This window comes from Pseudomonas sp. WS 5532 (genome assembly GCF_012985445.1).
Taxonomy (GTDB): Bacteria; Pseudomonadota; Gammaproteobacteria; order Pseudomonadales; family Pseudomonadaceae; genus Aquipseudomonas; species Aquipseudomonas edaphica.
Genome location: NZ_JAAQWK010000018.1, coordinates 57,672 through 113,498 on the forward strand (window position 1 = coordinate 57,672; position 55,827 = coordinate 113,498).

At 60.3% G+C, this 55,827-nt stretch carries 57 protein-coding genes (1 of these 57 cut by a window edge); 34 read left to right on the top strand and 23 right to left on the bottom strand.

Annotation, left to right across the window (positions count from 1 at the left end):
- The 8 genes from murB to HBO23_RS25435 all read right to left on the bottom strand — a co-directional run.
- Positions 1–490: the beginning of a UDP-N-acetylmuramate dehydrogenase gene (gene murB / locus HBO23_RS25400; protein ID WP_017136560.1), read on the bottom strand. Its footprint begins 530 nt before the window's first position; only the first 490 of its 1,020 coding nucleotides appear in the window; its start codon is at positions 488–490; its stop codon lies beyond the left edge, outside the window.
- Positions 487–951, bottom strand: a complete 465-nt coding sequence (locus tag HBO23_RS25405; RefSeq protein WP_017136561.1) for a low molecular weight protein-tyrosine-phosphatase — start codon at positions 949–951, stop codon at positions 487–489. Before HBO23_RS25405 ends, murB begins: the two co-directional genes overlap by 4 nt.
- Complete coding sequence (gene kdsB, locus HBO23_RS25410; RefSeq protein WP_017136562.1) at positions 951–1,715, bottom strand: 3-deoxy-manno-octulosonate cytidylyltransferase; 765 nt, start codon at positions 1,713–1,715, stop codon at positions 951–953. The genes HBO23_RS25405 and kdsB overlap by 1 nt, the downstream gene beginning before the upstream one ends.
- Complete coding sequence (locus tag HBO23_RS25415; protein WP_003174668.1) at positions 1,712–1,897, bottom strand: Trm112 family protein; 186 nt, start codon at positions 1,895–1,897, stop codon at positions 1,712–1,714. Before HBO23_RS25415 ends, kdsB begins: the two co-directional genes overlap by 4 nt.
- 23 nt (positions 1,898–1,920) lie before the next feature.
- Entirely contained in the window at positions 1,921–2,931 is a 1,011-nt protein-coding gene (gene lpxK, locus HBO23_RS25420; protein WP_170040202.1) for a tetraacyldisaccharide 4'-kinase, read from the bottom strand.
- Positions 2,931–3,359: a biopolymer transporter ExbD gene (locus tag HBO23_RS25425; RefSeq protein WP_017136564.1), complete on the bottom strand. Its 429-nt coding sequence runs from the start codon at positions 3,357–3,359 to the stop codon at positions 2,931–2,933. Before HBO23_RS25425 ends, lpxK begins: the two co-directional genes overlap by 1 nt.
- The gene (locus HBO23_RS25430) at positions 3,356–3,991 is read right to left on the bottom strand and encodes a MotA/TolQ/ExbB proton channel family protein (protein WP_016969293.1); all 636 of its coding nucleotides are present in this window, start codon (positions 3,989–3,991) and stop codon (positions 3,356–3,358) included. The genes HBO23_RS25425 and HBO23_RS25430 overlap by 4 nt, the downstream gene beginning before the upstream one ends.
- A 109-nt stretch (positions 3,992–4,100) precedes the next feature.
- On the bottom strand, positions 4,101–6,326 hold the full coding sequence (locus HBO23_RS25435; RefSeq protein WP_170040204.1) for a DNA internalization-related competence protein ComEC/Rec2: 2,226 nt from the start codon (positions 6,324–6,326) through the stop codon (positions 4,101–4,103).
- A 134-nt stretch (positions 6,327–6,460) separates the two neighbouring features.
- Between HBO23_RS25435 and HBO23_RS25440 the strand changes: the two genes are divergently transcribed.
- Complete coding sequence (locus HBO23_RS25440) at positions 6,461–6,976, top strand: DUF2062 domain-containing protein (RefSeq protein WP_017136567.1); 516 nt, start codon at positions 6,461–6,463, stop codon at positions 6,974–6,976.
- A 3-nt stretch (positions 6,977–6,979) separates the two neighbouring features.
- On the opposite strand, the gene HBO23_RS25445 is transcribed toward HBO23_RS25440, so the two are convergent.
- Together HBO23_RS25445 and HBO23_RS25450 are read right to left on the bottom strand one after the other, a co-directional pair.
- The gene (locus HBO23_RS25445; protein WP_170040237.1) at positions 6,980–8,338 is read right to left on the bottom strand and encodes a sensor histidine kinase; all 1,359 of its coding nucleotides are present in this window, start codon (positions 8,336–8,338) and stop codon (positions 6,980–6,982) included.
- On the bottom strand, positions 8,325–9,050 hold the full coding sequence (locus HBO23_RS25450) for a response regulator transcription factor (protein WP_170040206.1): 726 nt from the start codon (positions 9,048–9,050) through the stop codon (positions 8,325–8,327). Before HBO23_RS25450 ends, HBO23_RS25445 begins: the two co-directional genes overlap by 14 nt.
- Positions 9,051–9,281: 231 nt before the next feature.
- On the opposite strand from HBO23_RS25450, the gene HBO23_RS25455 reads away from it, so the two are divergent.
- The 4 genes from HBO23_RS25455 to HBO23_RS25470 all read left to right on the top strand — a co-directional run bounded on the left by HBO23_RS25455 (position 9,282) and on the right by HBO23_RS25470 (position 14,191).
- Positions 9,282–12,035, top strand: coding sequence for a response regulator (locus HBO23_RS25455; RefSeq protein WP_017136570.1), 2,754 nt, complete (start codon positions 9,282–9,284; stop codon positions 12,033–12,035).
- A gap of 256 nt (positions 12,036–12,291) precedes the next feature.
- On the top strand, positions 12,292–13,281 hold the full coding sequence (locus HBO23_RS25460) for a 2-hydroxyacid dehydrogenase (RefSeq protein WP_017136571.1): 990 nt from the start codon (positions 12,292–12,294) through the stop codon (positions 13,279–13,281).
- 71 nt (positions 13,282–13,352) lie between these two features.
- Complete coding sequence (locus tag HBO23_RS25465) at positions 13,353–13,793, top strand: hypothetical protein (RefSeq protein ID WP_017136572.1); 441 nt, start codon at positions 13,353–13,355, stop codon at positions 13,791–13,793.
- A complete protein-coding gene (locus HBO23_RS25470; RefSeq protein ID WP_017136573.1) occupies positions 13,790–14,191 on the top strand; it encodes an META domain-containing protein in 402 nt (133 codons plus the stop codon). Before HBO23_RS25465 ends, HBO23_RS25470 begins: the two co-directional genes overlap by 4 nt.
- Positions 14,192–14,306: 115 nt before the next feature.
- Here HBO23_RS25470 and HBO23_RS25475 read toward each other — a convergent pair whose 3' ends face one another.
- Positions 14,307–14,768 (bottom strand): TlpA disulfide reductase family protein, encoded by a 462-nt coding sequence (locus tag HBO23_RS25475; protein WP_017136574.1) that lies wholly within the window; start codon positions 14,766–14,768, stop codon positions 14,307–14,309.
- 116 nt (positions 14,769–14,884) lie between these two features.
- Between HBO23_RS25475 and arsC the strand changes: the two genes are divergently transcribed.
- Genes arsC through HBO23_RS25490 form a run of 3 tightly spaced genes read left to right on the top strand, consistent with a single transcriptional unit; the run spans position 14,885 to position 16,252 of the window.
- Positions 14,885–15,238, top strand: coding sequence for an arsenate reductase (glutaredoxin) (gene arsC, locus HBO23_RS25480; protein WP_170040208.1), 354 nt, complete (start codon positions 14,885–14,887; stop codon positions 15,236–15,238).
- A complete protein-coding gene (wrbA, locus tag HBO23_RS25485) occupies positions 15,235–15,849 on the top strand; it encodes an NAD(P)H:quinone oxidoreductase (protein ID WP_170040210.1) in 615 nt (204 codons plus the stop codon). Before arsC ends, wrbA begins: the two co-directional genes overlap by 4 nt.
- On the top strand, positions 15,833–16,252 hold the full coding sequence (locus HBO23_RS25490; protein ID WP_138450912.1) for a DUF2069 domain-containing protein: 420 nt from the start codon (positions 15,833–15,835) through the stop codon (positions 16,250–16,252). Before wrbA ends, HBO23_RS25490 begins: the two co-directional genes overlap by 17 nt.
- A 103-nt stretch (positions 16,253–16,355) precedes the next feature.
- Here the strand turns inward: HBO23_RS25490 and HBO23_RS25495 are convergent, their stop codons facing one another.
- Both HBO23_RS25495 and ttcA read right to left on the bottom strand, forming a co-directional pair.
- Positions 16,356–17,027: a DNA-3-methyladenine glycosylase I gene (locus tag HBO23_RS25495; RefSeq protein ID WP_099548017.1), complete on the bottom strand. Its 672-nt coding sequence runs from the start codon at positions 17,025–17,027 to the stop codon at positions 16,356–16,358.
- A gap of 67 nt (positions 17,028–17,094) precedes the next feature.
- The gene (gene ttcA, locus HBO23_RS25500; RefSeq protein WP_017136579.1) at positions 17,095–17,919 is read right to left on the bottom strand and encodes a tRNA 2-thiocytidine(32) synthetase TtcA; all 825 of its coding nucleotides are present in this window, start codon (positions 17,917–17,919) and stop codon (positions 17,095–17,097) included.
- A 388-nt stretch (positions 17,920–18,307) separates the two neighbouring features.
- Between ttcA and HBO23_RS25505 the strand changes: the two genes are divergently transcribed.
- Both HBO23_RS25505 and HBO23_RS25510 read left to right on the top strand, forming a co-directional pair.
- On the top strand, positions 18,308–18,910 hold the full coding sequence (locus HBO23_RS25505; protein ID WP_099548019.1) for a Yip1 family protein: 603 nt from the start codon (positions 18,308–18,310) through the stop codon (positions 18,908–18,910).
- Between the two features lie 127 nt (positions 18,911–19,037).
- Positions 19,038–19,532, top strand: a complete 495-nt coding sequence (locus HBO23_RS25510) for a SprT family zinc-dependent metalloprotease (RefSeq protein WP_138450916.1) — start codon at positions 19,038–19,040, stop codon at positions 19,530–19,532.
- 211 nt (positions 19,533–19,743) lie between these two features.
- On the opposite strand, the gene HBO23_RS25515 is transcribed toward HBO23_RS25510, so the two are convergent.
- Positions 19,744–20,919, bottom strand: coding sequence for a CaiB/BaiF CoA-transferase family protein (locus HBO23_RS25515; protein ID WP_170040212.1), 1,176 nt, complete (start codon positions 20,917–20,919; stop codon positions 19,744–19,746).
- 157 nt (positions 20,920–21,076) lie between these two features.
- On the opposite strand from HBO23_RS25515, the gene tusD reads away from it, so the two are divergent.
- The 6 genes from tusD (at position 21,077) to HBO23_RS25545 (ending at position 24,513) form a co-directional block, all read left to right on the top strand.
- The gene (gene tusD, locus HBO23_RS25520) at positions 21,077–21,469 is read left to right on the top strand and encodes a sulfurtransferase complex subunit TusD (RefSeq protein WP_138453903.1); all 393 of its coding nucleotides are present in this window, start codon (positions 21,077–21,079) and stop codon (positions 21,467–21,469) included.
- A 1-nt stretch (position 21,470) separates the two neighbouring features.
- Positions 21,471–21,821, top strand: a complete 351-nt coding sequence (gene tusC, locus HBO23_RS25525; RefSeq protein ID WP_099548021.1) for a sulfurtransferase complex subunit TusC — start codon at positions 21,471–21,473, stop codon at positions 21,819–21,821.
- Positions 21,821–22,099: a sulfurtransferase complex subunit TusB gene (tusB, locus tag HBO23_RS25530; protein ID WP_065931003.1), complete on the top strand. Its 279-nt coding sequence runs from the start codon at positions 21,821–21,823 to the stop codon at positions 22,097–22,099. The genes tusC and tusB overlap by 1 nt, the downstream gene beginning before the upstream one ends.
- Entirely contained in the window at positions 22,096–22,431 is a 336-nt protein-coding gene (locus HBO23_RS25535) for a TusE/DsrC/DsvC family sulfur relay protein (RefSeq protein WP_170040214.1), read from the top strand. Before tusB ends, HBO23_RS25535 begins: the two co-directional genes overlap by 4 nt.
- The gene (locus HBO23_RS25540; protein ID WP_170040216.1) at positions 22,428–23,429 is read left to right on the top strand and encodes a glycosyl transferase family protein; all 1,002 of its coding nucleotides are present in this window, start codon (positions 22,428–22,430) and stop codon (positions 23,427–23,429) included. Before HBO23_RS25535 ends, HBO23_RS25540 begins: the two co-directional genes overlap by 4 nt.
- Before the next feature lie 88 nt (positions 23,430–23,517).
- Positions 23,518–24,513, top strand: coding sequence for a glutathione S-transferase family protein (locus tag HBO23_RS25545; protein WP_170040218.1), 996 nt, complete (start codon positions 23,518–23,520; stop codon positions 24,511–24,513).
- 167 nt (positions 24,514–24,680) lie between these two features.
- On the opposite strand, the gene cysG is transcribed toward HBO23_RS25545, so the two are convergent.
- Genes cysG through HBO23_RS25575 form a run of 6 tightly spaced genes read right to left on the bottom strand, consistent with a single transcriptional unit; the run spans position 24,681 to position 32,180 of the window.
- Positions 24,681–26,075 (bottom strand): siroheme synthase CysG, encoded by a 1,395-nt coding sequence (cysG, locus tag HBO23_RS25550; RefSeq protein WP_017137497.1) that lies wholly within the window; start codon positions 26,073–26,075, stop codon positions 24,681–24,683.
- Positions 26,076–27,356: a serine--tRNA ligase gene (serS, locus tag HBO23_RS25555; protein ID WP_017137498.1), complete on the bottom strand. Its 1,281-nt coding sequence runs from the start codon at positions 27,354–27,356 to the stop codon at positions 26,076–26,078.
- Between the two features lie 16 nt (positions 27,357–27,372).
- A complete protein-coding gene (gene crcB / locus HBO23_RS25560) occupies positions 27,373–27,747 on the bottom strand; it encodes a fluoride efflux transporter CrcB (RefSeq protein ID WP_017137499.1) in 375 nt (124 codons plus the stop codon).
- Positions 27,747–29,069, bottom strand: a complete 1,323-nt coding sequence (locus HBO23_RS25565) for a replication-associated recombination protein A (protein ID WP_017137500.1) — start codon at positions 29,067–29,069, stop codon at positions 27,747–27,749. Before HBO23_RS25565 ends, crcB begins: the two co-directional genes overlap by 1 nt.
- Before the next feature lie 27 nt (positions 29,070–29,096).
- Entirely contained in the window at positions 29,097–29,720 is a 624-nt protein-coding gene (gene lolA / locus HBO23_RS25570; RefSeq protein WP_017137501.1) for an outer membrane lipoprotein chaperone LolA, read from the bottom strand.
- 54 nt (positions 29,721–29,774) lie between these two features.
- Entirely contained in the window at positions 29,775–32,180 is a 2,406-nt protein-coding gene (locus tag HBO23_RS25575) for a DNA translocase FtsK (protein WP_069788233.1), read from the bottom strand.
- 494 nt (positions 32,181–32,674) lie between these two features.
- On the opposite strand from HBO23_RS25575, the gene aat reads away from it, so the two are divergent.
- The 3 genes from aat (at position 32,675) to infA (ending at position 34,438) form a co-directional block, all read left to right on the top strand.
- Positions 32,675–33,355, top strand: a complete 681-nt coding sequence (gene aat, locus HBO23_RS25580; protein WP_017137503.1) for a leucyl/phenylalanyl-tRNA--protein transferase — start codon at positions 32,675–32,677, stop codon at positions 33,353–33,355.
- 56 nt (positions 33,356–33,411) lie between these two features.
- On the top strand, positions 33,412–34,119 hold the full coding sequence (locus HBO23_RS25585) for an arginyltransferase (protein WP_017137504.1): 708 nt from the start codon (positions 33,412–33,414) through the stop codon (positions 34,117–34,119).
- A gap of 100 nt (positions 34,120–34,219) precedes the next feature.
- Positions 34,220–34,438 (top strand): translation initiation factor IF-1, encoded by a 219-nt coding sequence (gene infA, locus HBO23_RS25590; RefSeq protein WP_002553999.1) that lies wholly within the window; start codon positions 34,220–34,222, stop codon positions 34,436–34,438.
- Between the two features lie 236 nt (positions 34,439–34,674).
- Here infA and clpA read toward each other — a convergent pair whose 3' ends face one another.
- Entirely contained in the window at positions 34,675–36,945 is a 2,271-nt protein-coding gene (clpA, locus tag HBO23_RS25595) for an ATP-dependent Clp protease ATP-binding subunit ClpA (RefSeq protein ID WP_053256828.1), read from the bottom strand.
- A gap of 29 nt (positions 36,946–36,974) precedes the next feature.
- Complete coding sequence (gene clpS / locus HBO23_RS25600) at positions 36,975–37,343, bottom strand: ATP-dependent Clp protease adapter ClpS (protein WP_005789091.1); 369 nt, start codon at positions 37,341–37,343, stop codon at positions 36,975–36,977.
- A gap of 225 nt (positions 37,344–37,568) precedes the next feature.
- On the opposite strand from clpS, the gene HBO23_RS25605 reads away from it, so the two are divergent.
- The gene (locus HBO23_RS25605) at positions 37,569–37,880 is read left to right on the top strand and encodes a cold shock domain-containing protein (RefSeq protein ID WP_099548040.1); all 312 of its coding nucleotides are present in this window, start codon (positions 37,569–37,571) and stop codon (positions 37,878–37,880) included.
- 78 nt (positions 37,881–37,958) lie between these two features.
- Here HBO23_RS25605 and icd read toward each other — a convergent pair whose 3' ends face one another.
- On the bottom strand, positions 37,959–39,215 hold the full coding sequence (gene icd, locus HBO23_RS25610; protein ID WP_017137506.1) for an NADP-dependent isocitrate dehydrogenase: 1,257 nt from the start codon (positions 39,213–39,215) through the stop codon (positions 37,959–37,961).
- 493 nt (positions 39,216–39,708) lie between these two features.
- Here icd and HBO23_RS25615 point away from each other — a divergent pair, with 493 nt between their 5' ends.
- The 14 genes from HBO23_RS25615 (at position 39,709) to nuoF (ending at position 55,777) form a co-directional block, all read left to right on the top strand.
- Complete coding sequence (locus HBO23_RS25615) at positions 39,709–41,934, top strand: NADP-dependent isocitrate dehydrogenase (RefSeq protein ID WP_170040220.1); 2,226 nt, start codon at positions 39,709–39,711, stop codon at positions 41,932–41,934.
- A 211-nt stretch (positions 41,935–42,145) separates the two neighbouring features.
- Positions 42,146–42,592, top strand: a complete 447-nt coding sequence (locus HBO23_RS25620) for an NUDIX hydrolase (RefSeq protein ID WP_169988258.1) — start codon at positions 42,146–42,148, stop codon at positions 42,590–42,592.
- A 59-nt stretch (positions 42,593–42,651) separates the two neighbouring features.
- Positions 42,652–43,776: a tRNA 2-thiouridine(34) synthase MnmA gene (gene mnmA, locus HBO23_RS25625; protein WP_017137509.1), complete on the top strand. Its 1,125-nt coding sequence runs from the start codon at positions 42,652–42,654 to the stop codon at positions 43,774–43,776.
- A complete protein-coding gene (hflD, locus tag HBO23_RS25630; protein ID WP_017137510.1) occupies positions 43,773–44,396 on the top strand; it encodes a high frequency lysogenization protein HflD in 624 nt (207 codons plus the stop codon). Before mnmA ends, hflD begins: the two co-directional genes overlap by 4 nt.
- A 123-nt stretch (positions 44,397–44,519) precedes the next feature.
- The gene (gene purB, locus HBO23_RS25635; protein WP_170040222.1) at positions 44,520–45,890 is read left to right on the top strand and encodes an adenylosuccinate lyase; all 1,371 of its coding nucleotides are present in this window, start codon (positions 44,520–44,522) and stop codon (positions 45,888–45,890) included.
- 85 nt (positions 45,891–45,975) lie between these two features.
- The gene (locus HBO23_RS25640) at positions 45,976–47,142 is read left to right on the top strand and encodes a cupin domain-containing protein (RefSeq protein WP_017137512.1); all 1,167 of its coding nucleotides are present in this window, start codon (positions 45,976–45,978) and stop codon (positions 47,140–47,142) included.
- Entirely contained in the window at positions 47,135–47,557 is a 423-nt protein-coding gene (locus HBO23_RS25645) for a GNAT family N-acetyltransferase (protein WP_017137513.1), read from the top strand. The genes HBO23_RS25640 and HBO23_RS25645 overlap by 8 nt, the downstream gene beginning before the upstream one ends.
- A 212-nt stretch (positions 47,558–47,769) precedes the next feature.
- Complete coding sequence (locus HBO23_RS25650) at positions 47,770–48,507, top strand: secretin N-terminal domain-containing protein (protein WP_138453639.1); 738 nt, start codon at positions 47,770–47,772, stop codon at positions 48,505–48,507.
- Between the two features lie 495 nt (positions 48,508–49,002).
- Entirely contained in the window at positions 49,003–50,328 is a 1,326-nt protein-coding gene (aceA, locus tag HBO23_RS25655; RefSeq protein ID WP_003219577.1) for an isocitrate lyase, read from the top strand.
- Positions 50,329–50,969: 641 nt separating this feature from the next.
- The gene (locus tag HBO23_RS25660) at positions 50,970–51,383 is read left to right on the top strand and encodes an NADH-quinone oxidoreductase subunit A (protein ID WP_003219575.1); all 414 of its coding nucleotides are present in this window, start codon (positions 50,970–50,972) and stop codon (positions 51,381–51,383) included.
- 10 nt (positions 51,384–51,393) lie between these two features.
- Complete coding sequence (locus HBO23_RS25665; protein WP_012724951.1) at positions 51,394–52,068, top strand: NADH-quinone oxidoreductase subunit B; 675 nt, start codon at positions 51,394–51,396, stop codon at positions 52,066–52,068.
- Positions 52,069–52,140: 72 nt separating this feature from the next.
- Positions 52,141–53,925 carry an NADH-quinone oxidoreductase subunit C/D gene (gene nuoC, locus HBO23_RS25670; RefSeq protein WP_017137515.1) on the top strand — a complete coding sequence of 595 codons (1,785 nt, stop codon included), beginning with the start codon at positions 52,141–52,143 and terminating at the stop codon, positions 53,923–53,925.
- 2 nt (positions 53,926–53,927) lie between these two features.
- Entirely contained in the window at positions 53,928–54,425 is a 498-nt protein-coding gene (nuoE, locus tag HBO23_RS25675) for an NADH-quinone oxidoreductase subunit NuoE (protein ID WP_003174721.1), read from the top strand.
- Complete coding sequence (gene nuoF, locus HBO23_RS25680; protein WP_017137516.1) at positions 54,422–55,777, top strand: NADH-quinone oxidoreductase subunit NuoF; 1,356 nt, start codon at positions 54,422–54,424, stop codon at positions 55,775–55,777. Before nuoE ends, nuoF begins: the two co-directional genes overlap by 4 nt.
- The last annotated feature ends 50 nt before the right edge of the window (positions 55,778–55,827 follow it).

A 55,827-nucleotide genomic window follows, 5' to 3' on the forward strand; every position in this document is an offset into this window, starting at 1 on the left:
CGAAGTTGCATTCTTGCAGGCTGAAGTCGCGCAGTTCGCCGGTGTGGCGATCCAGTGCGGTGAGGCCGGCAAACACGTCCTTGATCTCCACACCGTAGGCGCCGATGTTCTGCATCGGCGCAGCACCGACGGTGCCTGGGATGAGGCTGAGGTTCTCGAGGCCGCAGAAGCCGTGTTCCAAGGTCCACACTACAAACGGGTGCCAGGCTTCGCCCGCTTCGGCTTCGACCACCACGTTTACACCGTCGTCCTGCAGCACCCGAACGCCCTGGGTGGCCATGCGCAACACTAACGCCTGGATATCCTGGGTCAACAGCAGGTTGCTGCCACCGCCGATCACCAACAGTGGTAATGACTGCGCCGTTGCATAGGCCAGGGCTTCACGCACATCGGCGTCGCTGCGGGCCTCGGCAAACCACTGGGCGCGCACGTCGATGCCAAAGCTGTTGAATGGCTTGAGCGATACCTGCGCAAGCACTTGCAAGGTCATAACCGCCCCTTCAATTCGATCACCAATAAATCACAGGCCCGCTCGATCAGGTCCAGTACCCGTTCGAAGCCTTGCTCGCCTTCGTAGTAAGGGTCTGGCACCTCGTCCACCTCGGCGTCATAGCGGCGCAGGAACAAGTCCAGCTCGGCTTTACCTTGGCCTGGGTGCAACGCCTTGAGGTTGCGCAGATTGCTGTGATCCATGGCCAGGATCAAGTCATATCGAGCAAAGTCTGCACGGGAAACCTGCTGGGCACGCTGGGCCGACAAGTCGTAACCGCGTACCAGCGCCGCGCGCTGGCTGCGCTGGTCCGGCGGGTTGCCGATGTGCCATTCACCCGTGCCGGCAGACGCCACTTCAACCTGGCCGGCCAACCCCGCTTCGCGCAATTTATGGCGCAGCACACCTTCGGCGGTGGGCGAGCGGCAGATATTACCCAGGCAGACGAACAGAACCTCCATCAGGCCCCCAGCAGGCGACGGACGCGCTCAAGGTCTTCCTGGGTGTCGACACCGGCGGGCGGCGCTTCCAGCGCGTCGCCAACGTGGATGCGCACGCCGTGCCACAGGGCACGCAACTGCTCCAGGGACTCGGTGTTTTCCAGCCAGCACGGCCCCCAGCTGACGAAGTCATGCAGGAAACCGGCGCGGTAGGCATAGATGCCGATATGACGACGGTACGGCACGCCCTGGGGCAATACGTCGGGCTGTTTGGCGAACGCATCCCGCGCCCAAGGCAGGGTCGAGCGGCTGAAGGTCAGCGCAAGGCCATTGATATCGCTGACCACTTTGACCACGTTCGGGTTGAACAGGGTGTCGATGTCTTCGATCGGTTCGGCCAGGGTCGCCATACGCGCCTCGCCGTGGGCGGCCAGGTTGGCGGCGACCTGATCGATCACGCACGGCGGGATCAAGGGTTCGTCACCCTGCACATTGACTACGATCGCGTCGGGCGCCAACCCCAACTGCGTGGCGACTTCGGCCAGGCGGTCGGTGCCGGAATTGTGGTCTTCACGGGTCAGCACCGCTTCAGCACCGAAACCTTTGCAGGCTTCGATAATACGCGGGTCATCGGTGGCAACCACCACGCGTTCGGCGCTGCTTTTGCAGGCCTGTTCCCACACCAGCTGGATCATCGGCTTGTTGCCGATCAATTGCAGCGGCTTGCCCGGCAGGCGCGTGGAGGCGTAGCGCGAAGGAATGACAACGGTAAAGGCGGTGGTCATTTATCCAGGCGCTCATCGGTGGTCAGGGTACGGGCTTCGCTTTCCAGCATTACCGGAATGCCATCACGGATCGGATAAGCCAGGCCGGCGCCCTTGCTGATCAACTCGGTTTTATCGGCGCTGAGCTTGAGCGGGCCTTTGCAGATCGGGCAAGCGAGGATGTCGAGCAGTTTGGTGTCCATGAGTATTTCCTGGAAAAAGCGGTTTAAGGCAAAAGTCGGGCGGGCAGCAGGCGCATCAATTGCGTGTCGAACCAGGCCACAAACGCCGGTGACGGCAGTGCATCCACTGCAAGGTACCACCAGTCGGGCTGGGCAAAGGAGCGGCACTTCACCGCGTCTTTTTCGGTCATCACCAACGGCAATGACGGTGTGAAATTCAACACCTCTGCGCTGTACGGCGCATGGTCGGCAAATGCATGGGGAATCGGCTGCCAGTGTAGCGTTTCGAGGGTATTGAAGAAACGTTGCGGGTTACCGATACCCGCGACGGCATGGACCCGCTGGCCGGCGGCAAAGTGCTCCACCGATTGGCGCTCACCGGTTTTCAAGTTGATCAGCGCCGTGGGTTGCAGGCGAAAGGCAAACCCATCCTCGCGATCGGCTCCGGCGCCGTTGTACAACAGCGCATCCACGCTATGCAGGCGCTCCACCGGTTCGCGCAAAGGCCCGGCCGGCAGGCAACGGCGGTTGCCCAGACCACGGGCGGCGTCGATCAGCACCAGTTCCAGGTCGCGGGCCAGGCGGTAATGCTGCAGGCCATCGTCGGAGAGGATCAGGTCAAGGGGTTCACTGGCCAGCAAGGCTTTGACGGCGCGGCTGCGGTCTGGATCGATCATCAGGGGTACGCCGCAGCGCTGAACGATCAGCAACGGCTCATCGCCCGCTACTTCGGCGCTATGGCTGGCCTCGACCCGCCACGGCAACTGCGGCGGCTTGGCACCATAGCCGCGGCTGACCACGCCGACCCGCAGGCCGCTGCGCCGGCAGTGTTCGATCAGCCACAGGATCAACGGCGTCTTGCCGGTGCCGCCGACGGTGATATTGCCCACCACCACCACAGGCACCGGCGGTTGGTAAATCTCACCCTCGCCCGCCAGGAAGCGCGCGCGTTTGCGCTGTACAACGTGACGGTAAATAGATTCCAGCGGCCGCAGCAGTACGAGTGCCGGATGGCCCTCGTACCACGCCTTGAGCAAACGATCGGACATAGCCATCAGGGCGGGCTCGCCGCCTCGACGGTGGTCATGCGCAGGTGGCTGAAGCCCAGCTTGCCGGCGGCGTCCATGGCGGTGATCACGGCTTGGTGCTGGGTTTTGCCGTCAGCGCTGATGGAAAGCGGCATATTGGTATCGCCGCCGGACTCTTTCTGCAGGGCATCCATCAGGCTGGCAAGGTCATTTTTTTCGAGCAATTGGTTATTTACCGAAAACACCCCGTCGGCGCTGATGGCAATGTCCAGCTGCTTAATTTCCTGGTCTTCGGCCGGTGAGCCACTCACTGCTTCGGGTAAATCAACGCGCAGTTGGGTTTCGCGGGTGAAGGTGGTAGTCACGACAAAAAACAGCAGCAGGATAAAGACCACGTCGATCAGCGACGCCAGGTTGATATCAACATTCTCCCGTTGCTTGCGGCGAAATTTCACGCTCGACCCTCAACGAAATCGACATCACGATCGCCCTGCACCACTTCCACCAGCTTGATGGCTTCCTGCTCCATGCCGACCACCAGTTCATCGATGCGACGCTGCAGGAAGCGGTGGAAAAACACCGACGGAATACCGACCATCAGGCCGGCTGCCGTGGTGATCAAGGCCTTGGAAATACCACCGGCCAAGACGGCAGCGTTGGTGGTCATGCCTGAACCCATGAACGAGCTGAAAATGTCGATCATGCCCAGCACCGTGCCCAGCAAACCAAGCAACGGCGCCATGGCTGCGATGGTGCCGAGCGCATTGATATAGCGCTCCATTTCGTGGATGACGCGGGCAGCGGCCTCTTCGATGCATTCTTTCATGATCTCGCGACCATGTTTGGAATTGGCGAGGCCCGCTGCGAGGATTTCACCCAACGGCGAGTTGGCGCGTAACTCCTTGAGTTTTTCTTTATCCAGCTGTTTGTTCTTGATCCAGCCCCACACCTGCCCCAGCAGATGCTCGGGGGTTATGCGACTGGCGCGCAGGGTCCACAAACGTTCGGCAACGATGCCGAGTGCGGCGATGGAGCTCAAGATAATCGGCAACATCATCCAGCCGCCGGATTTGACCAATTCCCACACAGTGAATGTCCCCTAGAAAAAGTGCGCCACTTTACCATATAGGTTCACCGGCGTGGTTCGCAGGCGCCAGGCCCGCCTGTCGCAGGCCCAGGTGTTTGGTAAGCCTGTATTACGGTAACGCTTCGCGCCAGAATCGCCGTTGACTGCGCGCAACAACCGGTGCTCTAAAACTGCCCAGTTGCACACGCACGGCACCTTGCTCGGCGCTGTCGTAGACCCGGCTGCCCAGCGCCTGGTAACGCGCCATCACCTGCGGATGGGGATGCCCGAATGCGTTGCCACGGCCGCGGGAAATCAGCACCGACTTGGGCGCAAGCCGCTGTAAAAACGCCCAGGACGAGGAACTGCGACTGCCATGGTGCGGCGCTTGCAGCCAATCGGTCGGCACCGCCAAGGGCGAAGCGAGAAAGGCTGTTTCAGCCGCCTCATCAATATCACCCGTCAGTAGCAACCGCTCGCCACGGGCCTGTACCTGCAAGACGCAGGATTTCGGATTGCTGCTGGTGGCGCCAGGCCATCGCCACAACTCGAATGACACGCCATCCCACTCCCAGCGCTCGCCATTGTTACAGGGCTGGGCGGCGAGAAAAGCCGGCAGCCCTTCGGTCTCTCCGCCGATAACCCTTCCGACGGGCAGCACACGGGCAACCGCTGCGGCACCGCCGGCATGGTCAGCGTGAGCGTGGCTGATCACCATCGCGTCCAACGCCGCCACCCCACCCTTTTGCAGGGATGGCAGCACCACGCGCGCGCCCAGGTCAACCACCCCCGAGCGCGGGCCTGCGTCGTAGAGCATGGCGTGATGGCGCGTGCGCAGGATCACCGCCTGCCCCTGGCCGACATCCAATTGCACCACCTCCACCTGCCCGTACGGCACCAATGGTTTAGGGGCAAAGACGGCCAACAGCAGCATCGGCCAGCCCAGCAGCCGCAATGGCACGCCTTTGGGCAAGAGCAAGAGCACCGCGCCCGTGACGCTGATCAACCAATAACCCAACTGCACGTCGGCGGGCACCCACGCTGCGCGCAGCCCGGCCAGCAGCGCCAAGCCTGTGAACAGGCCATCCAACGCGCCACCGGCCAGCCACAACAAGCCCTCTCCCACCCACGGTACCGCCAACAGTACAGTGCCCAGCAGTGCCAACGGCAGCACCACCAGGCTGATCCACGGCACGGCAAACAGATTGGCCACCGGCGCACTGAGGCTGATGGGCAACCCCAGCACCAGCAGCACCGGAAACAAACCAATGGCGATCAGCCATTGGGGCCGGGTCCACGCCTGCCAGACGCTCCACGCGCCCAAACGCCCGCTGAATGCCAGCACCAGCACGGCCACGGCGGCAAACGACAACCAGAACCCTGGCTGCAAGCTGGCCAGCGGCTCCAGCACCAGCACCGCATTGAACGCTAGTAATAACGGCCACCACACACCCAAGTGGCGAAACCGCAAACGCCACAGCAGCACCAACCCGACCATCACGCAGGCCCGCTGCACGGGCACACCGAACCCCGCCAGCAGGCCATACCCCAGCGCGGCAGTAAATGCCAGGCCGCAGGCCCACGGCAGCCAGGGCAAGGCGCGGGGCCAGCAACCGTAGCGCGCCAGCCCGGCCACCAGCGCGTAGATCAAACCGGCCAGCAAGCCAATGTGCTGGCCGGAAATCACCAGCAGGTGCACCGTGCCGGTGTCCTGCAACACCCGCCAATCCTCGGTTGCCAACCCCGAGCCGTCGCCCAGCACCAAGGCTGCCAGCCCCGCCTCGCGGCCCTGAGCATCCACCGCCAGCAGGCGCTGGCGGACGCTGTCACGCCAGGCGTGGCGAGCCGGCGCCAGGCGTTGGCCATCTTTCACCGAGCCGGTGGCACCGATGCGCTGGGCCAGCAGCCAGGCCTCGTAGTCAAACCCCTGGAAATTGAGCAGGCCTGCCGGCCGCTTGAGCGTGACCGCCAGCCGCCAGCGCTCGCCGCTGTTAACCTGCGGGCCGTTATGCCAGGACAGGCGGATACGCTTGGGCAGCCGGCCCTTGCGTGACCGGCTGTCGGTCAGTTCGAAGCGCACGCCGGTGCTGGTGTTTTGCGGCAACCCGATGACGCGCCCCTCAATCCAACGGGTCTGACCGTCCAGAGCCGGCCTTAATCGGTCGTCCAACGCCCATTGCGCGCTCATGCACGCCCAGCTCACGCCCAACAGCAAAAACGCCAGCGGATAGGTACGAAACGGCAGCAACATCAAGGCCACTACCAACATGGCCAGCAGCCACGCGGTGGCGGGCAATGCGGGTAAAAATCGCAGCGACAACAAGCCCATTCCGAACGCGAACATCCCTGTTCTCATGAATCATCCTTTTCAAGTGATCCACTAGTCTTAGTCGGATACCCCGCGCGGCCTCTGATGTTTTGTCACAAAGTCTGAATTTTCTGTTTATAGAATGCGGGCATACTTACCCCTCGAACTGACCTGGACCCCTTATGCCCCGGCGCTTATTCAAACGGTACATGCCCGACCCCACGAGTATCCGGGAACACAAGTCCTTACGATTTCTCGGCACGTTGTTGCATGACCCCAACCTCTGGCACCTGAACCGCCATTCCGTCGCCCGCGCCATGGCAGTGGGCCTGTTCGCGGCGTTTATCCCGATTCCGTTGCAGATGTTATTGGCGGCGGTGCTAGCGATCGCTGTGCGCGGGAATATGCCGATTGCCGTGAGCCTGGTGTGGCTGACCAACCCGATCACCATGCCGGTGGTGTTCTTCTGCACCTACCTGACCGGCGCCTGGCTGATGAACACGCCGCCGCGCAGCCTGCCCGACAACCTGACCTGGGAGTGGATCAGCAGCCAACTGGGCACACTGTGGCAGCCGTTCCTGTTGGGTTCCGTGGTGTGCGGGCTGGTGCTGGCCGCGCTGGCCTACTGCCTGACGATGGGTTACTGGCGCTGGTGGGTCGCGCACCAGTGGAAGAAGCGCAAACAACGACGCACCTGACAGCTAGCGCGCTGGCAGCCGCAGGTGCACGCACAAACCTTGCGCGCTGTTCTGCGCCCACAACGTCCCACCCTGGCGCTGTACCGCATTGCGGGCGATGCTCAAGCCCAGACCAAAACCGCCATCACCCGGCCGTGAGCCTTCGAGGCGGGTGAACGGCGCAAAGATACGTTCCAAGTCCTGCTCATCAATACCGCCGCCCTGGTCTTGCAGCCAAATATGCCAATCATCGCCCTCGCGACAGCCGTCCAGCGTCACCTGCCCCTGAGCGGGGGAATGTCGGATGGCATTGCGCAGGATATTTTCCAGGGCCTGGGCCAGCGCATTCAGGTTGCCGCGCACCCAGCAGTCGACGGGCAACAGACACGGCAAACGCGCTGCTGGCCAGTCACTTTCATAACAAGCGTTTTCCCGCAGCATGTCCCACAAGGCCGGAAGCTGGATGGCTTCCTCGGGTAACCGCGTTCGCTCGCTGTCCAGCCAGGCCAGTTGCAGGCTGTCTTCCACCAGGCGCTGCATGGCGTCAATCTCCCGGCCCAGGCGCTCGCGCAACTGCGCCAGATCCTGCTCACTGTCACAGGCTACGCGCAAACGGCTCAACGGCGTGCGCAGCTCATGGGACATGTCCCGCAATAACTGTTGCTGCAACTCCACCGTGCCCTGCAAACGCTCGGACATGTGGTCAAAGGCGCGGCCCAACTCACCCAATTCATCCTGGCGGCTGGTGGCCTCGCGGGACATGCGCGTATTCAATTGATCGGCGCGCCAGGCGTTGGCCTGCTCGCGCAACTGGTTCAGCGGCATGATCAGCAGCCGATAAAGCCCCACGCACAGCAGCAAGGTAAACAGGCCGGGAATCACGCCGTTGGTCACCACGCGCCAGAACACCTGATAGCGCCCCGGCATAAAGCGCTTGGGTAATTCGATCACCAGCGAGCCGGCGCCAGGGTTGACCGGGAATGGGATTTTCACCCAGGGCAGGCCTTTGACGTGTCGGCTGACCGGCCACTCCAGCCCGCGCAGAAAAGTCAGGCGCTGGCTTTCCTTGTCGCTCAGCGGCAGGCTGCTCAGCGACTGCAAGTCGTGGCCGATCACCCCGATCCAGGTCGATTCGCGCGTGGCCATCAGCTGCAACCAGGTGTCCACGCCAGCACTGCCCTGGGTACTCCAGGCCAATTCCGCGCCCGCGGCATAGCCGCGCAAAATCTCGCGGGACTCCTCGGCCACATAGGCGTTCTGCTCTTCCATATAGCGGCCCCAGGACCAACTGAGCCAGATCATCAGCAAACAGAAGGCGATCAGCAGGCAGGCGAGCTTCCAGAATAACGAGTGCCGGCCGGGCAGCCGCTCAAAGCCCTTCATCATGGCCGCTCAGTACATAACCCTTGCCCCACACCGTGCGCACTTCGCGCTCGCTGTAGCCGATGGCCTTGAGCTTGCGGCGAATCTGGCTGATATGCATGTCCAGGCTGCGATCGTGAGGCGCGTAACCGCGCTGCAACACATGCTGGTAAAGGAAGGCTTTGCTGAGCACTTCATCGGCGCTACGGTGCAAGGTCTCGAGCAAGCGATACTCGCTGCGCGTCAGCCCGGCCCAGTGTTCTTGAAAGAACACGTCGTACAGTTCATCGTCAAAACGCAGGCTGCGTGCATCGTCATACGCTGGTAAACGCAGCGGCAACGGCCGCCGGTCCAGGGCCACGCGGCGCAGGATGGCTTCGATGCGTACGCGCAGTTCAACCATGCTGAACGGCTTGGGCAGGTAGTCGTCCGCACCCAGGCGAAAACCGCTGATGCGATCGGCCTCGGCGCCCAGCGCAGACATGAGGATCACCGGCGTCGCATGGTGCTGGCGCAAATGGGTAAGAATCGACAAACCGTCCATGCCCGGCAGCAGGATGTCCATCAACACCACGTCGAACGCCTGGTCACGTGCCATCTGCAGGCCCTGTTGGCCGTTCTGGCACCAGGTGACCTGGAAGCCACAGCGGCCCAGTTGCTCATGCACATAGGCGCCCAATACAGGGTCGTCTTCGATTGCCAGGATACTGGGTAGGCCAACTGCGGGATTCATTAGCGTCTGCAAGTCATTCTCAATCACTGATTATTCAAGATTAAACGGTGACAGGCAATCGCCACCAGGCTGCCGATGGCTCGAAGATTGCGCTCGGCGATTGATGTCGGAGATTGACGTCGATCATTAATTTGCGAGGTTCCACACTGCGCAAATGGCTACACTGCGCAGGTGGCGTGGGCCGGATGCCCGCGCAGATAAACGAAAACAGTGTGGTAGCAGGAGAGTGGCGTGCTTAGAAGAATGGGGATAAAAGGCCGCGTACTGTTGCTGACCTTATTACCGACCAGCCTGATGGCCCTGTTGTTGGGGGGCTATTTCACCTGGATGCAGCTGTCGGAGTTGCAGACCCAATTGCTGCAACGCGGCGAAATGATCGCCGAGCAATTGGCGCCGCTGGTGGCCCCGGCGTTGAGCAGCAAGAACACCGACCTGCTTGAACGCATCGCCACTCAGTCGCTGGAGCAACCGGACGTGCGCGCGGTGTCGTTCCTGGCACCGGACCGCTCGTCCCTGGCCCACGCCGGCCCGACCATGCTCAACCTTGCGCCGGTCGGCAACAGTTCGCACCTGCTGCAGCGCAGTGGCAATGACGCCACGCGCTACCTGCTGCCGGTGTTCGGTCGCCATCGCAACCTCGCGGGCGAATTGATCCCCGATGAAGCCGATCGCCTGCTGGGTTGGGTCGAAGTGGAGCTGTCGCACAATGGCATGTTGCTGCGCGGTTATCGCAGCCTGTTTGCCAGCCTGCTGCTGATCGCCATCGGCCTGATCTGCACGGCCGCCCTGGCGTTGCGCATCAGCCGCACGATCAACTCGCCCATCGGCCAGATCAAGCAAGCTGTGGCCCAACTCAAGGACGGCAACCTCGAAACCCGCCTGCCACCGTTGGGCAGCCAGGAGTTGGACCAATTGGCCTCGGGCATCAACCGCATGGCCGAAACCCTGCAAAATGCCCAGGAAGAACTGCAACACAGTATCGATCAGGCCACCGAAGATGTGCGTCAGAACCTGGAAACCATCGAGATCCAGAACATCGAGCTGGACCTGGCGCGCAAGGAGGCCCTGGAGGCCAGCCGGATCAAGTCGGAGTTCCTCGCCAACATGAGCCATGAAATCCGCACGCCGCTCAACGGCATCCTGGGTTTCACTCATCTGCTGCAAAAAAGCGAGCTGTCGCCGCGTCAGCTGGATTACCTGGGCACCATCGAAAAATCCGCCGACAACCTGCTGGGTATCATCAACGAGATCCTCGACTTCTCGAAAATCGAAGCCGGCAAGCTGGTGCTCGACAGTGTGCCCTTCAACCTGCGCGACTTGCTGCAAGACACCCTCACCATCCTTGCCCCCGCCGCCCATGCCAAACAGCTTGAGCTGGTCAGCCTGGTGTACCGCGACACGCCGCTGGCGCTGGTGGGCGACCCGTTGCGCCTCAAGCAGATCCTCACCAACCTGATCAGCAACGCGATCAAGTTCACCCGCGAAGGCACTATCGTTGCCCGCGCGATGGTCGAAGACGAACAGGAAGACAGCGTGCAACTGCGCATCAGTGTGCAAGACACCGGCATCGGCCTGTCGAACCAGGACGTGCGTGCGTTGTTCCAGGCCTTCAGCCAGGCCGACAACTCGCTGTCGCGCCAACCCGGCGGCACCGGCCTGGGCCTGGTGATTTCCAAGCGGCTGATCGAGCAAATGGGCGGTGAGATCGGCGTCGACAGCACACCGGGCGAAGGCTCGGAGTTCTGGATCAGCCTGAGCCTGCCCAAAACCCGCGACGACGCCGAAGACCTGCCCTCCCCGCCGCTGCTCGGCCGTCGTGTGGCCGTGCTGGAAAACCACGAGCTCGCGCGCCAGGCGTTGCAGCACCAACTGGAAGATTGCGGCCTGCAAGTCACACCGTTCAATACCCTGGAAAGCCTGACCAACGGCATCACCAGCGCACACCAGACTGAACAGGCAATCGACCTGGCAGTGCTCGGTGTCACCGCCAATGACATTCCGCCCGAACGCCTCAACCAGCATCTATGGGACCTGGAACACCTGGGCTGCAAGGTGCTGGTGCTGTGCCCGACCACCGAACAGATGTTGTTCAACCAGTCAGTGCCCAACCCCAACAGCCAGTTGCAGGCCAAACCTGCGTGTACGCGCAAACTGCGCCGTGCACTGGCCGATTTGATCAGCCCGCGCCCATTGCGCAGCGAACCCGGCGAACCGCTCTCCAGCCGAGCGCCGCGCGTACTCTGCGTGGACGACAACCCGGCCAACCTGTTGCTGGTGCAAACGTTGCTCGAAGACATGGGCGCCAAGGTGCACGCGGTCGAAAGCGGTTATGCGGCCATTGACGCGGTGAAGCAGGAAACCTTCGACCTGGTGCTGATGGACGTACAAATGCCCGGCATGGACGGGCGCCAAAGCACCGAGGCGATCCGCCAATGGGAAAGCGAACGCCACGGTACGCCGCTGCCGGTGGTCGCCCTCACCGCCCACGCCATGGCCAACGAAAAACGCGCGCTGCTGCAAAGCGGTATGGACGATTACCTGACCAAACCCATCAGCGAGCGGCAGTTGGCCCAAGTAGTGTTGAAGTGGACCGGCCTGGCCCTGCGCAATCAAGGGCCGGAGCGCGCGACTGACGGCTTGGCACCCGGCGTGCAACTGCTGGTACTGGATCATGAGGAAGGCCTGCGCCTGGCGGCCAACAAGGCCGACCTGGCCGCCGACATGCTCGCCATGCTGCTGGCCTCGCTGGAAGCCGATCGCCTGGCGATCACCGCCGCCCGTGAAGCCAAAGACAACAATGCGCTGATCGAACGCGTGCATCGCCTGCATGGCGCCACCCGCTACTGCGGCGTGCCTCAATTGCGCGCCGCCTGCCAGCGCGCGGAAACCTTGCTCAAGCAAGACGACGCCAAGGCCATCGCCGCGCTGGATGAACTGGACATGGCGATTGCGCGGTTGGCCAGTGAGGCACGGGTCAGCGCCTGAGGCTTCTCCAGGCCTGTGTTGAGCCAGCTTGTGTGGGAGCTGGCTTGTGTGGGAGCTGGCTTGTGTGGGAGCTGGCTTGTGTGGGAGCTGGCTTGTGTGGGAGCTGGCTTGTGTGGGAGCTGGCTTGCCTGCGATAGCATCAACGCGGTGAACAGCCAGACCCAGTTGCCCGCATCGCAGGCAAGCCAGCTCCCACAAAAAGCCCGGTGCCCACATCGGCCTACCTAAAACTCAGTGATTGCAGGGAGCATTTTTAATGCGCGTCATTCTTTTCAGCAGCCAGACCTACGACCGCGACAGCTTTCTCGGCGAGCCGCTGCCGGCAGGTGTAGAGCTGCAATTCCAACCGGCCCGCCTGAACCTCGACACCGTGGCCCTGGCCGAACACCACGAAGTGGTCTGCGCCTTTATCAACGATGACCTCAGCGCACCGGTGCTGGAACACCTGGCCGCCGGCGGCACGCGCCTGATTGCCCTGCGCTCGGCCGGTTACAACCATGTCGACCTGGCCGCCGCCCAGCGCCTGGGCCTGAGTATCGTGCGCGTACCGGCCTACTCGCCCCACGCGGTGGCAGAGCATGCGGTTGCGCTGATCCTGGCCCTCAACCGCCGCTTGCACCGCGCCTATAACCGCACCCGCGATGGCGATTTCAGCCTGCACGGGCTCACCGGGTTCGATTTGGTCGGCAAAACCGTCGGCGTGGTCGGCACCGGGCAGATCGGCGCCACCTTTGCCAAGATCATGGCCGGGTTCGGCTGCCAGTTACTCGCCTACGACCCATTCCCCAATCCGCAGGTCCAGGCCCTTGGCGCCCGCTATGTAAACCTGCCAGAGCTATTGGCCCAGGCACAGATCATCAGCCTGCACTGCCCACTGACCGCCGACAGCAAACACCTGATCAACGCACGTTCCCTGGCACAGATGCAGCCTGGCGCCATGCTGATCAACACCGGACGCGGTGGCCTGGTGGACACGCCAGCCTTGATCGAGGCCCTCAAGAACGGCCAACTCGGCTACCTGGGCCTGGATGTGTATGAGGAAGAGGCCCAGTTGTTTTTCGAGGATCGCTCCGACCTGCCGCTGCAGGACGACGTACTCGCACGCCTGCTGACCTTTCCCAACGTGATCATCACTGCCCACCAGGCATTCCTGACCCGTGAAGCCCTGGCGGCAATCGCAGCCACCACGCTGGCCAACATTGCCGCGTGGGCCGATGGCCAGCCGCAGAACCTTGTGCAAGGTTGATCAGCGGTCATATACCAGGCTCATGATAGGCCGGCACCCGTGATAGGATGCCGCGCCTATTTGGAGGATCCATGGCCGAACACGATTTCCGCTTCAGCTTGCTGAGCCCGCAACACACCCTGATCGAATGCCGCGCCCTGGTGCCGGGCCGTTACCAGGTCACCGGCAACGGTGGTTCGATCAAGCATGGCGACGTCTTGATCGTCACCCTGCGCGGCAGTAAAACCCTGTCGATGCGCCTGACCGTCGAAGGTGACGCGCGCTATTCCATTCGCCCGGCGGGCCAGTGGGTCGCCATGGCCCAGGGGCCGAAATTCGGCGAGCTGGAAATTCACACCTGGAAGGTCAACTGCGACAGCTGCGACAGCCTGCTGGAGTTTGAATTCGCCGTGGAAACCAAGCTGGCCAAAGAGCCGCTGCAACCGGCCGCCAATGCGCGCATCAAGGAACTGGGCTGGGCCAGCGAAGGCGACAAGCACCGCTGCCCGAAATGCCAGCAGGCTGCGCAATGAAAGGCGTGCTGCTCGCCGCCCTCGGTGTGGCCCTGACGGGCTGTGCCGGTGACGCGGTAAAGCTGCAGCAAGACCACAGCTACGTGGTGGAGTGGATTGGCGAACGGCCGTTGATGGATTACGCGCACCTGACCGTCACCCTCGGCGCCGATGGCCGCGCCTACGGCAATGGCGGCTGCAACCACTGGTTTGCGCCGTACACCGTCGAAGGCCGGACGCTCAGTTTCGGCAAGATCGGCAGCACCCGCAAACTCTGCGCCGAAGCCTTGATGGAGCAGGAGCACCGCTTCTTCCAGGCCCTGCAAGGTGTGCAGCGCTGGGATATCTCACCGATCGAGCAAACCCGGTTCTGGCCGGCTGAAGGCAAGCCGATTCGACTGTGGCTGGAAGAAGGCTGATCGACTTCCTTGTGATCTGGCTTTCTGTGGGAGCTGGCTTGCCTGCGATAGCATCACCGCGGTGTACCTGATACACCGCGCCAACCGCATCGCAGGCAAGCCAGCTCCCACAGATTTAACCACGCAGGGCTTTGAGCTTGGCCAACACGCCTTCTGCCGTCTGCTCACCCATCAGCTGTTCACGCACCTTGCCTTTGTCATCAATGATGTAAGTCACCGGCAGCGCCTCGCTGCGTGGAATATCGAAAATCTCTTCCGGGTTCTGCGCCAGCACCGTGAACTTGATCCCCAGCTTCTCGCTGGCGGCCTTGAGTTCTTCACCCTGTACGTTGTCGAAATTGACCCCGAACACGCCCACGTTCTGGCCTTTCAACTGTTCGGCCAAGGTATTCAGTTCCGGAATTTCCGTGCGGCACGGGCCACACCATTCGGCCCAGTAATTGACCACCACCCATTGTTTGTCCAGGCGTTCGGCCGCCACTTTCTTGCCATATTGGTCAACGCCGTAATCGTTACCGCAGCCGCTGAGCAGCAGGGTTGTGATGATCGCCAATGCACCGATCAGTCGCCTAGTCATGGGGAAATCCTTCGCAAAAAATGAACGTTGGCTGCGACCTATCGCCTCTTACGGTTTAAGGACGGGTCGCCGCGCAGGTAGAATACCCGCCACCTTACGCAAGATGCGACCCGCACATGACCGATCTGACGCTTTATCACAACCCGCGCTGCTCGAAATCGCGCGGTGCGCTTGAACTGCTCGAAGCCCGCGGCCTGACCCCGACCGTTGTGCGCTACCTCGAAACGCCGCTGGACGCCGCGCAACTCAAGGCCTTGCTCAGCAAACTGGGGATCAGCGCACGCCAACTGCTGCGCACCGGCGAAGACGAATACAAAACCCTCAACCTGGCCGACGCCAGCCTCAGCGAGGCGCAGTTGATTGCCGCGATTGCCGAGCACCCGAAGCTGATGGAACGCCCGATCCTGGCAACCGCCGAAAAAGCCATCATCGGCCGCCCACCGGAAAACGTGCTGGAGTTGCTGCCGTGACCGCGCCCTATGTACTGGTGCTGTATTACAGCCGCAATGGCTCGGTCAGCGAAATGGCTCGGCAGGTTGCCCGCGGCATCGAGCAAGGCGGCCTCGAAGCCCGCCTGCGTACCGTACCGGCGATTTCCACCGAGTGCGAAGCCGTGGCGCCGAGCATCCCGGACGAAGGCGCGTTGTATGCAAGCCTGGATGACCTGAAGAATTGCTCGGGCCTGGCCCTGGGCAGCCCGACGCGCTTTGGCAACATGGCCGCGCCGCTCAAGTACTTCCTCGATGGCACCAGCAACCTGTGGCTCACCGGCGCACTCGTCGGCAAGCCAGCCGGCGTGTTCACCTCCACCGCCAGCCTGCACGGCGGCCAGGAAACCACACTGATGTCGATGCTGCTGCCGCTGCTGCACCACGGCATGCTGATCACCGGCCTGCCCTACAGCGAACAAGCCTTGCTCGACACCCAGGGCGGCGGCACGCCATATGGCGCCAGCCACCATTCCGGGCCGGACGGCAAACGCATGCTCGATCAGCACGAAATCACCCTGTGCCGGGCACTCGGCCTGCGTCTTGCCACCACCGCCACGCTGCTGGAGAACGGCCGTGGCCAGAAAGCCTAAGGTCCTGCCGCCCCAGGCGTGGCTGGAACCACGGGTCAAGGTGGCACGCGTACTGAGCCTGGTGGCTTTTTTAGGGCTGGTGGGCTTGCTGTGCGTGTATTACCTGTTCATCGCCGACCTGCACGGTGCGCGCCCATGGGTGATCCTGCTGATCGAGCTGGTGCCGCTGCTGGTGCTGGCGCCGGGGATGCTGCTGGGCAGCGCGCGCGGGCATTCGTGGATGTGTTTTGTGGTGAACCTGTATTTCATCAAGGGCGCACTGGCGGCATATGACCCGAACCGGCAGTGGTTCGGGGTGCTGGAGATGCTGGCGAGTCTGGCGGTGTTTTGTTCCGCGCTGTTGTATGTGCGGTGGCGGCATCAGTTGAATCGGCGGTTGGCGGCAGATTTGCAGCCTGCCTGAAGACCGCTATCGCAGCGATGCGGCGACCCGACAAGCCAGCTCCCACACTTGGAATGCATTCCCCTGTGGGAGCTGGCTTGCCTGCGATCGGATCAACTCAGTCTCAATGATTCACCGTGTAAGCCAGCATCATCGACAGCTGGCACATCGGCCGCCCACTCTCGGCGTGCCATTGGTTAAACGCACCCTGCACCGTCGCCAAATCCCGCAGGCTGGTCGGCGCCTTGTCGACGATCTTCTGTGCATTCAAGGCCGCGACCACGTCATCACTCGGCACAAACGTGTCCTTGCCGACCATGCGCAAAAAGCGCGGCGCCGACAGCCCGCCCAACTGGTGGCCGTGCTTGCTCAGGTACTTCCACAAGCTGACGATATCAGTCACCGGCCAGTCGGCGATAAACGCGCCAAAGCTGCCTTTTTCCTGCTCAATGTCCAGCATCATCTGCGCATTGCGCGGCACACTCTTGAGCTTGCCCAGGTGGCGGATGATGCGCGTGTCCTGCATCAAGCGTTCCAGGTGCTCGGCGCCCATCAGCACGACTTTTTCCGGGTCAAAACCGAAGAATACCTGCTCGAACGCCGGCCATTTTGCATCCACCACGCTGTGCTTCAAGCCCGCGCGAAATACCCGCAGCGCCAGGGTCGACAGGTAGCGATCATCACTGATCTTGCGCAATTGCGCCGGGGTCTTGGGTACAGGCAGGTGGGCTTCCAGCTCGGCCGCTGAACCAAAGCGGTTCAGACAATATTCGTGCAGCCACTTGTAATCGCGCATGCCCTCTCCTGGCAGTTGAATTGAAAACGGCGCCCGTGAGCGCCGTCTTTCAGAGCATTGAAACGTCTTAGAGGTTCACCACATTGACGAAGCGCGAAGCGGCGGTCTCGTCAATTTTAAGGCTGGTGAAATCGAACAGGTTGCGGTCGGCCAGTTGCGACGGCTGCACATTCTGCAAGCTGCGGAAGATGCTTTCGGTGCGGCCTGGGGTTTTGCGCTCCCAGTCCACCAGCATCTCCTTGACCACCTGGCGCTGCAGGTTTTCCTGAGAGCCGCACAGGTTGCACGGGATGATCGGGAATTGCTTGAAGTCGGAGTAGGCCTGGATGTCTTTCTCGTTGCAATACGCCAGCGGGCGGATCACCACGTTGCGCCCGTCATCGGCACGCAGCTTGGGCGGCATGGCCTTGAGCGAGCCGTTGAAGAACATATTGAGGAAGAAGGTCTCAACGATGTCATCACGGTGATGCCCCAGGGCCATCTTGGTCGCGCCGATCTCATCGGCAAAGGTGTAGAGCGTGCCACGGCGCAGGCGTGAGCACAGCGAGCAGGTAGTTTTGCCCTCTGGGATCAGCTCCTTGACCACCGAGTAGGTGTCTTTTTCGACAATGTGGTACTCGACGCCCAGGTCTTTCAAGTAGGCCGGCAGCACGTGTTCGGGGAAGCCCGGTTGTTTCTGGTCCATGTTGACGGCGACGATCTCGAACTGGATCGGCGCGACCTTTTGCAGGTGCAGCAGCACGTCGAGCAGGGTGTAGCTGTCTTTGCCGCCGGAGAGGCAGACCATGACCTTGTCGCCGTCCTCGATCATGTTGAAATCGGCGACCGCTTCCCCGGCCAGGCGACGCAGGCGTTTTTGCAGTTTGTTCTGGTTGACCGTAAGAGTGCCCATGGCGCTTGGATCCGCTAGAGGTGTGTGACGAAAAGCGCAGCATTTTACGCAAAAATACTTCAATGGGCGACGCCGATCCAATGTGGGAGCTGGCTTGCCTGCGATGGCGGTGTGTCAGCAACTAATACATCACTGATCCACCGCTATCGCAGCGATGCGGCGACCCGACAAGCCAGCTCCCACAGTAGAACCCGTTATCCCTGACAGACCTCACCGCGATTAGCGCCCATGTTTACAGCGCAATTTGCTCTAAAGCCCTACAGTTTTTCCGGTCATCACTTCCTATACTGCGACGTAAGGTCGCACAACTATCCAGGACCTTATGTGGCCATTTGGCCCGTGGGCGCTCCGATGGGGGGCGATGGTAATAACGACAGGAGTGACTGGCATGATCCATCACGTCGTGGGGCTGTTTACCCATCCCGACCAGGAATGGCGGGAAATTCGTGGCGATAAGGAAGAAAGTATCGGCCACATGTACCTCACTCACACTTTGATTCTCGCGGCGATCCCCGCCGTATCGGCCTTTATCGGCACCACCCGGGTCGGCTGGGTGATCGGCAGCCGCGCCCCGGTCATGTTGACCCAGGAAAGTGCGTTGTGGATGACCCTCATGTCCTACGCGGCGATGCTCGGCGGCGTGGCGGTGATGGGCGCATTCATCCATTGGATGGCCCGCACCTACGACGCCAGCCCCAGCATGGCGCGCTGCGTAGCGTTTGCCACCTACACCGCGACCCCGCTGTTTATCGGCGGGCTGGCGGCGCTCTATCCGCATATGTGGCTGGGCATGGTCGTGGGCACGGCGGCTATCTGTTACACGGTGTACTTGCTGTATGTGGGGCTGCCGACGTTTATGAACATCGACCCGGACGAGGGCTTTCTGTTTTCCAGCTCGGTTTTGGCCGTGGGCCTGGTGGTACTGGTGGCAATCATGGCGTTTACCGTGATCGTCTGGGGGCTGGGCGTAGGCCCGATCTACACCAACTAAGCGGATCAACCGCAGGCAAAGCCACCGCAAGGTGGCTTTGTGCGTCATGCATGACCATTCGGCGCCTGACAGATTCGGAAACACCTGCTTTTGCGGCATACTGGACGTCTCTGGAGATATGGTCAGCATGCCCGAGCAACTCAATACCCGCGTCGAAGATTGTTTCCTACAAGCCGAATCCTTTTTTAAACGAAGCTTCAAACGCCCCCAGGTCAGCCTCAAGCTGCGGGGCCAGAAGGCCGGTGTCGCGCATTTGCACGAGAACCTGCTGCGCTTCAACCCACAGTTGTACCGCGAAAACAGCCAGCACTTCCTCAAACAGACCGTGGCCCATGAGGTGGCGCATCTGATCGCCCACCAATTGTTTGGCGAGCGCATCCAGCCCCATGGCGAGGAATGGCAACTGATCATGCGCGGGGTTTACGAACTGCCGCCGGATCGTTGCCACACTTATGCGATCAAGCGCCGCCAAGTGACCCGGTATATCTACCGTTGCCCGTGTGCCGACAGCGATTTCCCGTTTTCGGCCCAGCGGCATGGGCTGGTGAATCAGGGGCGGCGGTATTTGTGCAGGCGGTGTCGGCACACCTTGGTATTCACCGGGGAAACTCGGGTGGAGTAAGGGCCTCATCGCAGGCAAGCCAGCTCCCACTTTTGATTCGTGAACACAGTCAAATGTGGGAGCTGGCTTGCCTGCGATGAGCATAGGTATCTACACAACTTTTAAAGGCATCCAATTTCTCCTGTGGCGAGCAGGCTTGCCACAACAGCCCACTTGCGACAGACTTCTAATTGGTTGTGTAGATACCTATACTGCGATGAGGCCCGATCAGTCACCCAACAACCTTGGCCCGCCGCAACTCGTCTATCCGCTGAGCACTAAACCCCAACCCAGCCAGCACTTCATCACTGTGCGCCCCCACCGCCACGCCAATATGCCGAGGCTGCGGCAACCCCTCGGAAAACTTCAACGGGCAAGCCAGTTGCGCCTGGGTCGAGCCATCACCCCGTGGCACTTGGCTGACCAACTCCCGCGTCTGCAACTGGGGATGTGCCAGCGCTTCACTCAGGCTCAGCACCGGTTCGACACACGCATCCACCCCGGCGAACAACTCACACAGCTCGTCAAAGCTGCGCTTCTCAAACTCGACCTGTAACGCCAGCTTCAGGGCTTTTTGCTGCTCGGGTTTCAAGCTTTGCATGGCCAGCTCCGGCCTTCCCAACGTTTCGCACAATCGCCGCATAAACGCCGGCTCCAGGCTACCCACCGACATCCAGCGCCCATCACGCGTGCGGTAGTAATCGTAGAAGCTGCCGCCGTTGAGCACATGGCTCTCCCAATCCGGCTCGACCCCACAGGCCAGGTAGCCCGCACCGGCCATGGCATTCAGGCTGAACGAGCAGTCGGTCATGCTCACATCCAGGTATTGGCCGACGCCACTGTGCTGGCGGGCAATAACGGCGGCGAGCAACCCCACCACAGCGTGCAACGAACCACCGCCGACATCCGCCAATTGCACGCCCAGCGGCAACGGCCCGCTGTCCTGGCGGCCGGTGTAACTGGCCACGCCAGCCAACGCGAGGTAGTTGATATCGTGCCCGGCGCGGTCTTTATAAGGCCCGGTTTGACCGTAGCCGGTGATCGACACATAAATCAGCCGGGGGTTGAGCGCCTTCAGCGCCTCATAACCCAGGCCCAGACGCTCCATTACCCCAGGCCGGAATTGCTCAAGGACAATGTCATAGTCCTTGACCAGCTCACGCACGATCTGCAGCGCCTCGGCCTGCTTGAGGTCCAGTGCCAGGCTGCGCTTGTTGCGATTGAGGTATGCGTGGCTCGCCGAGGTGCCCTGGTCATGGGGCGGCAGCACGCGTAACAGGTCCATACGCGTGGGCGATTCAATACGCAGCACCTCGGCACCCATGTCCGCCAGCAACAAGGACGCGAACGGGCCAGGCAGCAAGGTGGAAAAATCCAGCACTTTGAGGGACGCCAAGGGACCTGACATAAAGACTCCATTTGGGTAGCGACTGCCCACAGCCTAGGCAGCCTTGCGCCTGGCGGCAATCGTCAGAACGATCAGCGACAGTGACCGTTTTGATCACGGCGGGCTTTTTCGCGGCGGCGGCTTTATCATTGGCTCAGGTTTGCTTGCAGAGTGTTCCATGAAGTTTGCGATTGCAGTATTTTCCGCCGCCCATGCGCCCTCCTCGCGCCGCGCCTTGCTGTTCGCCCAGGCAGCGCTTGCCGGTGGGCATGAGATTGTGCGGCTGTTTTTTTATCAGGACGGCGTGTACAGCGCTGCCAATAACATCGTTGCGCCCCAGGATGAGCAGGACATTGCCCGCAAGTGGCGTGAGTTTGTCAGCCTGCATCAGCTCGACGGCGTGGTGTGCATCGCCGCCGCCTTGCGCCGTGGCGTACTCAATACTGAGGAAGCCACGCGTTATCAACGCAGCGCGGTGAACCTCGACGCGCCGTGGGCGTTGTCGGGCCTGGGGCAGTTGCATGACGCCATCCAGGCTGCCGACCGCCTGATCTGTTTTGGAGGGCCGTGAGATGGCCAAGTCTTTATTGGTGATCAGCCGCCAGGCACCGTGGTCCGGGCCAAGTGCGCGCGAGGCGCTGGATATCGTATTGGCCGGTGGCGCTTTTGACCTGCCGATCGGCCTGCTGTTTATGGACGATGGCGTGTTCCAGCTGGCAACCCATCAGGATGCCAAGGCCGTGCAGCAAAAAGACCTCAGCGCCAACCTGCAGGCGTTGGGCCTGTTCGGCATTGATGAGGTGTTTGCTTGCAGCCACAGCCTTGCCGAACGCAGCCTCGCAACACCTGCCAGCGCGCAGGCGCTGGACAGCGCCGCGATCGCCGAATTGATTGACCGTTATGACCAGGTGATGACCCTCTGATGTCGACTTTGCATGTGGTATCTCACTCCCCGTTTACCGATAGCCGCCTGGCCAGTTGCCTGCGCGTGTGCGGCGCCGAGGACGCCATCCTGCTGTGTGGCGATGGCGCTTACGGCCTGCACAACGCAGCCCTGCAAACCCGGGGCGTGAAGGTCTTTGTCCTGGCCGAAGACATGCAGGCACGCAACCTGCCCCTGCCGGACTGGGCCGACAGCGTCGACTACCCAGGTTTTGTGCAGCTGTCGATCGACTACGACAAGGTCAACACCTGGTTATGAACACCCTGACCGTAGGCGAACGCACGCTGGAACTGGACAAGGACGGCTACCTCGTCAACCTGGATGACTGGTCCATCGACGTGGCCAATGCCCTGGCCGCCGCTGAACCCCTGGAATTGACCGCCGAACATTGGGAAATCTTCGAACTGCTGCGCGGGTTTTACGCAGAATTTCAGCTGTCCCCGGCCACACGCCCGCTGATCAAGTACACCGCTTTAAAGCTCGGCACGGACAAGGGCAACAGCCTGCACCTCAACAAACTCTTCAATGGCACCCCCGCCAAACTTGCCGCCAAGCTGGCGGGCCTGCCCAGGCCGACGAATTGCTTATGACCGACTTTGCCCCGCTGACCCTTGAAACCCCCGCCGAGCACCCGTTTGCGCAGTTCGTGCGCATCCTGGGCAAAGGCAAGCGCGGCGCGCGCAACCTCACCCGTGAGGAAGCCCGCGAAGCCATGGGCATGTTGCTCGACGAAAAAGTCGAAGACGCCCAGCTCGGCGCCTTCCTGATGCTGCTGCGCCATAAGGAAGAAAGCCCGGAAGAGCTCGCCGGTTTCACCGAAGCCGTGCGCGAGCGCCTGAAGGCGCCGGCGCTGAATGTGGATGTCGATTGGCCGACCTACGCCGGTAAAAAACGTCATCTGCCGTGGTATCTGTTGGCGGCCAAGTGCCTGGCGCAAAACGGGGTGCGCATTCTGATGCACGGCGGTGGTGCCCATACGGCGGGCCGCTTGTACACCGAGCAATTGTTGCAAGGCCTGCAAATCCCGCTGTGTCGCAATTGGCAACAGGTCGAGACGGCGTTCGAGCAAGGCAACCTGGCGTTTATCCCGCTGGGTGACTGGGCGCCACAACTGCAACGCATGATCGATTTGCGTAACACCTTGGGCCTGCGCTCACCGATTCATTCCCTGGCGCGCCTGCTCAACCCGCTGAATGCACGTTGCGGCCTGCAAAGTATTTTCCACCCCGGTTACCAGGGCGTACACCGCGATGCCAGCGGCCTGCTGGGCGATAATGTGATTGTGGTGAAGGGAGATGGCGGCGAAGTCGAGATCAACCCGGACACCCTCAGCCATTTGTATGGCACCACCGGTGGCCAGAGCTGGGACGAAGAGTGGCCCGCCCTCTCCGCCCAGCGGCACGTCAAACCGGCCAGCCTGGAACCCGAGCATTTAAAAGCCTTGTGGCGCGGTGATGTCGAGGACAGTTACCCGCAACTCGCGCTGATCGCAACCATGGCCCTGGCCCTGCGCGGCCTCGGCCACGCTCGGGAACAGGCGTTCGAATTGGCCCAGCAATACTGGGATGCGCGGGACAAATCGATTTAATCGATGATTCCCGCCCGGTCTTTGCGCTTTTAGTTCGAACTCATCCCTTTAGACTGGGCTCCAACGCTTATTAGCCAAGGAGCCAGTCATGGGTTTGCTGATCGAAGGACACTGGAAAGACCAGTGGTACGAAAGTAGCGCAGACGGCGCGTTCCAGCGCGAGCAAGCGCAACGGCGCAATTGGGTGACAGCCGATGGCGAGCCCGGCCCCAGCGGCGACGGTGGTTTCAAAGCCGAGGCTGATCGCTATCACCTGTATGTTTCACTGGCCTGCCCGTGGGCCCATCGCACGCTGATCCTGCGCCAACTCAAGGGTTTGGAAAGCTTGATCGACGTGTCTGTGGTCAGTTGGCTGATGCTGGAAAATGGCTGGACCTTCGACAAGGCTCACGGCTCGACGGGCGATAAGCTCGACGGCTTCGACTTCATGCACCAGCGCTACACCGCAGACACCGCCGATTACACCGGGCGTGTCACCGTGCCAGTGCTGTGGGACAAGAAGCTCAAGCGCATCGTCAGCAATGAATCAGCGGAGATCATCCGCATGTTCAACAGCGCGTTTAACGGACTGACCGGCAATACTCTGGATTTCTACCCCGAAGCCCTGCGTTCGACGATCGATACGTTGAACGAGCGCATCTACCCCGCGGTGAACAATGGCGTATACCGCGCAGGGTTTGCCACCTCGCAGCAGGCGTATGAAAGCGCATTTGATGATGTGTTTACCGAGCTGGACTGCCTGGAACAGCACTTGGCTGAGCAGCGCTACCTGGCCGGTGAATACCTGACCGAAGCCGATGTGCGGCTGTTCACCACGCTGATTCGCTTTGATGCGGTGTATTACAGCCACTTCAAATGCAACCTGCGGCGGATTGCCGATTATCCGAACTTGTCGAACTGGCTAAGGGAGCTGTATCAATGGCCAGGCGTGGCCGAGACGGTGGATTTTGCGCATATCAAGGGGCATTACTATGCGAGCCATCGGACCATCAACCCGACCGGGATTGTGCCGAAGGGGCCGTTGCAGAGGTTTGATGCCGAGCATGATCGGGTGCGGTTGAGCGGTAAAGGTGTCTGGAACTGAAAACACCTTGTGGCGAGGGAGCTTGCTCCCGTTGGGCTGCGAAGCGGCCCCAATAAAAACACCGCGTTCTGCCAGGCAAAACGCGGTGTTTGGTTTTAGGGCCGCTTCGCAGCCCAACGGGAGCAAGCTCCCTCGCCACATTAAGATCACTCACCACAGCGGCGATGTCAGACCTGGGATTGCGCGCCTTCAAACCACTTGAGTTTCTCGCGCAACACCACCACCTCACCGACAATCACCAGTGTCGGCGCATGCACTTCATGCTCCGCCACCATGCGCGGCAAATCCGCCAATGTGCCAGTAAAGACACGCTGGTTGGACGTGGTGCCCTGCTGGATCAACGCCGCCGGGGTATCCGCCGCGCGCCCGTGCTTGATCAGTTGCTCGCAGATGATCGGCAAGCCGATCAGGCCCATGTAGAACACCAACGTTTGCGACGGCCCTACCAGGTCATGCCAGGGCAGGTCCGAGGTCCCGTTTTTTAAATGCCCGGTGATAAAGCGCACCGACTGCGCATAGTCACGGTGCGTCAGCGGAATCCCCGCATACGCCGCGCAACCGCTGGCTGCCGTGATCCCCGGCACCACCTGGAACGGGATGCCATGGGCCGCCAGTTCTTCGATCTCTTCGCCGCCACGGCCGAAGATGAACGGATCGCCACCTTTGAGTCGCAGCACACGCTTGCCCTGCTTGGCCAGGTCCACCAGTTGCTGGTTGATCTGGTCCTGCGGCACGGCATGGTCGGCGCGACGCTTGCCGACGTAGATACGCTCGGCGTCACGGCGGCACAGCTCAAGAATCGCCGGCGCTACCAGGCGGTCATACAGCACCACGTCGGCTTGCTGCATCAGGCGCAAGGCGCGGAAGGTCAGCAGGTCCGGATCACCTGGGCCTGCACCGACCAAATAGACTTCGCCCGGCGCGTACGGCGGCGCGCCGTTGACCTTTTCGATCAACAGACGCTCAGCTTCATCGCCCTGCCCGGCCAATTGACGGTCGGCGATCGGGCCTTGGAAAACCTCTTCCCAAAAGGCCCGACGCTGCTGCACATCCGGGTATAGACCTTTGACCTGGGCGCGAAAACGCGCCGCCAAACCGGCCAACTGGCCATAGGTCGACGGAATCCAGGTTTCCAGCTTGGCGCGGATCAAGCGCGCCAGCACTGGCGCATCGCCGCCGCTGGACACCGCAATCACCAACGGTGAACGGTCGACAATTGCCGGGAAGATCACGCTGCACAGGGCTGGCGCGTCCACCACATTGACCGGTACGCACCGGCGCTTGGCATCGCTGGACACTTGCGCGTTCAGCGGCTCGTCGTCCGTGGCCGCGATAATCAGAACGCAGCCGTCAAGGTCTGCCTCCTGATAACCGCGCAGAATCAGGTCCCCGCCACTGCCCAGCACCAGTTCTCGCAACTGGTCTTCGATCTGGGGAGCAACCACCCGCAGCAACGCACCGGCGTCGGCCAGCAGCCGGGATTTGCGCAAGGCAATCTCCCCGCCACCGACGACCAACACACGACTGCCGCGCAGGTTATGAAACAGCGGCAGAAATTCCATTTAGCCGATGACCTCAACGCCGCCCATGTACGGCTTGAGCACTTCCGGCACGCGGATGGAACCGTCGGCCTGCTGGTAGTTTTCCAGCACGGCCACCAGGGTACGGCCTACGGCCAGGCCCGAACCGTTGAGGGTGTGTACCAGTTCCGGCTTGCCGGTTTCCGGGTTGCGGAAACGCGCCTGCATGCGACGGGCCTGGAAATCACCGCAGTTGGAGCACGACGAAATTTCGCGGTACTTGTCCTGGCTCGGCACCCACACTTCGAGGTCGTAGGTTTTTACAGCGCTGAAACCCATGTCGCCGGTGCACAGCGCCAGTACGCGGTAAGGCAGCTCCAGCAGTTGCAGGACGCGCTCGGCGTTGGCGGTCAGGCCTTCCAGGGCTTCCATGGAGGTCGACGGTTCAACAACCTGCACCATTTCAACTTTGTCGAACTGGTGCTGGCGGATCATGCCGCGCGTGTCACGCCCCGAAGCGCCGGCTTCACTACGGAAACACGGGCTGTGGGCCACGAACTTGATCGGCAGCTGCTTGGCGTCGAGAATTTCGCCGGCGACGATGTTGGTCAGCGACACTTCGGCGGTCGGGATCAGGTACAGGTCGGCTTCGCCGTCGCGGCTGATCTTGAACAGATCCTCCTCGAACTTAGGCAATTGGCTGGTGCCCATCAGCGCCGGCGCCTGCACCAGATACGGCGTGTAGGCTTCTTCGTAGCCGTGTTCAGCGGTGTGCAGGTTGATCATGAACTGCGCCAGGGCACGGTGCATGCGCGCGATCGGGCCGCGCAGCAGAGCAAAGCGTGCGCCGGACATTTTGGCGGCCGTTTCGAAATCCAGGCCGCCGGTCAGTTCGCCCAACGCAACGTGATCCTTGATCTCGAAATCAAAGGCTTTTGGCGTGCCCCAACGGCGCACTTCGACGTTGCCGTCTTCGTCTTCACCAATGGGCACGGATTCGTGCGGAATATTCGGGATGCCCAGCAGGATCGAATCCAGCTCGGTCTGAATGCCTTCCAGCTCGACTTTGCCGTCGGACAGCTCGGTGCCCATGCGCTCGACGTCCGCCATCAACGGCGCGATGTCTTCGCCACGCTGCTTGGCCTGACCGATGGATTTGGAACGCGCATTACGCTCAGCCTGCAGTGCTTCGGTGCGGGTCTGGACGGTCTTGCGCTGTTCTTCCAGCGCTTCGATGCGCGCAACATCCAAGGCAAAGCCACGGGATGCCAGGCGGTCCGCTACGTCCTGAAGGTTGCTACGTAACAGTTTGGAATCGAGCATGTCGGTCTCTCGTTTATCAAAGTTTGGTCAAGGACAGGCCAGCCCAGGTGGCGAGCAGCCCGCCGAACACGCTGATGCCCAGGTAACCGAAAGCTACCAAAGCTTGCCCGCTTTCCAGCAGGCGCACCGTATCCAGTGAAAAGGATGAAAAGGTCGTAAGACCGCCTACAAAACCGACAATCAAGCCGGCGCGAACCTCAATCGGCACTTCGGGGCGCAACAGGAACCAGCCGTACAACAGGCCGATAATCAGGCAACCCACCAGGTTGACAGCCAGAGTGGCCGCATAAAAATGCTTCGGCCAATTGGCGCTGACCCAAGTGCCAGTGGCGAAACGCAATAATGTACCAGCGATGCCCGCGGCGGACACGGCAAGAATGGTCTTGAGCACTACTTTCTCCGCTGTTTTGGGCTGAGACGGTCGAGTTGGGCCAGGTGATTGAGCTTTTCACCGATTTTCAGCTCCAGGCCACGCGGCACCGGCTGATACAGCGGCAAGGGCTCAAGCTCATCGGGGAAGTAGTCTTCGCCGGCCGCGTAGGCGTCCGGCTCATCGTGGGCATAGCGGTATTCGTCGCCATAACCCAACTGTTTCATAAGCTTGGTCGGCGCATTGCGCAGGTGCATCGGCACCTCAAGAGAGCCGTATTCGGCAGCGGCGCGCAGGGCGGATTTGAAGCCCATGTACACCGCGTTGCTTTTTGGCGCGCAGGCCAGATAGGTGATGGCCTGGGCCACGGCCAACTCGCCTTCCGGGCTACCCAGGCGCTCCTGCACATCCCAGGCGGCCAGGCACAGGCTCAAGGCGCGCGGGTCGGCGTTGCCGATGTCTTCGCTGGCCATGCGTACCACGCGGCGCGCCAGGTACAGCGGGTCGCAGCCGCCGTCGATCATGCGTGCAAACCAGTACAACGCGCCGTCGGGGTTGGAGCCGCGCACAGACTTGTGCAGTGCCGAGATCTGATCGTAAAAGGCTTCGCCGCCCTTGTCGAAACGGCGGCGCGTGTCGCCGAGCAGGCTTTGCAACAGGTCGACGCCAATCTCGTGGCCGTCTTCGGCCAAATCCGAGGCATTCTCCAGCAGGTTCAGAAAGCGGCGACCATCACCATCGGCGGCGGCCAGCAGAATTTTGAAGCCTTCTTCGCTGACGCTCAGCTGGCGCTTGCCCAAGCCCTTGTCTTCGCTCAGAGCCCGATGCAGCAGCTTTTGCATCGCCGCTTCGTCCAGGCTCTTGAGCACATAGACACGCGCTCGCGAGAGCAAGGCATTGTTGAGTTCAAACGAAGGGTTTTCGGTGGTAGCGCCAATAAAGATTAACGTACCGTCTTCGACATACGGCAAAAACGCGTCTTGCTGCGACTTGTTGAAACGATGCACTTCGTCGACAAACAGGATGGTGCGCTTGCCGTATTGCCCAGCCTGTTGCTTGGCAACTTCTACCGCCTGGCGAATCTCTTTGACCCCGGCCAGTACCGCCGAAACCGTTTCGAAATGTGCATCCGAGACTTTCGCCAGCAGCCGCGCCAGGGTGGTTTTACCCACGCCCGGCGGCCCCCAGAAAATCATCGAGTGCAGCGCACCCTGCTCCAGGGCTTCACGCAAAGGCTTGCCGCGAGCGAGCAGGTGTTCCTGCCCGACGTACTCATCCAGGTTGGTCGAGCGCAAACGCGCCGCCAAAGGCTGAGCAATCGGGTCACTTCGAAACAAATCCATGGGCAGCGTTTGAAACCTCTAGACAGGTTATTCCTGGATCACGTCGGCACCCTTGGGGATGACGAACTTGAACTTGGATGCGTCCACTGGCTGGTTAGCCTTGACGCCGGAGAACAGGATATCGGTCCGCTGGCCCACGCTGTCGATCAGGCGCATGTTGTTGATCACGCCATTGCCGAACGACAGGTTCAGGCTGTCAAACAGCGTGTCCTTGGATTTAGGCTTGAGGGTGAACTCGATCACGTTGCTGGTTTGCTTGGAGGTGATATCGAAGCTGTCGTTGATCTTTGATACATCGCCCGACAGCAGCAGCGCCGGCGTCTGGTTCAAACGAGGGTCGAGCTTCTTGATGGTCGCCTGCTCCAGGTCCGGGTCCCACAGGGTGACCTTCTGGCCATCGGAAACAATCGTCTGCTCGGCCTTGCCTTCGGTGTGCCAGTAGAACAGACCAGGACGCTGTACGGCCATTTCGCCTTCGGTTTGCTGCAACTGGGTGCCGCCGGCATCCAGGGTCAACTGGGAGAAGCGTGCGGTCAGGGTCTTGGACTTGTCCAGCAGGTTAGTCAGGCTGGCCACCGAGGCCGGATCAGCGTGGGCCGAAACAGCAGTCAGGGCCAGTGCCGGCAACAACAGCATGCGGATAAAGCGCATGGGAATCCTCATTGAGTCGTCAAGGCGCGCTGCGTGTTGTCACGCAGCACGGAATCAGTCGCGCATCTGCCCGGGAGCGATGACTTCACGCGAACCGTTGGTGTTCATGGCGGTTACGACGCCAGCGTTTTCCATGGATTCGATCATGCGGGCGGCGCGGTTGTAACCGATTTTGAGCTTGCGCTGCACCGCAGAGATCGAAGCGCGACGGCTTTCGAGTACGAATGCCACGGCTTCGTCGTAGAGCGCGTCGGTTTCGGCATCGTCATCACCGCTGCTACCGCCGTCGAAGCCGCTGCCGGCCTCTTCGACGCCTGCGAGGATGTCGTCGTTGTATTCCGGCGCGCCGCGCAGCTTCCAGGCTTCCACCACGCGGTGAACTTCATCATCGGAGACGAAGGCGCCGTGAACCCGGATTGGCAGGCTGGTGCCCGGAGGCATATAGAGCATGTCACCGTGACCCAGCAGTTGTTCGGCGCCGCCCTGGTCGATGATAGTGCGCGAGTCGATCTTGCTGGAAACCTGGAACGCCATCCGCGTTGGAATGTTGGCCTTGATCAAGCCGGTGATCACATCCACCGACGGCCGCTGGGTGGCGAGGATCAAGTGAATACCGGCCGCACGGGCCTTTTGGGCGATACGCGCGATCAGTTCTTCCACCTTCTTGCCGACGATCATCATCATGTCGGCAAATTCATCGACCACCACCACGATGGTCGGCAGCTTGGTCAGCAGCGGCGCTTCGTCGTGAATGCTTTCGCGCTTGTACAGTGGGTCGGTCAGCGGTGTACCGGCGTCCTGGGCTTCCTTGACCTTGGCATTGAAGCCCGACAGGTTACGCACGCCCATCTTCGCCATCAGCTTGTAGCGACGCTCCATCTCGGCGACGCTCCAGCGCAAGGCGTTGGCGGCGTCCTTCATATCGGTCACCACCGGGCACAGCAGGTGCGGGATGCCTTCGTAGATCGACAATTCGAGCATCTTCGGGTCGATCATGATCAGCTTGGCGTCATCCGGGCCGGACTTGAACAGGATCGACAGAATCATCGCGTTCACGCCCACCGACTTACCGGAACCGGTGGTACCGGCCACCAGCAAGTGCGGCATTTTTGCCAGGTCGGTGATCACCGGCTTGCCGCCGATGTCGTGGCCGAGGGCCAGGGTGACCGGCGATTTGAAGTTGTCGTATTCCGGGGTCGAGAGCACTTCGGAGAAGCGCACGATCTGACGATCTTCGTTGGGAATCTCGATGCCGACGGTGGTCTTGCCGGGTATCACTTCCACCACACGCACACTGGTCACGGCCAGGGAACGGGCCAGGTCTTTGGCCAGGTTGGAGATACGGCTGACCTTGACGCCGGCTGCCGGCTGGATTTCGTAACGGGTAATCACCGGGCCTGGGTGGATCGAATCCACCGAGACTTCGACGCCGAATTCCTTGAGCTTGATTTCCAGCAGGTGGCCGACGGCCGCCAGGGATTCCGGAGAATAATTGAGTTGTTTCTTTTCGGCCGGGTCGAGAATCGAGATCGGCGGCAAGGTGCCCTCTACGGCGCTATCGACGAACAACGGCGCCTGCTTCTCTTTCTGCACACGATGGCTCGGCTCCGGCGCTTTGGGCGGTGCCGGGGCAATCACCGGCGGCACCTGCTTCTCGCGGTCCGACATGTGCTTGCTCAGGGCTTGCTCGCGCTCGATAAGGCGTTCCTTGACCTTGGCTTGCTCGCGGCGGTCCGGCGTACTCGGGGCCACCACTTCGTTAACGCGGGTGTCCACCTCACGCAGTTGCGCGACCATGCGTTTGCGATCGACCCGGGCCGACCACCAGCGGTTGGCGGCGCCCTGGAACAATTCGAGCAGGTCCAGGGTGATCTTGCCGGTCACGTCCATCACCTTGAACCACGACAGGTCGGTGAACACAGTGAGGCCGAACAGGAACAGCGCGATAAACATCAAGGTGCTGCCCTGGATATTCAGGGTCTTGCGCGCCAGGTCGCCGAGGCTTTCGCCCAACGCCCCGCCCGCGCCCGCCGGCAAGCCGGTAGGTGCATGAAAATGAATGTGCGCCAGCGCCGCGCCGGACAACACCAGGAACACCAGGCCGATCAGGCGCCAGGAGAACAGCCAGCCGCTCCACTGCCACGGTTCGTGACGCTGGCGGAAGATCTGCCAGGTCTTGATCGCCAGCAATAACGGGAAGATATACGCGAAGTAGCCCAGCACCATAAACAGGATATCGGCGCTGTAGGAACCGGCGGGGCCGCCGAAGTTCTGCACGTCTTCGATCTTGCTGTTGTGGCTCCAGCCCGGATCGTCCTTGCCATAGGTAAGCAAGGCCATCATCAGGAACAGGCACAGGGCGCCGATAGCGATCAGCGCGCCTTCCTTGAGTCGATAATGCAGGTGCTGGCGCCAGGCCGGCACGACTGCTGCTTTAGGTGTTGCGGCGGATTTCTTCAAAACGGGTCTATTCCTGCGCCTTTAGCGCGTCCATCTGTTGAATGACTGCACACTGCTCAATCCGAGCAGCTGAAAAATGAACGAATGTCGCTGAAACTACTTTTAACATTGGGTGATGAACAGGTGAAAGGGCGAAAACGCCACAATGCCCGCATTGTACGGGTTTGCGTCGACGATGCCACGTACTTGCCCTCACCCGGTGGCCTGCACAGATGATGTGTCATAGCCTGTTCAATTTGAGCACGCATTGTCTTTGCTGACAAAGGCTTATGCGCTGTTTTTATCAAAGCAGGCAAGCTTGGCAATTGGCCTGCATGGCCCAGACCCGATTACGACCGCGCCCAAAGGGTAGAGTTGCAGAAACACCTATTAACGCTATTGCGCGCGGATGCCCGATTCGGGCTGGCCCCACAGCGCCATGTCGACAATAATCATCCCACATGCGGCAGGCGTCATACCTGCCACTCCCCTCCCCTACCGAAAGCCTGGATACCATGCTGACCTGGTTGCAACGCGATTCCCTGACTTTCCCGCCGCTGGCCAAAGCCATGCGCGAACCCAATGGCTTGCTGGCCGCCGGTGGCGACCTGTCGGCCGAGCGACTGATCCAGGCCTACCGCCATGGCTGTTTCCCGTGGTTCTCCGACGGCCAGCCGATCCTCTGGTGGTCTCCAGACCCGCGCACGGTGATATTCCCCGACGAGCTGCACGTGTCACGCAGCCTCGGCAAACTGTTGCGTCAGCAGCGCTACAGCGTGACCTTTGATCAGGACTTCGCCGCCGTCATCCAGGCCTGCGCCGCGCCCCGCGCTTATGCAGACGGCACCTGGATCACCGAAGGTATCCAAAGCGCCTACCTGGAGCTGCACCGGCGCGGCTACGCGCATTCCGTCGAAGTATGGGATGAAGGCAAGCTGGTCGGCGGCCTGTATGGCCTGGCAATGGGCCAGTTATTTTTTGGCGAATCGATGTTCAGCCGCGCCGACAATGCCTCCAAGTTCGGCTTTGCCACGCTGACCCGCCAGTTGCAGGCCTGGGGTTTTGTACTGATCGACTGCCAGATGCCCAATGATCACCTGCACAGCCTCGGCGCCCGCGCCATACCGCGCAGTGAATTTGCCGGCTTCCTGCGTAACCATTTAGACCAGCCCAGCTCTGGCCCGTGGGTTTCCTAGGCGACTTCCTCGTACCTGGCTTACACTTATTTCAAAGCTTATCCCGAGGGTTGATCATGACCGAGCTGGCACGCTTGAAGTTCTATGCCACTCAAGCTCACTCTTGCAGCTATCTGCCTGACGAGCAGGCCACCACACTGTTCCTCGACCCCAGCCAGCCGATGGACGTGCATGTGTATGCCGACCTCTCAGAGATGGGTTTTCGGCGCAGCGGCGATCATCTGTACCGGCCCCATTGCCAGAACTGCAATGCGTGCGTGCCTGCACGCATCCCGGTTGCGCAGTTTTTGCCGGACCGCAACCAGAAACGCATCCTCAAACGTAACGCCGACCTGACGGTCACGGCCACCAAGCCGCAGTACAGCGAAGAATATTTCGATCTTTACCAACGCTACATCGAACAACGCCATGCGGACGGCGATATGTTCCCGCCCAGCCGCGATCAGTTTTCGACCTTCCTGGTGCGCGACCTGCCCTTCTCGCGCTTCTATGAGTTCCGCCTGGACGGCCGCCTGTTGGCGGTGGCCGTGACCGACCTGCTGCCCAACGGCCTGTCGGCGGTCTACACCTTCTACGAGCCGGCCGAAGAACGCCGCAGCCTTGGGCGCTTTGCGATTTTGTGGCAAATCGGTGAAGCCGCGCGCCTGGAACTGGAGGCGGTGTACCTCGGATACTGGATCAAGAACTGCAAAAAGATGAACTACAAGACCCAATATCGGCCTATTGAGCTACTGATTAATCAAAGATGGGTAACGCTTAACTAGAACCCCTTGGCTTAAACACCCTTTTTCGGGCACAATGCACGCCGCTTTTGCCTGGCGCAGTTGCACCGGGCCATTCACTGGATACCGAGGGCTTTACTGCATGTCGAAAGAAGACAGCTTCGAAATGGAAGGCACTGTCGTCGACACCCTGCCCAACACCATGTTTCGTGTGGAGTTGGAAAATGGGCACGTCGTAACCGCGCATATCTCCGGCAAGATGCGCAAGAACTACATTCGTATTCTTACCGGTGACAAAGTGCGCGTCGAGCTGACGCCCTATGACTTGAGCAAAGGGCGCATCACTTACCGCGCTCGTTAAGCAAGTCAATACAAAACGCCCGGTTATACCGGGCGTTTTTGTGTGTGCGCAATTTTGTTCAACACCACAAATCCCTGTGGGAGCTGGCTTGCCTGCGATGGCGGTCTATCAGGAAAATATTCTTCAGCTGACCCACCGCTATCGCAGGCAAGCCAGCCCCCACAGTAGATCTCCAGCGTATTCAAGACAGCAAAAAGGCGCCCTTGGGCGCCTTTTTACTGTGTTGCGATCAGCTATCAGGCCATTTCGGCGGTGGTTTCGAACTCGAAGGTCAGCTCGCCATCCTTCAGGTCGATGTGCACCACGCCACCATGGTCGGAAAGCTCGCCAAACAGGATCTCTTCGGCCAGTGGCCGCTTGATCTTGTCCTGGATCAGACGCGCCATTGGACGAGCGCCCATTGCCGAGTCGTAGCCACCCTGGGCCAGCCAGTTGCGCGCCGCGTCCGTTACGTCAAGCTGCACGCGCTTGTCTTCCAACTGCGCTTGAAGCTCGGTAAGGAACTTGTCCACCACGCTTTTGATGACCTCATGGCTGAGGCGACCAAACTGGATAATGGTGTCCAGACGGTTGCGGAACTCCGGCGTGAAGCTCTTCTTGATCACTTCCATCGCATCGGACGAGTGATCCTGATGCGTAAAGCCAATAGAGGCTCGCGCAGCAGTCTCGGCACCGGCGTTGGTGGTCATGATCACGATGACGTTGCGGAAGTCCGCCTTGCGCCCGTTGTTGTCGGTCAGGGTACCGTGGTCCATGACCTGCAGCAGCAGGTTGAAGACTTCCGGGTGAGCCTTCTCGATTTCATCGAGTAACAACACGCAGTGTGGCTGCTTGGTGATGGCTTCGGTCAGCAGGCCGCCCTGGTCGAACCCGACATAGCCCGGAGGCGCGCCGATCAGGCGCGACACGGTGTGGCGCTCCATGTATTCGGACATGTCGAAACGCACCAGCTCAATACCCATGGCCTTGGCCAATTGCCGCGCTGCTTCGGTCTTGCCGACGCCGGTCGGGCCTGCGAACAGGAACGATCCGACCGGTTTGTCCGGCGACTTGAGGCCTGCACGCGAGAGCTTGATTGCGGTGGACAGCGCGTCGATAGCGGCATCCTGGCCGAACACCGTGAGCTTGAGGTCGCGCTCCAGGTTACGCAGCAGTTCCTTGTCGGAACTGTTGACGTGCTTGGGTGGAATACGTGCGATCTTGGCCACGATGTCCTCGACTTGAGGCACGTCGATGCGCTTCACACGCTTCTCGACCGGCTGCAGGCGCTGGTAGGCACCCGCCTCGTCGATCACATCGATGGCCTTGTCCGGCATATGCCGGTCATTGATGTAGCGCGACGCCAGCTCAGCAGCAGCGCGCAGGGCTTCATCGGTGTACTCGATGCCGTGATGCGCCTCGAAGCGTCCCTTGAGGCCGCGCAGGATGCCGATGGTGTCTTCAACCGAAGGCTCGGAGACGTCGACCTTCTGGAAACGACGCGCCAGGGCACGGTCTTTTTCGAAAATCCCGCGAAATTCCTGGAACGTGGTCGAGCCAATGCAGCGGATATCACCCGACGACAACAACGGCTTGAGCAGGTTGGAGGCGTCCATCACCCCACCGGACGCCGCGCCGGCGCCAATGATGGTGTGGATTTCATCGATAAACAGAATCGCCTGCGGGCGTTTTTTCAGCTCGCCGAGCAGCGCCTTGAAGCGCTTCTCGAAATCGCCACGGTACTTGGTCCCGGCGAGCAATGCGCCAAGATCAAGGGAGTAGACGACGCTGTTGGCCAGCAGATCAGGCACCTGGTTATCAACGATGCGCTTGGCCAGGCCTTCGGCAATTGCGGTTTTACCCACGCCGGCCTCACCCACCAGCAACGGATTGTTCTTGCGACGACGCGCGAGGATCTGCGCTACACGCTCAACCTCAAGCTCACGCCCCACCAGCGGATCAATCCGCCCCTGGCGCGCCAGTTCGTTAAGGTTGCTGGCATAGGCATCCAGTGGATTGCCCGAAGAAGAAGACTCACCGCCCTCGTCGTCCTGCATATCCTGCTCACCCTCGGAATGATCGCCGTGCCCTGGCACTTTGGAGATACCGTGGGCGATGTAGTTGACGACATCAATACGGGCAACGCTCTGCTGCTTGAGCAGGAACACTGCCTGGCTTTCCTGTTCGCTGAAAATCGCCACAAGCACATTGGCGCCCGTGACCTCACGCTTACCGGAGCTCTGTACGTGGAAGACAGCACGCTGCAATACCCGCTGGAAGCCCAGGGTTGGCTGGGTCTCACGGTCCTCGTCATGCACGGGGATCAGTGGCGTGGTGGAGTCGATGAACTCCTGCAGGTCATGCTTGAGTTTGTCGAGGTTGGCGCCGCACGCACGCAGAACGGTGGCGGCAGCTTCGTTATCCAAAAGTGCCAGCAGCAGGTGCTCGACGGTCATGAACTCATGACGCTTCGAACGAGCCTCCTTGAAGGCAAGATTGAGGGTGACTTCGAGCTCGCGGTTTAACATAGCTTCACCTCATACCCAAGTGGTCGGCGTTAACCGTCCTTCTCGATTTCACAGAGTAGCGGATGCTGGCTTTCCCTGGCGTACTGGTTGACCTGCATGGCCTTTGTCTCGGCGATGTCACGGGTAAACACTCCACATACTGCCCGTCCTTCTGTGTGAACGGCCAGCATTACCTTGGTCGCCAGCTCGCGGTTCAGGTTAAAAAACACCTCGAGCACTTCGACGACGAAATCCATCGGTGTGTAGTCATCATTAAACAAAACCACCTTGTACATCGGCGGCGCCTGAAGAGCAGGCTTCGCCTCCTGGACAGCAATGCCTGCAGAACCGTCGTCATCGTGTTCCTGATCCGGGCGATCCTGATTGAATGTTAGTCGAATCTGGCTGTTTGCATGCATGGAAAGAAAGGTTCGTCAGTGGTTCAAATACAGTGGTGGGGGCGACCTGTCAGATTTTCAACTACTGACCGGTTGGTCGCCTTGACTATCGGCGAAACGGTGTTACAACCAATAGAACCCACAGTGGGTAAAAAAGGTCCGCGCAGTCAACCTTATTTATTCGGGTTAGGACGGATAAACTGGATGATACTCCAGTGATGGAGTCTGGTGCAGAGGGATATGGTTATGTCTGGCGTCAAGGTCAGTGGCAAGGTCAAATGGTTTAACAACGCCAAGGGATATGGGTTCATCAACGCAGATGGAAAATCCGGAGAAGACCTCTTCGCGCATTATTCAGCGATTACCATGGATGGGTACAAGACCCTAAAAGCGGGCCAGCCTGTGGAGTTTTTAATCATTCAAGGGCCGAAAGGGCTGCACGCCGTCGAAATTTGTGCAGCCTGCGCAGTTACATCGGGAACAATCCACGACGAAACGCACGAAACAAAGCCCAGGACAAGTCAGGCCACCCCATCAAAAAAGAAACAAACGGCCTGATAACGCCTTAAGCAATACGACACAAAAAAGCCGGCCATTCTGAGTCATCAGAATGGCCGGCTTTTTTACAGCAGCGCTTTACATATGCGCAATCAACGCATCACCAAACCCTGACGACGACACCAGCTTCGCGCCATCCATCAAACGCTCAAAGTCATAGGTCACGGTCTTCGCCGAAATCGCGCCATTGGTGCCTTTGATGATCAAATCCGCCGCCTCAGTCCAGCCCATGTGCCGCAGCATCATTTCCGCCGACAAGATCAGCGAACCCGGGTTGACCTGATCCTTGCCGGCATATTTAGGCGCAGTACCGTGGGTGGCCTCGAACATTGCCACGGTGTCGGAGAGATTGGCCCCCGGCGCAATACCAATACCACCCACTTCCGCCGCCAGCGCGTCAGACAGGTAGTCACCGTTGAGGTTAAGCGTGGCGATCACATCATATTCCGCCGGGCGCAGTAGAATCTGCTGGAGCATGGCATCGGCAATCGCGTCCTTGACCACCACATTCTTGCCGGTCTTCGGGTTTTTGAACTGCATCCACGGGCCGCCGTCGAGCAGGGTCGCGCCAAATTCTTTTTCGGCAATACCGTAGGCCCACTCTTTGAAGGCACCCTCGGTGAACTTCATGATGTTGCCTTTGTGCACAATGGTCAGCGAATCACGATCATTATCCACTACATATTGCAGGGCTTTGCGCGCCAGGCGCTCGGTGCCTTCCTTGGAAACCGGCTTGATGCCAATGCCGCAGTCCTGGTCGAAACGGATCTTGGTAACGCCCATTTCTTCCTTGAGGAACTTGATCACCTTGATGGCTTCCGGCGAACCAGCCTTCCACTCGATACCGGCGTAAATGTCTTCGGAGTTTTCACGGAAGATGGTCATATCGACGTCGCCAGGCTTCTTGACCGGGCTGGGCACGCCTTCAAACCAGCGCACCGGGCGCAGGCACACATATAAATCGAGCTGCTGACGCAGGGCCACGTTCAGCGAACGGATGCCGCCGCCAACCGGCGTGGTCAGCGGGCCTTTGATGGAAACCACGTAATCCTTGACCGCATCCAGGGTTTCCTGGGGCAGCCAGGTGTCCTGGTCGTAGACTTGAGTCGCCTTCTCGCCGGCATACACCTCCATCCAGGAGATTTTGCGTTTTCCGCCGTAGGCCTTTTCAACAGCTGCGTCGACCACCTTGATCATCACCGGGCTGATGTCGACGCCAATACCGTCGCCTTCTATATAAGGGATGATCGGTTGGTCAGGAACATTGAGAGAATGGTCTGCATTGACGGTGATTTTGTCGCCGACTGCCGGAACCTGAATCTTCTTGTATCCCATGCTGAACTCCATCTATGGATTGAACATCTGGCTGCGTTCGAGCCTACTCCAGATAAATGGCGACTGAAACCTCACGCCATGCTCATTTGCATCGAAAACAGCATAATTTGTCGCCTACAAGCCTGAAAGCAAAGACAAAATCGCCAATCTTGAGCACATCGTGCGACTTTGGTCGCAGTCTGGGCCCTGCGACCTTTAGACCAATGGACGACACACCTTTTGTATGAAGGCTCGGCGTAAGCATAGCGACCTATGTATAATGCCGCCGCTGACCAAAGAGTCACGACGGCGGACCGCTCTAGAACAAAGCCTTACGCTACAAAGCAGGACTAATACAATAGTCCACCCGCTTGACGCTCGACTGATGCAACCCAACATCACCGCGAAGAAACCTCGACATTTCGCTCATGGATGACTTTGAACGAACGCGCTCCACCCGGCGCATCTCGAGTTTCTGCGCACGCTTTCAGCAAAGAAGAGAGTTAATCCGAATATGCCCACCCGCTCGAAGATCATCTACACCTTCACCGACGAAGCCCCAGCCCTCGCCACCTATTCACTGCTGCCTATCGTAGAGGCCTTCACCGCTTCCGCTGATATTGCCGTGGAAACCCGCGACATTTCCCTGGCCGCGCGCATCCTCGCAAGCTTCCCCGAGCAACTGGGCACCAAGGCTATCCCGGACCACCTCGCCGAACTGGGCGACCTGGCCGTTACGCCTGAAGCCAACATCATCAAGCTGCCTAACATCAGTGCTTCGACCCCGCAGCTGCAAGCGGCGATCAAGGAACTGCAGGCCCAGGGCTACGCCCTGCCGGACTACCCGGAAACCGTAACCACCGACGCGGAAAAAGAAACCCGCGCACGTTACGACAAGGTCAAGGGCAGCGCCGTGAACCCGGTACTGCGCGAAGGCAACTCCGACCGCCGCGCACCGCCGTCGGTCAAGAACTACGCGCGCAAGCACCCGCATAAAATGGGCGCCTGGGCTGCGGACTCCAAGTCCCACGTGGCCCACATGAGCAACGGCGACTTCTACGGCAGCGAGAAAGCCGTACAGATCGAAGCGGCTGACGCCGTCAAGATCGAACTGATCGCCAAGGACGGTACCGCTACCGTCCTGAAAGAAAAAACCAGCTTGCAGGCTGGCGAGATCATCGACACCGCCGTGCTGAGCAAGAATGCCCTGCGCAGCTTCATCGCCGCTGAAATCGAAGACGCCAAGAAACAAGGCGTACTGCTGTCGGTCCACTTGAAAGCCACCATGATGAAGGTCTCCGACCCGATCATGTTCGGCCAGATCGTTGCCGAGTTCTATAAAGACGCACTGGCCAAGCACGCTGTCGTGCTGGAGCAGATCGGCTTTAACCTGAACAACGGCATCGGCGACCTGTACGCCCGCATCAAGGCCCTGCCGGCCGATCAGCAAGCGCAGATCGAAGCCGACATCCAGGCGGTGTACGCCGCTCGTCCGTCCCTGGCCATGGTCAACTCGGACAAAGGCATTACCAACCTGCACGTGCCGAGCGACGTTATCGTCGACGCCTCGATGCCTGCCATGATCCGTGACTCAGGCAAAATGTGGGGCACCGACGGCCAACTGCACGACACCAAGGCCGTGATCCCGGATCGCTGCTACGCCACCATCTACCAGGCAGTGATCGAAGACTGCAAGGCCAATGGCGCCTTCGACCCAACCACCATGGGCAGCGTGCCGAACGTTGGCCTGATGGCGAAAAAAGCCGAAGAGTACGGTTCCCACGACAAGACCTTCCAGATCAAGGCTGACGGCGTGGTCCGCGTCACCGACAGCAAGGGCAACCTGCTGATGGAACAGGCTGTCGAAGCCGGCGACATCTTCCGCATGTGCCAGACCAAAGACGCGCCGATCCAGGACTGGGTCAAACTGGCCGTCAACCGTGCTCGCGCCAGCAACACCCCGGCCATTTTCTGGCTGGACCCTAAGCGTGCCCACGATGGCGTGGTGGTCGAGAAAGTTCAGGCTTACCTGAAAGACCACAACACCGAAGGCCTGGACATCCGCATCATGTCGCCGGTCGACGCGATGAAGTTCACCCTGGAGCGCACCCGCAAGGGCCTGGACACCATCTCGGTGACCGGTAACGTTCTGCGTGACTACCTGACCGACCTGTTCCCGATCATGGAACTGGGCACCAGTGCCAAGATGCTGTCGATCGTGCCGCTGATGAACGGCGGCGGCCTGTTCGAAACCGGCGCCGGCGGTTCGGCTCCAAAGCACGTGCAGCAACTGGTTGAAGAGAACTTCCTGCGCTGGGATTCCCTGGGCGAGTTCCTGGCCCTGGCCGCGTCCCTTGAGCATTTGGGTGTCACCTACAACAACCCGAAAGCCCTGGTGCTGTCCAAGACCCTGGACCAGGCCACTGGCCAGTTCCTGGACAACAACAAGTCGCCATCGCGCAAAGTCGGCAACATCGACAACCGCGGCAGCCACTTCTACCTGGCGCTGTACTGGGCTCAAGCCCTGGCCGCACAGACTGAAGATGCTGCACTGCAAGCGCAGTTTGGCGAACTGGCCAAAACCCTGGCCGACAACGAGGCAACCATCGTTGCCGAGCTGAACGCCGTACAGGGCAAGCCAGTGGACATCGGCGGCTACTACGCGCCGAACCCGGAGCTGACCAGCAAAGCCATGCGCCCAAGCAACACCCTCAACGCGGCCATTGCCAAGTTGAAGTAAGGTTGTAAGGATGCAAAGAAGCCCCGGCCCCGTGCCGGGGTTTCTGTTTGTGCCCCCGATTTCATTGAACAACCCCGATCAAATGTGGGAGCTGGCTTGCCTGCGATAGCGGTGGTTCAGCTGCATCTGGGTCAACTGACAGACTGCTATCGCAGGCAAGCCAGCTCCCACACTGAACGAGTTTCTTCAGTCACTACACATTGAGGCACCTATGACCTGGCAACCCCACATCACCGTCGCCACCCTCGTCGAAGACAACGGCCGCTTCCTGATGGTCGAGGAACTCAAGGGCGGCCGCGCCGTGCTCAACCAGCCGGCCGGCCATCTGGACCCGCATGAAACCCTCACCGAAGCTGCCGTGCGTGAAACCCTCGAAGAAACCGGCTGGGACGTCGAGGCCACCGGCATTGTCGGCATCTACCTGTACACCGCTCCCAGCAATGGCGTGACTTATCAGCGCGTGTGTTTTACCGCCAAGGCCTTGAAACATCACCCCGACTACCAGCTCGATGAAGGCATCGTCCGCGCCCGCTGGCTGACCCGTGAGGAGCTGATGGCCCTGCGCGACGACTGGCGCAGTGAGCTGATCATCCGCTGTATCGATGATTATCTGGCCGGCCAGCGCCATAGCCTCGAATTGATCCGCCCTTCTCTTTAGCCTTGCGGGCGTGAGCCTGTTAGAATCGCGTCCTTTTTCAAGACACCCGTTGAAACCCTATGCGTGATCCAGCCCCTTCTGACACACAAAAGAAGCGCGTCATCGTCGGCATGTCCGGCGGCGTGGATTCTTCCGTTTCCGCCGTTCTGCTCATGGAGCAGGGTTATGAGGTGGAAGGCCTGTTCATGAAGAACTGGGAAGAAGACGATGGAACGGAATATTGCACCGCCATGGACGACCTGGCCGACGCCCAGGCCGTGTGCGACAAGATCGGCATCAAGCTGCACACCGCCAATTTCGCCGCCGAGTACTGGGACAATGTGTTCGAGCACTTCCTGGCCGAATACAAGGCCGGCCGTACGCCGAACCCGGACATCCTGTGTAACCGCGAAATCAAGTTCAAGGCGTTCCTCGACTACGCCATGATCCTCGGCGCCGACCTGATTGCCACTGGCCATTACGTGCGCCGTCGCGATATCGATGGCCGTACCGAACTGCTCAAAGGCCTGGACCCGAACAAGGACCAGAGCTACTTCCTGCACGCCGTGGGCGGTGAACAGATCGCCAAGACCCTGTTCCCGGTCGGCGAGCTGGAAAAACCCGAAGTGCGCAAGATCGCCGAAAAACACGGCCTGGCTACCGCCAAGAAGAAGGATTCCACCGGGATCTGCTTTATCGGCGAGCGCCGCTTCAGCGACTTCCTCAAGCAATACCTGCCGGCACAACCTGGCGAGATCAAAACCACCGACGGTGAAGTGATCGGCCGTCACCATGGCTTGATGTACCACACCATTGGCCAGCGTCAGGGGCTGGGCATCGGCGGCCTTAAAGACGCCGGTGAAGAACCCTGGTACGTGCTGGTCAAGGACCTGGAAAACAACGTGCTGGTCGTCGGCCAGGGCAACGAGCACCCGCTACTGTTCTCGGGCGCGCTGCTGGCCTCGGAAATCTATTGGGTCAACCCGATCGACCTGAGCACGCCACGCCGCCTGACCGCCAAAGTGCGCTATCGCCAAAGCGACCAGCCCTGCACCCTGGAAAAAACCGCCAGCGGCTACCGCGCCACGTTCGATGACCCGCAACGCGCGGTCACGCCCGGCCAATCGGTGGTGTTCTATGACGGTGAAATCTGCCTGGGTGGCGGCGTGATTGAAGTCGCCGAAGCCTGGAGCAACCCGGCATGAGCCCGACCCAGGAGCAATTGACGGCGCTCGGCGGAGTTTTCCTCGCCGCGGTGCTGGTCGACAAGATTGCCAAGACCGGCCAGGTGACCGAGGCAGGCCTGACCTGCATGCTCGGCAGCCTGCTGATTCGCGACCCCAAGGACACACTGGAAGTCTACGGCGGTGATGATCTGGCGCTACGCGAAGGCTACCGCGCGCTGATCGGCGCCCTGGAGCGCGACCCAAGCACCTTGCAACGTGAGCCGTTGCGCTATGCGCTGTCGATGCTCGGACTTGAACGGCAACTGGCCAAGCGTGACGACCTGCTCGAAACCATCGGCAAACGCCTGCCGCAGATTCAGTCCCAGGTGGAGCACTTCGGCCCGGCCCACGAAAACGTGATTGCCGCCTGTGGCGCGCTGTACCAGGACACGTTGAGCACCTTGCGCCAACGCATCCAGGTGCACGGCGACATGCGCAACCTGCAACAACCGAACAACGCCTCGAAAATCCGCGCCCTGCTCCTGGCCGGCATTCGTTCGGCGCGGTTGTGGCGCCAGTTGGGCGGTCATCGCTGGCAGTTGGTGATCAGCCGACGCAAATTGCTCAAAGAGCTTTACCCGTTGATGCGCAACGAATAAGTCGCAGCGACCCGTTTTTTATAGCCTCACGCGTAATACGCCGGTCAGTTGGCGACGGACCGGCGGATTTTTTCATGTATGATACGCGCCCCATTTCGTTGCCCGACTGTCCGAGAACACCCCATGCAGCTCTCTTCGCTCACTGCGGTTTCCCCTGTTGACGGCCGCTACGCCGGCAAAACCCAGGCCCTGCGCCCTATTTTCAGCGAATACGGTCTGATCCGTGCTCGTGTTCTGGTTGAAGTGCGCTGGCTCCAGCGCCTGGCCGCTCACCCTGCCATCAGCGAAGTGCCGGCGTTTTCCGCCGAAGCCAACGCTGTATTGAACACCCTGGCGGAAAACTTCTCCCTGGAGCACGCCGAGCGTGTGAAAGAGATCGAGCGCACCACCAACCACGACGTTAAAGCCATCGAATACCTGCTCAAAGAGCAAGCGGCCAAGCTGCCGGAACTGGCCAAGGTCAGCGAGTTCATCCACTTTGCCTGCACCAGCGAGGACATCAACAACCTGTCCCACGCCCTGATGCTGCGCGAAGGCCGTGATGACGTGATGCTGCCGCTGATGCGCCAGACCGCTGACGCCATCCGCGAACTGGCCATCCGTTTCGCCGACGTGCCGATGCTGTCGCGCACCCACGGCCAACCAGCTTCGCCGACCACTTTGGGCAAAGAACTGGCCAACGTGGTGTATCGCCTGGAGCGCCAGATCGCTCAAGTCGCCGCCGTGCCGCTGCTGGGCAAGATCAACGGCGCCGTGGGCAACTACAACGCCCACCTGTCGGCCTACCCGGAAATCGACTGGGAAGAAAATGCCCGCGCCTTCATCGAAGACGAGCTGGGCCTGGGCTTCAACCCCTACACCACGCAGATCGAACCGCACGACTACATCGCCGAACTGTTCGACGCCATTGCGCGCTTCAACACCATCCTGATCGACTTCGATCGCGATATCTGGGGCTACATCTCCCTGGGCTACTTCAAGCAGCGCACCATCGCCGGCGAGATCGGTTCGTCGACCATGCCGCACAAGGTCAACCCGATCGACTTCGAAAACTCCGAAGGCAACCTCGGCATCGCCAACGCCCTGTTCCAGCACTTGGCCAGCAAGTTGCCGATCTCGCGCTGGCAGCGCGACCTGACCGACTCCACCGTACTGCGTAACCTCGGCGTGGGCTTTGCCCACAGCGTGATCGCCTACGAAGCCAGCCTCAAAGGCATCAGCAAGCTTGAGCTCAACGCGCAGAAGATCGCCGCTGACCTGGATGCGTGCTGGGAAGTGCTGGCCGAGCCGATCCAGACCGTAATGCGCCGCTACAACATCGAAAACCCGTACGAGAAGCTGAAAGAGTTGACGCGCGGCAAGGGCATCAGCCCTGAGGCGCTGCAAACTTTCATCGACGGCCTGGACATGCCAGCCGCCGCCAAGGCCGAGCTGAAATTGCTCACCCCGGCCAACTACATCGGCAATGCGGTGGCCCAAGCCAAGCGCATCTGATTTAGCGCAAGCCCTCTTGAGACGCCCGGCCGCGCCGGGCGTTTTTATTCCTGTCTTAAAAGCGCTTTTTTTCAATAGGTTACACATGAATCCTGATATTCCTCTTCAACTTCTGGGCGGCATCACGGCACGCGAATTCCTGCGCGACTACTGGCAGAAAAAACCGCTGCTGATCCGTCAGGCCATCCCTGATTTCGAAAGCCCGATTGACGCCGACGAACTGGCCGGCCTGGCCCTGGAAGAAGAAGTTGAATCGCGCCTGGTAATCGAACACGGCGAGCGCCCATGGGAACTGCGCCGCGGGCCGTTCGCCGAAGATGCGTTCAGCACATTGCCAGAGCGTGAGTGGACCCTGCTGGTGCAGGCAGTCGACCAGTTCGTACCCGAAGTTGCCGAATTGCTCGGGCACTTCCGCTTTTTGCCCAGCTGGCGCATCGACGATGTGATGATCAGCTTCGCCGCACCCGGCGGCAGTGTTGGCCCGCACTTCGACAACTACGACGTGTTCCTGCTGCAGGCCCAAGGCAAGCGCAACTGGAAAATCGGCCAGATGTGCAATTCCGAAAGCCCGCTGCTGCAGCACGCCGACCTGCGCATCCTCGCAGAATTCGAACAGAGCGAAGAATGGGTGCTGGAACCGGGCGACATGCTTTACCTGCCGCCGCGTCTGGCGCACTTCGGCATCGCCGAAGATGACTGCATGACCTATTCGGTGGGCTTCCGCGCACCGAGCGCCGCCGAAGTGCTGACCCACTTCACCGACTTCCTCAGCCAGTACCTGACCGATGAAGAGCGCTACACGGACGCCGACGCCCAACCAGTCAGCGACCCGCACCAGATTCAGGCGGATGCACTCGACCGCCTCAAAGGTCTGTTGGCCGAGCACATGAGCGACGAGCGCATGCTGCTGACCTGGTTCGGCCAGTTCATGACCGAGCCGCGCTACCCGGAACTGGTCGCCGGTGAAGAATTGGGCGAAGAAGACTTTATCAGCAGCCTGGAAAACGGCGCGATTCTGGTGCGCAACCCGAGCGCGCGCATGGCGTGGTCGGAAGTGGACGATGACGTACTGCTGTTTGCCAGCGGCCAGAGCCGTTATCTGCCAGGCAAACTGCGCGAACTGTTGAAACTGGTCTGCTCGGCCGACGCCCTGCACAGCGAAAACCTCGGCACCTGGCTGGCCGACGAAGACGGTCGTGACCTGCTGTGCGAACTGGTCAAGCAAGGAAGCCTGGGATTTGCCGATGAATAAGATTCACGTAAGTGTCGCGGACTGGCAAAAGGATATCGCTGAGATTCGGCGCATTCGTGAGGCGGTGTTTATCGCTGAACAATCGGTTCCACCAGAGCTGGAATGGGATGCGGATGACGCCGACGCAATGCACTTTCTTGCATTCGAAGGCGATTTTCCGATTGGCACCGCTCGCCTGCTGCCCAGCGGCGAGATTGGTCGCGTGTCGGTACTCAAGGACTGGCGCGGACTGAAGGTCGGCGACAAGCTGATGGAAACGGTGATCGGCGAGGCCGAAAAACGTGGCCAGACCAGGCAGTTCCTGAGTGCGCAGGTGTATGCGGCGCCGTTTTATGAGCGGCTGGGTTTCAAGATCGTCAGTGACGAATTCCTGGAAGTCGGGATTCCGCACGTTGATATGGTGCGCGAGGGCTGATTCGAGATCGAGTCGCCCTTATCGCAGGCAAGCCAGCTCCCACAGGGGAATGCATTCCAAATGTGGGAGCTGGCTTGCCTGCGATAGCGCCATCAGCAACACCCAAAATGCCCTGCCTGCCAGGGCATTTTGCCGTCTACGATTCAACTTGCGACCCGCCAGGCCGACAAACTGGCACTATCAAGCCTAATTGACTCGCAGAGATAACGGACATGTCCCTACGCACCCTGCTCACCGCCCTGCTCCTCACTGCCAGCGCCTGCGCCATGGCCGACACCGAAGTCGTCAACCTGAGCAACCGCACCAGCGCCGACCTGCTGCCCGTCGCGCAGAACTTTATCGGCAAGGACGGCACCGTCAGCGCCTATGGCAACCAGCTTATTGTTAAAGCGGACCCCGGCAAGATCCAGGACCTGCGCGCCCTGCTCACGCAACTGGACACACCCGCCAAGCGCCTGTTGATCACCGTCGACAGCAACGAAAACAACCAGCAGAACAGCGGTGACAGCCAAACCCGCATCATCAGCTACGGCACTGCCAGCCGCGACGGCGGCATCCAGCAGATCCAGGCCAGTGAAGGCGTGCCCGCACTGATTCAGGTCGGCCAGAGCGTGCCACTGACCACCACGCAGCCTGACGCCTACGGCCGCCCGCAGAACCAGACCCAGTACCGCAACGTCACCCAGGGCTTTTACGTGACTGCCAGTGTCACTGGCGAGACCGTACACCTGGCTATCAGTACCAACCGTGACCGCATGAGCCAGGAACGTCCCGATGTAGTGAATATTCAAAGTACCGACACAACGGTCAGTGGCCGCCTGGGCGAATGGATCCCGCTGGCGGGTATCAATCGCGAGACCCAGGCCGATAAATCCTCTACAACCCGCAGCTACTCTACCCAGGGCCGTGATGACCTGACTTTGCGGGTCAAGGTCGACACCCTGAACTAAAGCACCAAAAACTGACTGGCGAGTCGCATTAGACTAAAGATGTAGTGCCTGAAAAATAGCACTACAAAACATTTGACGAGCCAAAAAAGCCTGTGCATGATGGCCTCGCTCCCGCTAATCAGAGGCCCTGGCAAGGGCCTTCGGATCGCCGCTCTAAGCTACCCACCTGAGCCGATTCGTGTCTGTACCGCCCACAAGGTGTGTTTGACGTTGGTTGCGACTGGAACGAAGTTGTCCCGAGGGACGGAAGCTAACCAGGTAACCCGGCTACACACTGATGGATCGTACCAAGGCCCACGATGCCCGAAGACTGTTCGCAGTTTGCCCTTACCTGCTCAACTCGCCCTCTCGCACTGCGTTTATCCCGTCGCCTTCCCCGCCAAACCCGACTTGACCGCCTAAGCTTCTGGTCAGCGAGCAGCCCTGCCCACGCATTGAATGCACGGCTGGCAAAACGGATGTTTTTCCAAACAAGACGCGACGAGGTTTTTCCCCATGGCACTGACACGCGAACAGCAAATTGCAGCCCTTGAAAAAGATTGGGCTGAAAACCCACGCTGGAAAGGCGTAACCCGCGCTTATTCCGCTGCTGACGTCGTCCGCCTGCGTGGCTCGGTTCAACCTGAGCACACCTTTGCAAAACTCGGCGCCGAGAAGCTGTGGAAGCTGGTCACCCAGGGTGCCAAGCCGTCCTTCCGCCCCGAAAAAGATTTCGTCAACTGCATGGGCGCCCTCACTGGCGGCCAGGCAGTTCAACAGGTAAAAGCCGGTATCCAGGCGATCTACCTGTCCGGCTGGCAAGTGGCAGCGGACAACAACTCCGCTGAATCCATGTACCCCGACCAATCGCTGTACCCGGTGGACTCCGTGCCGACCGTGGTCAAGCGCATCAACAACTCGTTCCGCCGCGCCGACCAGATCCAGTGGAAAGCCGGTAAAGGTCCGGGCGACGAAGGCTACATCGACTACTTCGCACCCATCGTGGCTGACGCCGAAGCGGGTTTCGGCGGCGTACTCAACGCCTACGAACTGATGAAGAGCATGATCGAGGCAGGCGCTGCCGGCGTGCACTTCGAAGACCAACTGGCGTCGGTGAAAAAATGCGGCCACATGGGCGGCAAGGTACTGGTTCCAACCCAGGAAGCCGTACAAAAGCTGACCGCAGCACGCTTGGCCGCTGACGTTGCCGGCACGCCGACCATCATCCTGGCGCGTACCGACGCCAACGCGGCAGACTTGCTGACCTCCGACTGCGACCCGTACGACCAGCCGTTCGTAACGGGCGAACGCACCCAGGAAGGCTTCTATAAAGTGCGCGCCGGTCTCGACCAGGCGATCGCCCGTGGCCTGGCCTACGCGCCTTACGCCGACCTGATCTGGTGCGAAACCGCCAAGCCGGACCTGGACGAAGCGCGTCGTTTCGCCGAAGCGATCAAGAAGGAATACCCGGACCAACTGCTGTCCTACAACTGCTCGCCTTCTTTCAACTGGAAGAAGAACCTGGACGACGCGACCATCGCCAAGTTCCAGCGCGAACTGTCGGCCATGGGCTACAAGCACCAGTTCATCACCCTGGCTGGCATTCACAACATGTGGCACAGCATGTTCAACCTGGCGCACGACTATGCCCGTAACGACATGACCGCCTACGTGAAACTGCAGGAGCAAGAGTTCGCTGACGCCGCCAAGGGTTACACCTTTGTGGCGCACCAGCAGGAAGTGGGCACCGGCTACTTCGACGACATGACCACCGTGATCCAGGGCGGCACCTCGTCCGTGACCGCGCTGACCGGCTCGACCGAAGAAGAGCAGTTCCACTAAGTCGCGAGTAAACGGCCAGTGCGGCCCCACGGAAGACCTAACCGCACTGCCGCTTGATCTGACGCCCCGACTGGTTCGGGGCGTTTTTTTGCCTGTTTGATAACACCACACCTCACCTGTGGGAGCTGGCTTGCCTGCGATGGCGGTGGGTCAGTGACAGATTTTCAACTGACCCACCGCCATCGCAGGCAAGCCGGCTCCCACATCGACCGTGTCGACCCTGAAGGTTTTGCGCAAAACATTGACCTAGGGCGCTATTTGCCTGAATCAAATCGGTTAAAAGATCCCCTCCAGCAACTAGCAGCAATCACGCAAGTAACAACAACTTCCCGCGCCACACGAGAAACATTCGCTTAAATCCTGCGCAAACAATATTCATTATCATTTAGCCGATGAAAACTTCTTTACCGCTTAAACAAAACACATTTGATTAAATGCCCGCTAATCCCCGCCCCACAAGGGCTACAGCCCCAAGAAGGTGCACTATGTGCTTATTCCATCGAATAATTTCGCTATAGGAATTTTACTTGCCCGGTGTTTAGCCATAAAATCACCGCGATTGATTGCAGTGCGACATATCGTCACTGCATCGTTACTTTTTCGAGCTCAGAGACCTTTGCTCTCTGTTAAGGATTTCCAGCATGACCGAAGCGACAGGACTCATGGCCCACAACTGGGGCTTTGCCATTTTCCTCCTCGGTGTTGTCGGCCTTTGTGCCTTCATGCTCGGCGTCTCCAGCCTCCTCGGGTCAAAAGCCTGGGGCCGCAGCAAAAATGAACCGTTCGAGTCCGGCATGCTGCCTACAGGTGGCGCCCGCTTGCGGCTCTCAGCCAAATTCTATCTGGTCGCGATGCTGTTCGTGATCTTCGATATCGAAGCCCTCTTTCTCTTTGCCTGGTCTGTGTCCGTCCGCGAAAGCGGCTGGACCGGATTCGTCGAAGCCCTCGTTTTCATAGCAATTCTGTTGGCAGGCCTTGTCTACCTATTCCGAGTGGGCGCCCTTGACTGGGCTCCGGAAGCTCGTCGTAAGCGGCAAGCGAAGCTGAAACAATGAGGCTTTGGCGATGCAATACAATCTCACCAGGATCGACCCGGATGCTCCTAACGATCAGTACCCTATCGGCGAACGGGAAACCGTCTCCGATCCGTTAGAAGATCAAGTCCACAAAAACATCTACATGGGCAAACTCGAAGACGTGCTGAGTGGCGCGGTCAACTGGGGGCGTAAAAACTCCCTGTGGCCGTACAACTTCGGCCTTTCGTGCTGCTACGTGGAAATGACCACCGCCTTCACGGCGCCCCACGACATCGCGCGCTTTGGCGCCGAAGTTATCCGGGCATCACCGCGCCAGGCGGATTTCATGGTTATCGCCGGCACCTGCTTTATCAAAATGGCGCCGATCATTCAGCGTCTCTACGAGCAAATGCTCGAACCGAAGTGGGTTATCTCCATGGGTTCGTGCGCCAACTCCGGTGGCATGTACGACATCTACTCCGTCGTTCAAGGGGTGGACAAGTTCCTGCCCGTGGACGTCTACGTGCCTGGCTGCCCGCCCCGCCCTGAAGCTTTTCTGCAAGGCTTGATGCTGTTGCAGGAGTCGATTGGCAAGGAGCGTCGTCCGCTTTCCTGGGTGGTCGGTGATCAAGGCGTTTATCGCGCCGAGATGCCGTCACAAAAGGAACAGCGCCGCGAACAGCGAATCGCAGTCACCAACCTGCGCAGCCCCGACGAAGTCTGATCCAGCCCCGCTTCTTTTATAGAACGAAAACCTGGCTTCATTCTTTACGTTGACCGAAAGCGATAAAAAACCATGACTACAGGCAGTGCTCTGTACATCCCGCCTTACAAGGCAGACGACCAGGATGTGGTTGTCGAACTCAATAACCGTTTTGGCCCTGACGCCTTCACCGCCCAGGCCACACGCACCGGTATGCCGGTGCTGTGGGTGGCGCGCGCCAAGCTCGTCGAAGTCCTGAGCTTCCTGCGCAACCTGCCCAAGCCGTACGTCATGCTTTATGACCTGCATGGCGTGGACGAGCGTCTGCGCACCAAGCGTCAAGGTTTGCCGAGCGGTGCCGATTTCACCGTGTTCTACCACTTGATGTCGCTGGAACGTAACAGCGACGTGATGATCAAGGTCGCGCTGTCCGAAAGCGACTTGAGCATCCCGACCGTCACCGGTATCTGGCCGAATGCCAGCTGGTACGAGCGCGAAGTTTGGGACATGTTCGGTATCGACTTCCCGGGCCACCCGCACCTGACGCGCATCATGATGCCGCCGACCTGGGAAGGTCACCCGCTGCGCAAGGACTTTCCTGCCCGCGCAACCGAATTCGACCCGTTCAGCCTCAACCTCGCCAAGCAGCAGCTTGAAGAAGAAGCTGCACGCTTCCGTCCGGAAGACTGGGGCATGAAACGCTCCGGCACCAACGAGGACTACATGTTCCTCAACCTGGGCCCGAACCACCCTTCGGCTCACGGTGCCTTCCGTATCATCCTGCAACTGGACGGCGAAGAAATCGTCGACTGTGTGCCGGACATCGGTTACCACCACCGTGGTGCCGAGAAGATGGCCGAGCGCCAGTCCTGGCACAGCTTCATCCCGTACACCGACCGTATCGACTACCTCGGCGGCGTGATGAACAACCTGCCGTACGTGCTGTCGGTCGAGAAGCTGGCCGGTATCAAGGTGCCGGACCGCGTCGACACCATCCGCATCATGATGGCCGAGTTCTTCCGCATCACCAGCCACCTGCTGTTCCTGGGTACCTATATCCAGGACGTTGGCGCCATGACCCCGGTGTTCTTCACCTTCACCGACCGTCAGCGCGCCTACAAGGTTATCGAAGCCATCACCGGTTTCCGCCTGCACCCGGCCTGGTACCGCATTGGCGGTGTGGCGCACGACCTGCCGAACGGCTGGGAGCGCCTGGTCAAGGAGTTCATCGACTGGATGCCCAAGCGTCTGGACGAGTACCAAAAGGCTGCGCTGGACAACAGCATCCTCAAGGGTCGTACCATCGGCGTCGCGCAGTACAACACCAAGGAAGCCCTGGAATGGGGCGTCACCGGTGCCGGCCTGCGTTCGACCGGCTGCGACTTCGACCTGCGTAAAGCACGGCCGTACTCGGGCTACGAGAACTTCGAGTTCGAAGTGCCGCTGGCCGCCAATGGCGATGCCTACGACCGGTGCATCGTGCGCGTTGAAGAAATGCGCCAGAGCCTGAAGATCATCGAGCAGTGCATGCGCAACATGCCGGCTGGCCCGTACAAGGCGGATCACCCGCTGACCACGCCGCCGCCGAAAGAGCGCACGCTGCAGCACATCGAAACCCTGATCACGCACTTCCTGCAAGTTTCGTGGGGCCCGGTGATGCCGGCCAACGAATCCTTCCAGATGATCGAAGCGACCAAGGGTATCAACAGTTATTACCTGACGAGCGATGGCGGCACCATGAGCTACCGCACCCGGATTCGTACCCCAAGCTTTGCCCACTTGCAGCAGATCCCTTCGGTGATCAAAGGCGAGATGGTCGCGGACTTGATTGCGTACCTGGGTAGTATCGATTTCGTTATGGCCGACGTGGACCGCTAAGCATGAACAGCACGCTTATCCAGACAGACCGTTTCACCTTGAGTGAAACCGAGCGCTCGGCCATCGAGCACGAGCTGCATCACTACGAAGACCCGCGCGCGGCGTCTATCGAAGCCTTGAAGATCGTCCAGAAGGAACGTGGCTGGGTGCCGGACGGCGCCCTCTACGCCATCGGCGAGATCCTCGGCATCCCTGCCAGCGACGTTGAAGGTGTGGCCACGTTCTACAGCCAGATCTTCCGCCAGCCGGTCGGCCGCCACATCATTCGCGTGTGCGACAGCATGGTCTGCTACATCGGTGGCCATGAATCAGTGGTCAGCGAAATCCAGAACAAGCTGGGCATTGGCCTCGGCCAAACCACTCCGGACGGCCGCTTCACGCTGCTGCCGGTGTGCTGCCTGGGCAACTGCGACAAGGCGCCGGCGTTGATGATCGACGACGACACATTCGGTGACGTGCAGCCTGCTGGCGTGACCCAATTGCTCGAGGGCTACCCATGACCCTTACATCTTTCGGCCCGGCCAACCTGATCAAGCGTTCGCCTGAAACCCACCCGCTGACCTGGCGCCTGCGTGACGACGGCGAGCCGGTATGGCTCGACGAGTACCAGGCCAAGAACGGTTACGCGGCGGCGCGCAAAGCCTTCGCCGACATGGCCCAGGACGATATCGTCCAGACCGTGAAAGACGCCGGCCTTAAAGGCCGCGGCGGTGCTGGCTTCCCCACTGGCGTTAAGTGGGGCCTGATGCCCAAAGACGAATCCATCAACATTCGCTACCTGCTGTGCAACGCGGATGAAATGGAGCCGAACACCTGGAAAGACCGCATGCTGATGGAGCAACTGCCCCATCTGCTGATCGAAGGCATGCTGATCAGTGCCCGTGCACTGAAAACCTACCGGGGCTATATCTTCCTGCGTGGCGAATACACCACCGCCGCCAAGCACCTCAACCGTGCCGTGGAAGAAGCCAAGGCTGCAGGCCTGCTGGGCAAGAACATCCTCGGCTCGGGTTTTGACTTCGAGCTGTTCGTGCACACCGGCGCCGGGCGTTACATCTGCGGTGAAGAAACCGCACTGATCAACTCCCTCGAAGGTCGTCGCGCCAACCCGCGCTCCAAGCCGCCCTTCCCTGCCGCCGTGGGCGTGTGGGGCAAGCCTACCTGCGTGAACAACGTTGAAACCCTGTGCAACGTGCCGGCGATCATCGCCGACGGCGTCGACTGGTACAAATCGTTGGCCCGCGAAGGCAGCGAAGACATGGGCACCAAGCTCATGGGCTTCTCCGGCAAGGTCAAGAACCCTGGCCTGTGGGAGCTGCCGTTCGGCGTCACCGCACGCGAGCTGTTCGAGGACTACGCCGGCGGCATGCGCGACGGCTACACCTTGAAAGCCTGGCAGCCAGGCGGCGCCGGTACCGGCTTCCTGCTCCCCGAGCACCTAGACGCACAAATGTATGCCGGCGGCATCGGCAAGGTCGGCACCCGTATGGGCACTGGCCTGGCGATGGCGGTGGACAACACCGTGAACATGGTTTCGTTGCTGCGCAACATGGAGCAGTTCTTTGCCCGTGAATCGTGCGGCTTCTGCACCCCGTGCCGTGACGGCTTGCCATGGAGCGTCAAGCTCTTGATGGCGATCGAGAACGGTGAGGGCCAGCCAGGCGACATCGAGACCCTGCTGGGTCTGGTCGGTTTCCTCGGCCCAGGCAAGACCTTCTGTGCTCACGCACCGGGCGCCGTGGAGCCATTGGGCAGCGCAATCAAATACTTCCGCTCGGAGTTCGAAGCCGGCATCGCGCCTGTCAGCGCCGCCGTCCCGCCTCTGGCAAGGCCGATCGTAGTCGGCGCGTAACGCTTTAAAGGCGAAGGGTCCGTGCCCTTCGCCTTCTCATGGGCTGACGC

Bases quoted from the DNA above. Each gene is read 5' to 3' on its own strand.
- lpxK (WP_170040202.1), bottom strand. From the start codon at position 2,931: ATGGCTATGTCCGATCGTTTGCTCAAGGCGTGGTACGAGGGCCATCCG.
- serS (WP_017137498.1), bottom strand. From the start codon at position 27,356: ATGCTCGATTCCAAACTGTTACGTAGCAACCTTCAGGACGTAGCGGAC.
- HBO23_RS25460 (WP_017136571.1), top strand. From the start codon at position 12,292: ATGCGCGTCATTCTTTTCAGCAGCCAGACCTACGACCGCGACAGCTTT.
- HBO23_RS25565 (WP_017137500.1), bottom strand. From the start codon at position 29,069: ATGGATTTGTTTCGAAGTGACCCGATTGCTCAGCCTTTGGCGGCGCGT.
- HBO23_RS25435 (WP_170040204.1), bottom strand. From the start codon at position 6,326: ATGAGAACAGGGATGTTCGCGTTCGGAATGGGCTTGTTGTCGCTGCGA.
- cysG (WP_017137497.1), bottom strand. From the start codon at position 26,075: ATGGAATTTCTGCCGCTGTTTCATAACCTGCGCGGCAGTCGTGTGTTG.
- HBO23_RS25645 (WP_017137513.1), top strand. From the start codon at position 47,135: ATGAATAAGATTCACGTAAGTGTCGCGGACTGGCAAAAGGATATCGCT.
- aat (WP_017137503.1), top strand. From the start codon at position 32,675: ATGCTGACCTGGTTGCAACGCGATTCCCTGACTTTCCCGCCGCTGGCC.
- HBO23_RS25515 (WP_170040212.1), bottom strand. From the start codon at position 20,919: ATGTCAGGTCCCTTGGCGTCCCTCAAAGTGCTGGATTTTTCCACCTTG.
- HBO23_RS25605 (WP_099548040.1), top strand. From the start codon at position 37,569: ATGTCTGGCGTCAAGGTCAGTGGCAAGGTCAAATGGTTTAACAACGCC.
- HBO23_RS25620 (WP_169988258.1), top strand. From the start codon at position 42,146: ATGACCTGGCAACCCCACATCACCGTCGCCACCCTCGTCGAAGACAAC.
- nuoC (WP_017137515.1), top strand. From the start codon at position 52,141: ATGACTACAGGCAGTGCTCTGTACATCCCGCCTTACAAGGCAGACGAC.
- HBO23_RS25465 (WP_017136572.1), top strand. From the start codon at position 13,353: ATGGCCGAACACGATTTCCGCTTCAGCTTGCTGAGCCCGCAACACACC.
- HBO23_RS25510 (WP_138450916.1), top strand. From the start codon at position 19,038: ATGCCCGAGCAACTCAATACCCGCGTCGAAGATTGTTTCCTACAAGCC.
- HBO23_RS25640 (WP_017137512.1), top strand. From the start codon at position 45,976: ATGAATCCTGATATTCCTCTTCAACTTCTGGGCGGCATCACGGCACGC.
- HBO23_RS25470 (WP_017136573.1), top strand. From the start codon at position 13,790: ATGAAAGGCGTGCTGCTCGCCGCCCTCGGTGTGGCCCTGACGGGCTGT.
- infA (WP_002553999.1), top strand. From the start codon at position 34,220: ATGTCGAAAGAAGACAGCTTCGAAATGGAAGGCACTGTCGTCGACACC.
- icd (WP_017137506.1), bottom strand. From the start codon at position 39,215: ATGGGATACAAGAAGATTCAGGTTCCGGCAGTCGGCGACAAAATCACC.
- HBO23_RS25495 (WP_099548017.1), bottom strand. From the start codon at position 17,027: ATGCGCGATTACAAGTGGCTGCACGAATATTGTCTGAACCGCTTTGGT.
- HBO23_RS25540 (WP_170040216.1), top strand. From the start codon at position 22,428: ATGACCGACTTTGCCCCGCTGACCCTTGAAACCCCCGCCGAGCACCCG.
- ttcA (WP_017136579.1), bottom strand. From the start codon at position 17,919: ATGGGCACTCTTACGGTCAACCAGAACAAACTGCAAAAACGCCTGCGT.
- HBO23_RS25585 (WP_017137504.1), top strand. From the start codon at position 33,412: ATGACCGAGCTGGCACGCTTGAAGTTCTATGCCACTCAAGCTCACTCT.
- HBO23_RS25650 (WP_138453639.1), top strand. From the start codon at position 47,770: ATGTCCCTACGCACCCTGCTCACCGCCCTGCTCCTCACTGCCAGCGCC.
- clpS (WP_005789091.1), bottom strand. From the start codon at position 37,343: ATGCATGCAAACAGCCAGATTCGACTAACATTCAATCAGGATCGCCCG.
- HBO23_RS25445 (WP_170040237.1), bottom strand. From the start codon at position 8,338: ATGAAGGGCTTTGAGCGGCTGCCCGGCCGGCACTCGTTATTCTGGAAG.
- nuoF (WP_017137516.1), top strand. From the start codon at position 54,422: ATGACCCTTACATCTTTCGGCCCGGCCAACCTGATCAAGCGTTCGCCT.
- HBO23_RS25660 (WP_003219575.1), top strand. From the start codon at position 50,970: ATGACCGAAGCGACAGGACTCATGGCCCACAACTGGGGCTTTGCCATT.
- HBO23_RS25475 (WP_017136574.1), bottom strand. From the start codon at position 14,768: ATGACTAGGCGACTGATCGGTGCATTGGCGATCATCACAACCCTGCTG.
- clpA (WP_053256828.1), bottom strand. From the start codon at position 36,945: ATGTTAAACCGCGAGCTCGAAGTCACCCTCAATCTTGCCTTCAAGGAG.
- tusC (WP_099548021.1), top strand. From the start codon at position 21,471: ATGGCCAAGTCTTTATTGGTGATCAGCCGCCAGGCACCGTGGTCCGGG.
- HBO23_RS25450 (WP_170040206.1), bottom strand. From the start codon at position 9,050: ATGAATCCCGCAGTTGGCCTACCCAGTATCCTGGCAATCGAAGACGAC.
- HBO23_RS25405 (WP_017136561.1), bottom strand. From the start codon at position 951: ATGGAGGTTCTGTTCGTCTGCCTGGGTAATATCTGCCGCTCGCCCACC.
- purB (WP_170040222.1), top strand. From the start codon at position 44,520: ATGCAGCTCTCTTCGCTCACTGCGGTTTCCCCTGTTGACGGCCGCTAC.
- hflD (WP_017137510.1), top strand. From the start codon at position 43,773: ATGAGCCCGACCCAGGAGCAATTGACGGCGCTCGGCGGAGTTTTCCTC.
- HBO23_RS25665 (WP_012724951.1), top strand. From the start codon at position 51,394: ATGCAATACAATCTCACCAGGATCGACCCGGATGCTCCTAACGATCAG.
- aceA (WP_003219577.1), top strand. From the start codon at position 49,003: ATGGCACTGACACGCGAACAGCAAATTGCAGCCCTTGAAAAAGATTGG.
- arsC (WP_170040208.1), top strand. From the start codon at position 14,885: ATGACCGATCTGACGCTTTATCACAACCCGCGCTGCTCGAAATCGCGC.
- mnmA (WP_017137509.1), top strand. From the start codon at position 42,652: ATGCGTGATCCAGCCCCTTCTGACACACAAAAGAAGCGCGTCATCGTC.
- HBO23_RS25535 (WP_170040214.1), top strand. From the start codon at position 22,096: ATGAACACCCTGACCGTAGGCGAACGCACGCTGGAACTGGACAAGGAC.
- HBO23_RS25615 (WP_170040220.1), top strand. From the start codon at position 39,709: ATGCCCACCCGCTCGAAGATCATCTACACCTTCACCGACGAAGCCCCA.
- HBO23_RS25545 (WP_170040218.1), top strand. From the start codon at position 23,518: ATGGGTTTGCTGATCGAAGGACACTGGAAAGACCAGTGGTACGAAAGT.
- nuoE (WP_003174721.1), top strand. From the start codon at position 53,928: ATGAACAGCACGCTTATCCAGACAGACCGTTTCACCTTGAGTGAAACC.
- lolA (WP_017137501.1), bottom strand. From the start codon at position 29,720: ATGCGCTTTATCCGCATGCTGTTGTTGCCGGCACTGGCCCTGACTGCT.
- tusD (WP_138453903.1), top strand. From the start codon at position 21,077: ATGAAGTTTGCGATTGCAGTATTTTCCGCCGCCCATGCGCCCTCCTCG.
- tusB (WP_065931003.1), top strand. From the start codon at position 21,821: ATGTCGACTTTGCATGTGGTATCTCACTCCCCGTTTACCGATAGCCGC.
- HBO23_RS25415 (WP_003174668.1), bottom strand. From the start codon at position 1,897: ATGGACACCAAACTGCTCGACATCCTCGCTTGCCCGATCTGCAAAGGC.
- kdsB (WP_017136562.1), bottom strand. From the start codon at position 1,715: ATGACCACCGCCTTTACCGTTGTCATTCCTTCGCGCTACGCCTCCACG.
- HBO23_RS25505 (WP_099548019.1), top strand. From the start codon at position 18,308: ATGATCCATCACGTCGTGGGGCTGTTTACCCATCCCGACCAGGAATGG.
- HBO23_RS25440 (WP_017136567.1), top strand. From the start codon at position 6,461: ATGCCCCGGCGCTTATTCAAACGGTACATGCCCGACCCCACGAGTATC.